This is a genomic window from Alistipes sp. CAG:268, assembly GCA_000434235.1.
Taxonomy (GTDB): Bacteria; Bacteroidota; Bacteroidia; order Bacteroidales; family Rikenellaceae; genus Alistipes; species Alistipes avistercoris.
On the sequence record FR891975.1, the window covers coordinates 1 to 56,335 of the forward strand.

A 56,335-nucleotide genomic window follows, 5' to 3' on the forward strand; every position below is an offset into this window, starting at 1 on the left:
TGCTCATTGTCTTTTGATTTATTGTTTTTTTTATTTCCCTTTTCTTGAAGCCTTTTGACTTCGCCCAAAGGGGTTGTTTTCATGTGCGTCACAAACGGGGGGATGCAAGAACGATGAGCAAGGAACCTGCAATGAAATTTTATGAAATACCGTCATCTCCGATTACGGAAAGTTGTCGTCAAATTTTATTTCAGGTAGCGATAGCGGTACTTGGGCAATGTTCGTCCACCGTACCTTTGCACACGAAAACAGACCTGCGGCGTATGTCGGGGCTGTGAAGGGATTATACCCTTAAAACAGGAATATACCGGCTGTGAAACCGGTGGCGGAAGCTCTGCAGAGCATATTTATAAAAGTAACCGGGGAGCCTGTGCAAAAAAGAGAGCAACCACCCACTTTTGAGGCGGGTGGTTGCCAATGTTTCGGACAAACATCAGAAGTGGTAATCAACAACTCCTCCGATGTAGAGTATCGTTCCCGGTTCAAGCCTACAAACAAACTCCATAAACGTAAAGGACTGTTCGGCAAAAGACTGCAGCCATCGCCATCCAAATAGAAATGATAGGCGACATCCAACGGATTTTCCACTGCCTGTTTGAGATAATAGGTCGAACCCCATTCCAACATATTATCTGCCGTAAGAGCATTCGCTCTTTTTTTGATATTGGCGACATACTCCTCTTTCCATTGCTCTATTCCACCATTATAGCGCATGGTGTCATCGGATATAAGCTCGAACATTCCTTTGGGCAAGGCATGATTGACCAAATTGGCAATATCCTCTTTACGGTCTTCCTCGTCTATTTCTGAACAATAGTCATAGAAGCTCCCGTCTCCTTGCTGGAGTGTGTCCTCATTCAGATAGTTTTCTTTGTCTATCGGCTCCGTTGAAATTTGAAAAATCCTGCTGTGCATAATTGTAAATTTTAGATTGTCAAATATTTTCTTTTTTTCCTTTTCTTGAAACTCTTTTGGCTTCTCGTCGGGGAATGATTTTTATGCAGGACTGACAGCGGGAAAAGGACGGATAAGGCAAGTAAACAGTGTACGGGATGAAACGGAATACCCAACCGCCCAATGTAAGAGCACAGTCAGGCTCGTCCGACTATGCCCTGCAACGAGGTGGGGAGTGAAAGTCAATCTTCGATTTGTGGAAGGCTGCCGTGAAGAATATCCGGGAACCGTTAGTGAAAGCGATACTTGACGACCAGACGCACGCTGTACCTTTGCATATAAAATCTCTCCGAAGAGAATTGCCGACGTGAGATGAAAAGAGACCATAATTGAGAAACGCTATTATTCATAAGGGGAAAAGACTATTCGTGGTTGTTATAAATGCTTGATTAACATGAAAATACAATTCGCGCCATAAAATAATCCTTTCTTGAAATAAAAATCACAGAAAAAGAAACAAGATTAAAAAATAACCATTAACTTTGCACCAGTCAAGTTTCCAATCGAAGCGTCGAACGGAATTAAAAGGGAATCCCGGTGAAAATCCGGAGCTGTACTCGCAGCTGTAAGTCCTATTAAAGTTTATCGCACTCTTTGCCACTGGTGAAAGCTGGGAAGGCGCGATAAGCGGGATGAGCCAGAAGACCTGCTTGATGAGATAGATTTAGTGACCACGGGATAATTGGCATTAGATTAAAATGAACAGAGGCTCGTCCACAGGCACCTATATTCTTTTTGATAACCGATTTCTCATTCGTTGCAAATCTGTCGCAATAAAAACGAATGTGTGTTTAAACTTTTTGTTTAACTTTTAATAATTAAGTTATGAAAAAGAATTTTAGATTCTTGGCAATGGCTGTTGTAGCAATGGCCGCCGCAGTGTTCACGGGATGTTCATCCGACGATGACTTCCTTGCTCCGTATGAGGAGAGTGCGATTCAAACCCGCGCGATAAGTTCTACCAATGCGCTTATCGATTTTGATAACGTACCTTCCAGCGTAATGGCTTCTGACCAGTATGGAAACAATCTCTATTCTGCCACGGCCAACGGCAAGCAGGTAACGACCGGCTACATCACTCAAATCGGGCAAACCGGTACGTACATTCAGTTCCCGATTAACTATTTGGAACAAGAATGGGTAAGCGGACAGCCTTGGGAATATGAATTTTGGAATGGTGGTTTTGCCATCTCTAATTTCCATAATCTGACACAGGGGGATTATCAAAACCAATGTAGCGTGTACTGGCCCAACGGCGGTCATAGCGGTAAAAATTTTGCTGTAGCTTTCGGTTATAGCGATTCATACAATGATTCACAAGCAACCTATGACAAATGTGCGAAGATTTACCTGACCGATGCAACCGGCTACAGAGTCGTTACCACAAACACTCCTGTCAAGGGTACACCGAAATATGGTAAATTCAACAGCGTATGGGTTTGTAATACGACTTATACCTACTTAGTCATGAAGGATGGCAACTCGTTTACACAAGGCTCTTTGTCGGCACAAAAAGGATGGTTTAAGGTGGTATTTGTTGCGTTGGATGCGACGGGTAAACCTACAGGTAAGGAAGTAGAATACTATTTGGCAAACTTCGATTCCAGTAAAGATGCAGAATCAGGTTTGACCAATAAAATCCGTACCGGATGGAATCAAGTGGATTTAAGCGGTTTAGGTGACAGCGTATGTACTGTAGCTATCAATTTCGAAGGAAGCGATTCAAGCGCATACGGATTGAACACTCCTGCTTACGTTGCTATAGACGATATTGATGTAACCGTAAACGAATAACATGAATTTGGGGCAAATGCTTTTTAACGGCAAGTGCAAAGTATTTGCCCCTTTTTATTATATCCCAATGGAGATTGGAATCAAATACTTTCTTCAAGGGAATTTCAGCATTAAAATTATAAATATAATGAAGAAGTATTTGCTTTTATTCTCCTTGACGATATTTCTATTTGCATGCAACAAAGACGAAGAAATATCGCAGGACGTGATATTGCCTCCTGTCATTGAGTTGGATAGCGAGGACGGAATCTACGTTGTAAAGATAGGAAAAGAGGTCGTTATTGAGCCGACCTATCAGAATGTCGATTACGCCGTTTATTCATGGAAATGCAACGGTCGTATCATTTCCGACGAGCCTCAATTGAAATACATTTTCAACGAATGCGGTTCGTATTACGTTACCCTGCGTGTGGATACGAGGGATGCCAGCACAGAGGAAGAAATTCGTGTGGATGTCAATGAATTGGCTCCGCCCGTTATTTCATTGGTAACCCCCTCTATAGGGCTTAAAGTTGTCGCAGGACGTGAGTATATCCTTACACCCGACATTCAAAATGCAGAAGGAGCTACTTATTTGTGGACTCTTAACGGAAACGAAGTCGGAACGGAAAATACTTATACATTCAAGCAAGATGAGTTGGGAACTTATGAACTGACCTTAACCGTAACAAATGAAGACGGACAATCAAAGAAGACAGTTTCTATTGAGGTTGTCGATAAACTTCCGATTGAAATCGTAGTTCCGTCATCTTTATATTTTACCGAGAATAATACCAAATACGTAGAATTAGGACGTACTTTGTTTGTCCGCCCCTTTGTATCAATAAGTGCCGAGCCTTCTTATCAATGGAGTTTGGACGGGCAACCGATTGAGGGAGCCAATTCTTTGGTTTACGGTTTCAAACCCGCTAAAACCGGAGAACACACGCTTACCTTTACTGTGAAATACGACAATCAAGATACAAAAGCAGTGCTCACCCGTAATATTTCGGTCTCCGGTGTCGATGAAGTCAGTGTCAATATTCCGGTGAAATGTTGTGAAGCGGCCGGAAAAAGACCTTTTGCTGCCGGAAATTCCATTTACAGCAATAAAGTATATGAATTTGTTCCGGCTCCGGGACAATTTGTAAACGAAACGAATACAGCAGGTTTCAATGGGGAAAGCACGCACGAAGCAGCCTGTGCTTACGCACAAAAACGTCTTGATAATGAACAATATGTTTCTCTCGGAGGTTGGGGAGGATATATTGTAGTAGGATTCGACCACAGTATCGAAAACAAAGGCGGTTATGATTTTTCCATCAAAGGAAATGCCTTTGATTCGTCAAATGAACCGGGCATTGTATGGGTAATGCAAGATGTCAATGGAGACGGCTTGCCCAACGATGAATGGTATGAACTGAAGGGTTCTGAATATGGAAAACCCGAAACCATTCAGGACTATGCCGTAACTTATTTCCGTCCCGGTCCCAACATGGACACCCAATGGCAAGACAACAAGGGAAATAAAGGGGCGATTGACCGTCTCGGCAACTATCACCCGCAAGAGTTTTATTATCCTTTGTGGATTGAAGAGGATTCCTATACGTTATACGGCACATGCCTGAAAGCACGTACCGAACAAAGCCCGTCGACAGGCATGTGGTCCAATAATCCGTTCGGGTGGGGATATGCCGATAATATTGGTGATGATATGCCCAATAAAGACAATCCTAACGCGGGAGCACTTGGAAACTATTTTAAGATTTCCGATGCGCTCAATATCGACGGCACGTCTGCAAACCTTTCCCATATCGACTTTATCAAGGTGCAGACCGGAGTCAATGTAAAAGCCGGATGGTTAGGGGAAAATTCCACGGAAGTTTTCAAGTTCTGTGATGAAAACAACAATAACGACAAATAAAATTCATTATGAACAAAATATATCATTTCATCCTATTCTGTTTCGCTACGCTCTGCCTTGCTGCATGTAGTGATGACGACCCTGAAGTAAGCGGAATAGACGGCAAGGATCACTTCATCTCCGAGTTTGCTCTAACTGTAGATGGCATTACCTATCAAGCCATGATAGTCGGGGACAAGATTACAGTTGAGATACCTTATAATACCAGTCTGAAAGGGGCTACCGTAGAGTATGCCCTTTGCGAGGGAGCCTCTATTAACCCGAATCCATCGACCATAGAGGATTGGGAGAATGAATGGAAATTCGTAGTTACCTCCAAAATGCAGGATAGCAAAGTATATTCCTATACTTATCAATATACAGACATCGAACAGAGCGGCAGCGTAGTACTTGCCACGCAAGCCGAGGTTGATAATTTTGCAAAGACAGGAATAAACAAAATCGAAGGCAGCCTGACCATCGGAACGGCAGACGGAGAAGAAATCACCAATCTGGACGGACTTGCCAACCTGAAACAAATCAGTAACTCCCTTGTCATCAATCCGTCTTACAAAGGAACGGATTTGACCGGGTTGGATAATCTGGAACAACTCGGAAGTTTCAAATTAGGTTCGACAACTTCTGCCAGTAAAAACATAATGCTCAAAACGGTTAATCTGCCCTCTTTGCTTGGAGTGACCGGTGATTTTGTCGTTAACAGTTCTGTCATTGAAAAAATATCTATACCCAAAGTCGAGTTCATTGGTGAGGATATGTATATAACTTCCGATGCTTTACTTGATTTGGATGCAAATGCCGTTGAATCTGTCGGAGCTTCCTTAATTGTCAAAGGTTCGGTAGCACAAAAAGAATCAGCGACAACCGAAGCCATTGTTTTCTCAGCGCTCAAACAGGTCGGGAATGAACTTACAATCCAATATTTTCCCAAACTGCAAGGAATTTATCTACCGGCATTGGAAAGTGTGGCCGGTACTGCCTCATTCTCCGATATGTCCTCCATCGGAAGTCTTGCAATGACCGAATTACATTCGGTTGGAGGACTAACTATAAAAAATTGCAAAGAAATTTCCATTGTTGAACTTCCCGGTCTTATTTCCTGCGGAGAGACCAGTGTGGATGCGAATAAAGTCAATAAACTCAATATAGCTTCTTTGAAAGATGTACTCGGTGATATGACTTTAACTAATCTGCTCATAGAAGAACTGGATTTGTCCCAGATAAATTTTAACGGAAATACACTTACCCTACAATGTAAGCAACTAAATAAAATCGTAGGATCGGAAACATTTAACGGTAGCCTTTTTCTACTTCCTAAAGATTGTCGATTGACAGAATTTACGTTGGAAGGAATCTCAAATATACAGGGTGACTTCCAATGCATAGATTATTTTTATGTAAAAGAATTTGTTATGCCATTTATTCGTGTGGCAGGAGATATGACTATTGCATTGAATTCGGGAAGTGTTAATACGGCGGCGGAAATCGAATTTCCTAAATTGCAGGAAATTGGAGGGACCTTAACATTAGGGACAAATAGGAATGCAAATAATATTACCTTCCCGTTATTGAAAAAAATTCTCGGTTCATGTTCAGTTACGACTTACAAACTTAAGAATGATATTGAGTTTACCAATCTGGAAAGCATTGGAACGGATGGAGCTGATGCACAAATTAAGTTTGAGATTGAGGCTACTAATATTCTATGTCCCAAATTAAAAACGATAAATGGGAAGTTTGATATTGCAACATCTTCTTTTATGTTTGATATGGAAGTAGATAAAGTATCTTATCCTAACGTAGAATCAATATCCGAAAATCTTTCAATAACATGCCCGTATTCTGATTTTGGTTCTAATGGTATTTTGTCCATTGATTTTTCAGGTCTCAAATCAGCAAAAGGGATTAGTATAAGCGGGCAAGGAGATGTTACTGATTTCAGTTCTTTCAAATACCTGTTTGAAAACAATGTTCTAACAGGAGAATCTCAATGGTCTGTCAAAGAATGTGGTTACAACCCCACTTTCCAAGAGATGAAAGACGGGAAGTACAAGCTTGCCGAATAGATAACGAAACAATAAATTTTCTGCCAATCCTCGGTATGCTTACCGTAAGGTAAGCTGCCGGGGATTAACTATAAAAATAACGGTATGACCTATCACCAATTGAAATATCTGCTATGGAGCGTAGTTGTCGGAGTGACACTATCCTTGACATCCTGCATGAAGTGGGACTACGGCGATGCCGTGGAAGATTTCAACGCCACGGGAGCCGGACTGTTCATCACCAACGAGGGCAACTTCCAGTACGGCAATGCTACCTTGTCCTATTACGACCCGGCAACCAAACAGGTGCAGAACGAAATCTTCTTCCGTGCCAACGGCATGAAACTCGGCGACGTGGCACAGTCGATGACCATCTACGACAACAAGGGCTGGGTCGTGGTGAACAACTCCCACGTGATTTTCGCCATCGACCTGAACACCTTCAAGGAGGTAGGACGCATCGAGAACCTGACCTCACCGCGCTACATTCATTTCCTAAGCGACGAAAAAGCATACGTCACCCAATTGTGGGACAACCGCATCTTCATCATCAACCCGAAGAAATACGAAATTACCGGCTATATTCAAGTGCCGGACATGACGATGGAAAGCGGCTCGACGGAGCAAATGGTGCAGTACGGCAAATACGTCTATTGCAACTGCTGGAGTTACCAGAACCGCATCATCAAAATCGACACCGAAACCGATCAAGTAGTCGATGAACTGAAGGTCGGCATACAACCGACATCGCTGGTCATGGACAAGTACAACAAAATGTGGACGGTGACCGACGGCGGTTATGAGGGCAGCCCCTACGGTTACGAAGCCCCGTCGCTCTACCGCATCGATGCCGAGACCTTCACCGTGGAGAAGCAGTTCAAGTTCAAGTTGGGCGACTGGCCCTCGGAGGTGCAGCTCAATGGCGACAGGGACAAACTCTACTGGATCAACAAGGCCATTTGGAGCATGGACGTGACAGCCAGCCATGTGCCGGTACGTCCGTTCCTCGAATACAGCGGCACGATTTATTACGGACTGACGGTAAACCCCGCCAACGGAGAAGTGTACATCGCCGATGCCATCGATTACCAGCAGCAGGGCATGATATACCGCTACTCGCCCGAAGGGAAATTGATAGATGAATTTTATGTCGGGATTATCCCCGGTGCATTTTGTTGGAAATGAAGAATAAATTGCGGCATATATACCATATTATTTTCATCACGAAAAGACAGGAGATGACGATTCCAATGACAACCAAAGGAATGATTCTCGATCAGATGGTACAAATTTTCACAAGGAAAGGCTGTCATGTCTATGCCTGCAATGCTTTTCTCAATCATGTTCATATACTTGTAGAGATACCATCTCCCACGGACTTCGCAAAGATTATCAATAAAGTAAAAAGTTCTACAGGCGTTGTCTATCGAAAATATCCGGAATATGCGGATTTTTCAGGATGGGCAGCCGGATTTGATTCGTTTAGCGTGTCATTCAATGATCTGAATCGGGTAAAACACCACATTGAGAAACAAGAGACGGTTCATCAGGAACTTTCATTCGAGGACGAATACGACCAACTGCTTGAAGAAAACGGATTCAATGCCTATCAAGATTTTATGCGGGCATCATTCTTTGCATATGCTGCGGTAAATAACCATATTAAAAACAAAAGGAAATGACATATACAAAATATTTACTTTTCTCAATATTGGTTGTCTGTCCATCCGTGCTGTCTGCGCAGGGAATCACCCGGCGTATTCACCAGATAGACGAGGTGACCGTATGGGGCAAACGGCCGATGAAGGAAATCGGCGTGCAGAAGACGAAGTTCGATTCACTCGCACTGAAAGAAAATATCGCCCTCTCGATGGCGGACATCCTGACGTTCAACTCGTCCGTGTTTGTCAAGAGCTACGGCCGCGCCACGCTCTCGACCGTCGCCTTCCGAGGCACGTCGCCCAGCCATACGCAGGTGACGTGGAACGGGATGCGCATCAACAACCCCATGCTCGGCATGACCGACTTCTCCACCATTCCGTCCTACTTCATCGACCGGGCATCGCTGCTGCACGGTACTTCATCGGTGAACGAAACGGGCGGTGGACTGGGCGGTCTGGTCAAACTCGGCACGGCTCCTGAAGTCGCTGAAGGGTTCAACGCCCAGTACGTGCAGGGCATCGGCTCGTTCAAGACCTTCGATGAGTTCGCCCGCTTCACCTACGGAAGTGAGCGGTGGCACGTCTCCACCCGTGCGGTCTATTCTTCCTCGCCTAACGATTACAAGTACACCAACCACGACAAAAAGATAAACATCTACGACGAGGATAAGAACATCGTCGGACAGTATCACCCGAAAGAGCGCAACCGCTCCGGGGCGTTCAAGGACCTGCATTTGCTTCAGGAAGTGTATTACAATACCGGGAAAGGCGACCGTTTCGGGCTGAACGCCTGGTATATCAACTCCAACCGGGAACTTCCGATGTTGACGACCGACTATGGAGATGCAACCGACTTCGAGAACCGCCAGCGAGAACAGACGTTCCGCAGCGTCTTGTCCTGGGATCACATGAAAAGCAACTGGAAACTCGGCGTGAAAGGCGGTTACATACACACATGGATGGCCTACGACTACAAGCGTGAGGTCGCACCTGACAACTGGGCGTCGATGACCCGCTCCCGCAGCAAGGTAAACACGTTTTACGGTCAGGCGGAGGGAGAGTATTCTTTGGATAAAAAATGGTTTTTCACCGCCAATGTATCGGCACACCAGCATTTGGTACGGAGCGAGGACAAGAACATCATCTTGCAGGACGGTGGCAAGGCCATCGTGGGCTATGACAAGGGGCGCGTGGAACTCTCCGGCTCCGTATCCGCCAAGTGGCAGCCGATAGACCGCTTGGGTATGTCGGTGGTACTGCGGGAAGAGATGTATGGTTCCGATTGGATTCCACTCATTCCGGCTTTCTTCATTGACGGTATCATTTCCCCGAAAGGAAATGTGATGCTGAAAGCATCCATATCGCGTAACTACCGTTTCCCAACTCTGAACGACCTATACTTTTTGCCGGGAGGTAATCCCAACCTGAAAAACGAACAAGGTTTCAGTTATGATGCCGGGGTGAGTTTCGATGTCGGCAAGAAAGGCATTTACAAGTTGAGCGGCGGTGCGAACTGGTTCGACTCCTACATCGACGACTGGATTATCTGGCTGCCCACCACCAAGGGCTTCTTCTCGCCCCGCAACGTAAAGAAGGTCCACGCCTACGGCGTCGAGGTCAAAGCGAACTTCGCCGTGCAGCCGGCGAAAGATTGGCTCATCGACTTGAACGGGTCCTATTCGTGGACACCCTCCATCAATGAAGGTGAGAAGATGTCGCCTGCTGACCAGTCAGTGGGCAAGCAGTTACCCTACGTGCCGAAGCACTCCGCATCGCTGACCGGACGGTTGTCGTGGCGGACTTGGGCGTTCCTTTACAAATGGGCGTTCTACTCGGAACGTTACACCATGTCGAGCAACGACTATACGCTGACAGGACACCTGCCCGAATATTTCATGAGCAATGTCTCGTTGGAGAAAAACCTGTTTTTCAAACCGGTGGACATCCAGTTAAAATTCGCCGTCAACAACCTCTTCAACGAGGACTACCTTTCGGTACTCTCGCGCCCCATGCCCGGCATCAACTTCGAGTTCTTCATCGGCATTACCCCGAAGTTCGGGAAAAACAAGAAAAAGTCCGAAAATACAAATATGTAACGATATGAAAGCATTAAAGAATTTAAGCCTGCTGTTGCTACTTGTATTGGCATTCACAGGCTGCCACAATAAAAGTTCAAAACTCGCCGATTTCAACCGAACGGTCTATACACCTGAATACGCTTCGGGGTTTGACATAAAAGGTGCAGACGGCAAAAAGAGCGTATTGGTTACCGTCACGAACCCTTGGCAGGGCGCCGACAGCATCACTACGAACCTGTTCATTGCCCGTGATGACGAAGAGGTTCCGGCGGATTTCACCGGTCAGATGCTCAAGGGGGATGCCGAGCGCATCGTCTGCATGTCCTCGACCCATATCGCCATGCTCGACGCAATCGGCGAAACGGGACGCGTAGTCGGCGTGTCAGGCATCGACTACATCTCCAATCCCGACATTCAGGCACGGCGGGACAGCGTTGGAGATGTGGGCTACGAAGGGAACATCAATTACGAACTGCTGCTCTCGCTTGACCCCGACCTCGTGTTGCTTTACGGCGTGAACGGGGCAAGCTCGATGGAGGGTAAGCTCAAAGAGTTGGATATCCCGTTCATGTATGTCGGCGATTACCTCGAAGAGTCTCCGCTGGGCAAAGCCGAATGGCTGGTGGCACTTTCGGAGGTTATCGGAAAACGGGCGGAGGGCGAAAAAGTATTCGCGGAAATCCCCGTCAGATACAATGTCCTGAAAAAGAAAGTAGCGGACAATATCCTCGACGCTCCGTCAGTCATGCTCAACACGCCTTACGGCGACAGCTGGTTCATGCCCTCGACCGAAAGCTATGTCGCCCGGTTAATCAAAGATGCCGGAGGCGATTACATCTACAAGAAGAACACAGGAAACGCTTCCGCGCCCATCGACCTCGAAGAGGCGTATCTGCTGGCCTCGCAAGCCGATATGTGGCTGCATGTGGGGATGGCGAACACGCTTGATGAACTGAAAGCCGCATGCCCGAAGTTCATCGACACCCGCTGTTTCCGTGGTGGACAGGTCTATAACAACAACGCCCGCACCAATGCTGCTGGCGGCAACGACTACTATGAGTCGGCGGTCGTAAATCCCGACCTCGTGCTGCGAGACCTCGTGAAGATATTCCACCCCGAACTGGTCGAGGAAGATTTCGTCTATTACAAGCAACTGAAATAGATGCGCTCCCGTTCCGCCATATTGTTTGCCATGCTGGCCGCCCTCACCCTTTTCCTGTTTCTGCTGGATTTGGCGGTGGGGGCAGTCGCCGTACCGCTCGGCGATGTATGGGCGGCTTTGACGGGCGGCGACTGCCCGCGGGCGACGGCGAAAATTATACTGAATATCCGACTGATTAAGGCGGTGGTCGCGTTGCTGGCCGGAGCAGCTCTGTCGGTCAGCGGTCTTCAGATGCAAACCCTCTTCCGCAATCCTCTTGCCGGCCCCTACGTGCTCGGCATCAGTTCGGGCGCGAGCCTCGGCGTGGCACTCGTCGTGCTTGCAGGCTTCGGTTCGTCGATAGGCATTGCCGGGGCGGCTTGGCTCGGAGCGGCGCTCGTGCTGGTCGTCATCGCCGCCGTCGGCCACCGCATCAAGGACATCATGGTGATTCTGATTCTCGGCATGATGTTCTCGTCGGGAGTCGGCGCGATTGTACAGATATTGCAATATCTCAGCAAGGAAGAATCCCTGAAAGCCTTTGTCATTTGGACGATGGGGTCGCTCGGCGACGTGACCTTCGACCAGCTTGCGGTACTCGTCCCGTCGATTATCGCCGGACTGTTGTTGGCGGTGGTGACGATCAAGCCGCTCAACTTACTGCTGTTCGGCGAGGAGTATGCCGTGACGATGGGGCTGAACATCCGACGCTCGCGCGGGCTGCTGTTCCTCTCCACGACGCTGCTTGCTGGTACGGTGACCGCCTTTTGCGGTCCGATAGGCTTCATCGGACTGGCCATGCCCCACGTCACGAGAATGCTGTTCCGCAACAGCGACCATCGGGTACTCGTACCGGGAACCGTTCTTTCGGGTGCGGCGGTGCTGCTTCTTTGCGACCTCGTTTCTAAAATGTTCACCCTGCCGATCAACGCCATCACCGCATTGCTGGGAATCCCCATCGTGGTGTGGGTGGTCTTGCGCAATAAATCCGTCACCGCATGATAAAGTTACACGATTTTTCCATAGGCTACGGCGAGCGCACCTTGCTCTGCGAGGTGGAAACCACCATAGAAAAGGGCAGGCTGACTGCCCTTATCGGGCGCAACGGCACGGGCAAATCGACACTGCTTCGAGCCATCGCCGGACTGAACCGCCGTTATACCGGCCGAATCCTGCTCGACGGGCATAACGCCGCCGATATGCGAGCAGCAGAAATGGCCAGAACGCTGGCATTCGTCACGACCGAGCGCACACGCATCGCCAATCTCAAATGCAAGGATGTCGTGGCTATCGGCCGCGCACCCTATACCAACTGGATTGGAAAGATGCAGGAGGTCGACAAGGAGATCGTCATGCGGTCGCTCGCCTCGGTGGGCATGGAGGCTTATGCGGAGCGCACGATGGACAAGATGTCGGACGGCGAGTGCCAGCGCATCATGATCGCACGGGCGTTGGCGCAGGATACGCCGATTATCCTGCTCGACGAACCCACCTCGTTTCTCGATATGCCCAACCGCTACGAATTGTGTACACTGCTGGCACGGCTGGCGCATGAAGAAAACAAGTGCATCCTTTTTTCCACGCACGAGCTGGATATCGCCCTCTCGCTTGCCGATGCGATAGCCCTTATCGACCCACCCCAGTTGTCGTATATGCCGACCGAAGAGATGCGCCGGAGCGGCTGCATCGAGCGGCTGTTCCGAAATAATTGTGTGACGTTCGATGCCACGACAGGATTCATAAAAGTGGGACAATGACTAAGGAATATATCATAGAGAATTTCACAGCAAATATCAGCGTGGACGAATATATTTCACGCTTCCGGGACGAAAAACGTTTTGTCGAATTTTGCAAACAATGCCCCAACTACGGTAATAGTTGGGGATGCCCGCCGTTCGATTTCGATACCGGAGAATTTCTGCGCCAATATGAATATGCCCACCTGATGGCCACGAAAATAATTCCGGTCGAGAAAAATATTCCGATAGACAGAACGCAGGAATTGATTAAACCGGAACGGCTCAGGATAGAAAGGGAATTGCTGGAAATGGAGCACAGATACGGAGGTCGGGCATTCGCCTATGTAGGAAAATGCCTATACTGTCCCGATTCCGAATGCGCCCGCAAATGCAACCGTCCTTGCCTGCATCCGGACAAAGTACGTCCCTCGCTTGAAGCATTCGGGTTCGATATGACACGAACACTCTCGGAACTTTTCGGGATAGAGCTGCTTTGGGGAAAGGATGGTATTCTACCGGAATATCTTGTGATTGTAAGCGGATTATTTCATAATTCGGCAGAAAATATTATCAGTCATACGAAGCGTAATCAGGATTCAGGAAACCTATAATCTTATTACCCTCATTGATAACAAAAGTCCCTGCAATCCGAATTATAGATTGAGGGACTCGATGAAAGTGAATGTAAAAACTAAAAGAACAACTCTACTTTCGTATGCCTGTTGACTTCGACCGGTACATGGTCGGCTATGCCGCCTCTGCTTACCTTGACGATGCGTTCGATCGGTATGCCACGCTTTTTCAATTCTGCAACGATATAATCCGCTCTCGATGTACTTAATGAACCATTAAGCACAGGAGTTCCAGTCGAACTGTCGGCCGCACCGGTTACTCTCAAGGATAATCCGTATTTCTTGGCCACGCGAGCCAGTTCATCAAGGTTAAGCATTTGGGAAGCATCCGTCAGGTGCGCCGTATTGAGGTTAAAAAAGAAATAGACAGGCGACCCGATGCAATTCCCGGCTTGTATGAGTTCCGTCCTTTCAGAGACGATTATGCCCGGTTTCTCGGCATCATCTCCGTTGTTGCCATATCCAATACTTGCAGAATCAAGCGGCGAGATTCCATCCCAATGCCGGTTTTTCAATCTTGCCCGTAGTGAGTTCAATCCGCTGTAATTATTTCTGGGATAACCTTGACGGCGGTCGGTCTCATCGTCATTAACCAGATGACCGTACTTGTCAAGCAATCCTTCTATTTCCAGAATTTTCTTCAATTCTGCGACCGTCCGTCGGTTGCGGTCGTACCAGTCTTTATAACGCTTGTTTTCTCCGGATAAGATATTGGCATGATCCACGAGCCACTCATTCTGACGAATGTAAGATGTCGCATCAACCGCGCGTTTCCAACCGACCTTTCCGAGATGAAACGTGAAACCGGCGGTCAGCGATACCATGTGGTCGCCGAGGCGGTTCGGGCGTCCGTAACCATCGAAGTCCTGAAAGGTGGTCGTGCCGGAGAGTTCCAACATGGCACTTACTCGTTTGGAAATCCGATATTCTCCCTGTACGCCATACGAAACAGTAAAGGGATTATTCCCGTTAGAGGCATTGTGCAACAGGCCGACACCGGCAAAGGGAGCAAGATTCCAGCGTACCTGTTCTTGCCGGGCATATCTGCAGCCAAGGACATTCCACAGCAGATCCGCATGGATATGGTGGTAGTCCTGATTGGACAATGTTCCATCTTTGAACTGCACACCGCTGTAATTGATACGTGCGCCGACGGACGGAGTGAACCATTTTCCGACTGCGAAACTGTACGAGGGTTTCAAGCGTCCGAAGAGGTCTTCGCAGCCGAGAGGTGTGCCGAGAAAGGCGGACGTACCCCCGGCAATACTGACAAACCAGTTGCCAGTCAGGGATGCCGGAAGTACCACTCCGTCAAGATAGACGGGCTGTATCGGTTGCAGTTCCTCCGAGACATTATAGTACGGTGTATGTTGTACAGTATCCACCTGTACGGGTTGTATACTTGCCTGTGCCTGCAACGTGCAAAGCACGGCCAATATAAAAAAGATTTGTTTCGTCATATTCCAATGATATTATTCGTTATACTTTTTGATTTGTCATGAGACGTATGCCACTTACCGTTTGGGTTTCTTGCCAATGGCCGGACGCATCATGCGGCTCGCCATCCTCATGCTGCGGAGTGCCCATGCACGGTTGTCCTCGTCCTCATCGCGCCCCCATTTCAGGTCGCTGCCGCCACCTCCGCCGCCACGAGTTTCGGCAAAAGTGGTGGCATCATCGACCATACCGAGAAACAGCATCGTCGCGCAGTGCATCACGTCTGTACCTTGTTCCGCTATGGACTGGACGAGCGAGCCGTCGAACAGTTGCCGTTCCGCCACGTCCATCTGTGCCGATACGTTCCTATACTCGCCGACCACATTTTCCAGCAGGACATCCTTGAGCAACGTGTCCACTTTGGAATGTATATCATGGGAGTATTTGTAGGCTTCCTCCTTGAGTTCCCCGGTACGTTCCTCAATGGCATCCATGTTCTCTTTCAGCTCGGCAAGCTGCCGGTCAGCCGTCTGTAACTTCTCCTGCTTGTCTGCCAGTTGCCTGTTGATGCCTGCCAGCTCTTTCTCCAGACTTTTAACTTGTGCGGCTAATTGTTCCGCATCGCCCTTGTTCGCTTTCAAATCCTGTTCGGCTGCCGATAGCAGAGCCTCTTTTTCGGCTTTCGACTTCTCAAGGTTATCGACCATTGTCGTAAGCCCCTTGACCCTGCGCTCTGCCAGACGGATGTCCGATTGAAGGGTTGCCAGCACCTTTTGGTGGCGGTCTATATTTTCCTCGATGGTCGTACATTCTTCCGATAGCATACGGCGGTATTCTTCGGTAGTCCTGTGCCGTGCGCCTGTTTCGGATATGCTTGTTCCTCTCGACATTCCCCACCTTGTATTGACTTCGGCGAAAAAGTCGGTATGAAGCTGTTTCATCCTTGCGCTGTATTCAAACTTGTCCTTTCCGGCGAATATTTCCTTGTACGCAAAGCGGCCGTCTTTGATTGGCAACAAAGTACAATGCACATGAGGGTTCAATTCGTCAAGGTGTACGATGAATGCGGCGATGTTCTGCTCGCCATATTTGCCACTCACGAATGAATAGACGTCTTTCGCCCAGCGTTCAATATCGCTCATTCTTTTGATACGGGTATTGTTCGCACCTTCATCAAAATCCACGTTCTGCGTGCCGAACGCGAGTTCGTGCATCCGCTTACGGGAACCGCCGAAAATGAAGTTCACCACCGTGCGGTACTTCGGTTCTGCCAGTCCTTCGTTGGGGTCTTTGATTCCACGCCTCTCCAATATGTCCGCCATCCGTTCGGGAATGTTGCGGCTCGTGTCAATGGGACGTACCTTGCCTCCGGGCGCAATCTCGAAGTTCAGGTGTTTGCGTGTGGGGTCGTAATTCCCCTTATTCATAGCGTACTTTTCCGCCCTTTCACTGCGGTCACGCAAATGTTCGTTGCTTTGGGCTGCGGTGATGCCTTTCGACACCTGCATATCAAGTACCTGTTTTTGATCTGCCATACTCTTTTCGTGTTGTTTGGACAATCCGTCCTGTCCCAGCTTGCTGCTTGCCCGGACAGCCTACCGACGGTCGGAGACCTATCGGGGTATTAGGCTCCCCCTTCCCTTTGTTTCGTGGCAGACGGGCAAGCCCGTGTGCCTCCTATAACCGGCAGGATAACCGTTAAGGGATGGAGGTGGATTGTTCGCGTTATACAATCTGTTTTCGACTCCCGGTTCAATCCACCATCGCCTGTGCCTTTGCCAGAAGCGATAAAAAAGGTTTGCGAAGCGATTTGAGGCGTTCTTGGTCTTCGTCCATGTCGAAGTCCGTCACTGATGCCTCGGTGTCGAGAATCAGCCCGGCGAGGTCTTTGGCGGACTCGATGAAAGCAGCCCATTCTTCACCGAGGTCAAACCGGAAGAAATCCACAAGCGGCGAACTGTCATCGAATCTCGACTTGTGCAGGATTTTTTGCAGGGCGGCGTGGGCGATGCAGCACAAGGCTGTTTCACGATGTTCCGTGACCAAAGTGCCGGAATGTGCGGAGGTCGTGTTGGAATGGGTGTCCAAACAGAGTCCGGTGTCACGGTCGGCAATTTCAGTCTTTGCCAGACTTACGAGTTGTCCACATATTACGCCAGTTTCGGCAGCGGTCGTTTTGCCGATTACCCAATCGGACAATACCTCACGGAGCTGTCTGGCAAAGTCCGGCTGCTCCTGTGCATTGCGGGGCTGTGCTGCCTGACCGGATTGTACGGTCATGGTAATGACCACGCTTTTGGGAAGCTGGATGCGGGTCAGCAAACCGAATGCCTCCATTGCACTCAAAAAAGAACGGACGGTAGCCCTGTGCCAATGCCACTCCGATGCGAGGTCGGAAACGGTCAGGTGGCACTGGTTGGGTTGCAGCACGTAGGCCTTCTTTCTTAAAAACGGAGAAACGAAACCTGCCAGTGATTTGTCCAACAGGTCACAGTACGCTTCGGTGCGTGTTTTGCGTTCATCCCCTTTCTCCTTGAGATATTCGAATACCTCCCTGTCTGCCAATATGGAAACAGGTATCTTTTGGTTATTTTTCATTTTCATTCGGTTTTAATGATTCATATTGTGCGGATATATCAGTGTTGCCGCTGTCCGCTTCATGCGGCAGATTTGCGTGATGATTCTCGTGATAGGATTCTGACAACATTCCGGGATGCTTTGCCCATCCGGAAAGTGTGTCCGTATCCTTGCATTCGGACATGACCCGAACGGAGGGATAGAACAGGGCTGCCAGAAGAAGATAGGCAATGGTTATCGCCAAGGTGTACAGATGCGGCACAAAGCCGATGACCAGTGCGCCCGATGCGAGTGTGACAAATGCACGGGGGCGGTCAAGCAACCTGCGTAACCAGTTGTCCGTCCGTCGGAACGAAAACATTGCGGCACAGACACCGGTAGAGAGTAGGATTCCAAACTCACCCATATGTCCACAGGCATATACATAATGGAAAAGAAGCAGGCATATCAGCCATACTTGCACATACAGTTTACGGGCGTTGCCGCTTCGTGCCATTGCCATGTAAAAGGGTGTCATGAACCGCTTGTTGTTCTTGTACAATGACATTGATACCCCGAAAGGTATCGCGCAGAAAATGAGTAGCAGGATATTCAGTAACATAAGTAATAGGGCTTTTCGGGTATGGGAGTGGGACGCACAATGAGTTCCAACTGGACAATACCGTATGTCGCCAGCCGGATAAGGGTTTCGGCATCCTTGGGCGAAAAGTACATGGCCGCTTTCTTGATGCGCTGCTTGAATGTAATGTCTTGCTTTCGGTAGATGGCCAAAGCCTTGTCCAGTTCGTGTTCGGGAATAGTCCATGTCGTACCCTCGGCGTGTATGCCGTTCGTCTTGAAGGCACGCAGTACCAATGTACGGGAAACGAGGTAGTCGGTGCGGTCGGTTCTTGAGATGATATGCTCCTTGTAGAGATTGTCATCGGCAACCTCTATCCACGTCCGGTAGGCATTGATGCAATAGACCATCTGTCGGTATAAGGTGTTTCTCATATAAAATTCATCAGCACGTCGGACTTGTCTTTCTTGTATTTCAGGAACCCGCTTTTGGAGTGTAGTTCCAAGTCGAGGCATAAGTCCCCGTACATCTGCTCCAAAGAATCATAGATGGTGACAAGGATGCTGTTTACATTGCCCTCCGTATCCGTCTTGGCGTTCATCTTGAACATCTGTCCGAAAGCGGGATTCGAGTATGCACAAGTGCTGTGACCGAATTTTTCCGTCCGCATCGGAATATGGTGGTAGAGCGTGATCAACTCCATGTCGTCCTCGAACATATCCATTACTTCGTCCAGTTCGTAAGGGGTGCGCAACGGAAACGTAAGCAGCACATAGTCGCCGTAGAACTGCGGTTCTTCCATCGTCGTCACATCGAGCAACTGCGGAAGTTGCAGGGGGACGAATGCCATGAAGTCATTATAAAAATGTCGTAACATATTCATATCTTTTTCTGTTGTTATATTTTACAGCGTGTGTATGAATGCCTCCATCAGCATTCCGGGCAGCTCGTCCAAGCGGTTGTCTCCGGGGTGCAGCATCCTGCCCAACTCCCTGAAAGCGTCGGGTGTCTGCGAGGCAAGCATATCGAGTTGCTCTCTTTCTTCGGCTGAAAGCAACGCCAGGCAGAAACCGTCCAACGACGAATAAGGCTGGAGAAGCATCCAGATGTAGGCTTGTGCCTGTGCCGGTGTCTTGACTTTTTTATTGCAGATGTCGTCGATACAGGTTCGGATATTCTGAATCAGCCTGCGGTTGGTGCGCATGGCCAGATAAATCATGGCATTGCGATAGGTGATGTCGTTCCGTTCGGCGGCAAGGAATATCTGTGCACAGCATCGTTCCGTGTCATGAGTGATGTCGGAAAGATTCTCGCCGTCGAAATCAGGCAGACGTGAAAGGAATGCCCGGTACACGGCATCCTCCTTTTCGATAAAGGTCGTCAGGTCTGCCATACAATGAATACCGTAATCAATCGTTTCAGCAAGGGTAGTTCGATAAGTGGCAAGAATGTGTTGTCGGTTTCTCTGACTGACGGGCCGGTTATCCAATGAGGCAAAGAACGGTCGGATTGTTTCAGCCGCACGATGCAACTCTTTGTCTTCAAGATGCGGTGAGATTTGTTCTTTTACCCACAGTATATCCTTATAAGTGCGTGTTTGAGACAGCACCATCCGTGAAAATTCCATGCGGATGGAATCATGTATCTGTTCACACTCTTCTCTTACAGTGGAATGAAGCCGGCCAAGCGTATCACATTCGAGATGCAGGAATACGGAATCCCTCAATGTTTGCCATTGCTTGAGGTGTCCGGCCAATTCTTTAATGGAGAGTTTTTTCTGCCTGCGTATGTCGGACAGGTATTCCCTGTATGTTCCGGCAGGGTCATTCTTGGCTTTCGCCAATCGTTTGCCATTGCCGTTGTCGCATGACGCGCATAGGAATATGGCAATCGAAACGGCAATTATTTTGGCAAAGATTATCGGCTGTTTTAAGTTCGATTTTAATGTTTTCATACTATATCATTTCGTACTATTTAGTGCAAAACTATATATTATTTTTGATACTTCGCATCCGAAAAACCGTATTTTGTGCATTTTTTAATATCGTACTTAATAGTATGATTACCAATGAAAACAAGTGAAGATAAAACACGTGGAAATGTACGATTTTCGTTTTTTAATATAGTATGATTCATATACTCGAATAAAACTTGTATATTTGCACTTGTTATCATGAATATTGTATATTGATATGGCAAAAGTCGGTTATATATTCGAGGCTAATTCCTACGATGCGTTTGATGCGGATAAGGAATGGATGCGCCAATATGGGTGTGTACAGGTGGTTGAAGAATCGGTCGGACACGAGACGCTTAGGCCGAGATGGAAACAACTGATGTCGAATCTTGAAAGAGGAGACGAATTGGTGATGTCAAAATTCAGCAATGCCGTTCGTGGTTTACGGGAACTATCGGCATTGATTGAGCTATGCCGCATCAAGGTCGTGCGTATTATCTCCATTCACGATAAAATTGACACCGACAACAAATTGTTTCCGGACACGACACCGGCGGAAGTATTGGCCATGTTCGGGGCATTACCGGAGGAAGTGGCTGTTTTGCGGAAGTCGTCGGATAAAATTATACGCCTGCAGCAGAGTATCAGTATTCCGATTTCCAAAAAAAGTATGAGTAAAACTGAACGGGACAAAAAAATCGTGGATATGTATAACAATGGGTATTCAATCCGTGATATTTGGAAAGAAAGCGGTGTCCAAAGTAAAAGCACCGTGTACAGCATTCTCAATAAATACAAGGTTCAGCTTAACCGAACACCGGGACGAGTGCCGGGCATCCGGAAATAGAACTTATAAATCAATATGGATATTGAAAATCAATAGATTGCTTGCGTAATTCATCGTTTTTTCGTATCTTTAAGTTGGATATAACTATATAAAAACAAGACCTATGGGAGATATTATAATTTTATTGCTGGTGTTCTTGGTAGTGGGCAGGCTTTTGAGGGGCGTGTTCGGAGGATTCAGCAAAAGCAGTTTTCGGGATGACAAATAACTCCGGATTGTTGTAACTGGCAGATATTTGTTAATTTTGCACCGTATTCATAAAAATCAAGAACAATATGACAAAAGCGGAAATTGTCGCTCAGATCTCACGGCAGAGCGGAATAGAGAAAACGGTGGTGATGACTGTGATAGAATCATTCATGGAAAATGTAAAAGAGTCGATGGTTGCGGGAAACGAGGTGTTCTTGCGCGGGTTCGGTAGCTTTATCATCAAACGGAGAGCTGAAAAGACGGCCCGGAACATTTCGAAGAATACGACAATTAAAATTCCCGCTCACAATATCCCTGCATTCAAACCTGCCAAAGCATTTCTGAATGCGGTAAAAGAGAACAAGTAGAGTATAAAAGTACAGATGGTGCAACAACACCGTAATGAGTAAAACAAAAGCGACCCGAAGGCCGCTTTTGTCGTGATAAGGCAAGGATTATTTCTTGCCTTTTTTCGCTGGTTTGGCCGGCTTTTCAGGAGTTTCCTCCTTCTCGACGGGCGGATAGAACTTGACGGCGACCATCACGATACGGTTGTGTTTCACACCGCTTTGGTCGCTCCATTCTTCGGGCTTGAAATACCCCTCGACGGTCAGCATCGTACCCTTGGTCAGTTGGTCGAACGACCCGGTGTTCTCGTTTTTACGCCACGCCTCAAAATTCATAAAGGCGGAAACGCGTTTGGATTCCTCGCCATTATTCTCCAATCGGCTTACTGCCAGAGGGAAACGTGCTACACTTGCGTTGGTGAACTGACGGATTTCTGCATCCTTTCCTACGAAACCGGTTACTACGAAATTGTTTTCAATCTTTTTCATAATGAATTGTTTTTAGAAGTTATTAAATCAATTTTACGCTGCCTCAAAAAGTAGGTGCAGTTAAGGGGATGCACCAAGGCCGGACGCATCAATACTCTTTATTTTTGTCCGTAGGCAAAACCGGAAGGCTCGATAAAGGAAGATTGTACGGCTGCGCCATTGGTCAAGACTTCCAAAGTCGTTCCCGTCTGCATACTATCTTTGCATCGGAAAATGATGATGACTTCGGCGGAAAACTATTCTGAAAATGAGCGGAAAACCGTAGTTGCAGGGGAAGTGAAAGTGCAATCCGTCCACCGGCACAATGGTGCGCGTTTCGGCTGTAAGTCCGCAGAATCGGCAGGTATTTTCGTGTAATTCGGTCGGACTGAATTGAGGTGGCTACAAACAGAACACTGAACTGACAACAGGTTGCGGTACCGCAGAAGGGAATATCAACGAAGTGGCGACAAAAGGCGGAACGGGATATCGGGGTACTGCCATGTTCCCGTCCGGCAGAAAGAAAAGGGGACAAAAGGGAAAAAGGAAAGAACCCTGCTTTTCGGAAAAGCGGACGGAGCTTTTCACGAATGGCTGTTTTTTACAAAAGGATATGGCGCAGCCAAAAGAGAGAGATAGATGTAAAAAAGGGAATGCGGCGTGGCAGGAATGGAAGATTATCCCGTTCCTGCCTGCCTGTATCATCAAAATTCTGCCATGATTACCCGATGCTCGAAAATCTTTTTTTGATTACTGGGACGTCTTTGGCAAACCCATAGGTGATGCTTGCCATAGCCGAAGACGAAATAATCATCAAGGCGTGTTTTTTCTTGTAGGCGTTCCATGCCGGTACGCAGTTCCGCTTCATCGGTTGAGAAAAGAATCGTGTTGATGATACGGAAGTAGAGTTCTGTTACCTCGTCACAATAAGGACAAAAGCTATGCTCAATCGTTGCTTTCATGTTTCTTTGATTTTAATTCTACTTCTACTATGTCTTCTATTCGACCATACAGGACAGAGCGCAACGCTGTTTTGTCAATGGCGTAATACTCGGCGATATGTCCGTGCTGTTTTACGAAATATCGTTTGAGAACATCGGAGAAATCAAAGAAGTAGCCCATCAATGCGATACCTCTTTTGAAATGGATGCACTCTTTCACGTTTCGGGTAATCCAGTTCTTGTCTTCACGGCTCAACTTGTCTCCGTTATCAAGTTGTTCCCGTAACTGGTAAACCCTGCTGTCTTTCAGCTTCTCTAATTCGGGTACGTCCCATTGGACGAATTTCATTGCTATCTGCTGCATCGCTCTTGTATTTAATCGTAAATAATCACTTCATCACGATACTCGACCACCTCTTTGCCACTACTAAGACGCACCACTATTTTATTGCCGAAGTCGCCGACAACTGTTCCCTCAGAGTAGCCTTTATAGGGGGTAAGCAAGGTGCAGTGCGCACCTATAATTTCGCTATTTTCTTCGTATTCGTACATAAGTCATGTCATTTTACGGTTACAACTTGATATCCCATTTCCCCTGTGAGAAGATTCTGAAGCTCACGTATTCGTCTGTAAATTCGTAGGACAGAATTTTGATATAAGTTTTGTCTTTGGCTTCCAACGAAGCTATCAGTCTGTCGATTTCTTCTTCCGGATAAACCCAACGAGAGGTAAACTCCGCATCCACGCTATCGCTGTGTCTATTGACAAAGCCGTCGAAAGTGTCATCCAAGAATGCCTCTATCTTGTCGAGGTCTGCTTTGTTTTCCGTCCTTGCGTAGAAAATGTTTGTTGCATAGTTTGCCATAATCCTAAGTTTTAAGTTTTTTATTTTCCCTCTTTTAGCATTTCAGCTACTTTCGGGCTTGATTGAAAATTATGTCGCCTCAAAAGGTGTTATGGCTCTTTATGCAGGGTTTCACGACCAAATACGACCTCTGCAAAGCGGAGCGTGGAGATTTTGTCGGGAACCGTCAGGCTGTGACCTTGAATACAAGAAAGACATGACAAGTACCTTTGCGACACAATTCTCATCAGGCAGACCGAAAGTTGGGATGCGAGGATAGAATGCCTATGGCAGAAGTTACGATAAAAGGAACTTCCGTAAAATTGGGATGCAGCGAAAAAAGAAAATATCGGTGCGATTATCTTCTCTTTTGACTGTGAATATAAAAGTAAGGGGGAGAACTTCGGTAAAGGTTTAGTTTAGTCTATTAGCTTATATATATGCTAAACTAAAGTAAACTAAATATAGGCAGATATATTGGACTGCCTGTATAGGTGTTTTGAGGGAAATGGTTACCTTTGCAAAAAACAATGTTCCTTGAAAGAAACAGAGATTTGTCCTTTTTTCTTTTGGCTGTAGTTATTCATCCATAGATGACTGCAACAATCACTCTTGGCGAGAGGATGAAAATCGTGTGAAAAGACTTGGAAAAATACTCAAAGTACGAACAAGTGAAGAGAAAGAAAGGTAGTGCAAACAAAAAAACAAGAAAATAAGATAATTCGTGTTTCTGTTCCTAATTTGTTTCTTGATAAAAACACATCACAATATAAACTATTAATTTACAAGATATTATGATGTGAAATTTTGAGATATAACTAAATTTTCCAGATTCCACTGTGAGAATAAACTTACACTTCCGTGTTCAATATGTCGTCCAACAAATATAGAAAACATCTGCGGAAAATGCAAGTCGCGGACCTCTTTTTTGGGCTGTTGCGGGTGTAAAATTCGATAAAAAGTTTGTGAAAATCAATATTGAAGTTTAATTAAGTATTTTCGAAAATGGCCTTTTTGTCCTTTTTTTTGTTCTGGGTACAATTGTTTGATCGGGTTATCTCCCTGATTTTTTTTGTCTTGTCCTTGTTTGGGCCGGTTGTTCCGTTCAGTAAAATTTGACCGTTGAAATTTCTTGACCGTAAGGCGCGATCCCTTCTTCAGGTTCTCTTCTCAAGAATTGAAACCGAAGGCCGTTGTTGGTGCTTGAGCCTGGTTATATGATGTGTTTGTCTTATATTATATATAAAGGTATAATTAAAATGAATGCATGTTTCATATGTGTGCTTGAATACATGTTTTTATTGTGAGAGTTTAATGATTGGTTGTGTTTCGTATTGCGAATATGCCGTTTTTGTGTATCTAGTTCGTAAAATTACATTGATATTTGATGTATTTATTTGATATAAAGGGGAATAAATTGTTTGATTGAAGTGCGTGTATTTGTGCTGTAAGCAAGTGTTTAATATGGTAAATCATGTTTATAATAGATGTTCTATTATTTGATCGTTTGCAGGTATTGTTGGATTTGTAAATTTATTGAAAGCCTAATATTGAGCCCACCACCGGGCAATGGAAGTGATTTCGCTTTTGACCGCGGGGCGCTCGACAACGACCAGCTGGCACGGGTCGAGCGGGCGAGTTTCCTGCAGGGAAGGATCGTCGTTGGCGGATCCCATCCGGGCGATATTCCGATAGACGGGACGCTGGCCGTCTCGGGCCATGCCTATACACTGATGCATCCGTGACAGTAGGGAGGCGCTTTCGGTTCGGAAGGGACGGCATCGGCAGGCAATTGCCTGCCGATGCCTTTTTGGAAGGAATGGTTTGTGTTTGGGAATGACATTTACGGGAGGACCTGCCATTGCATGGCTTACAATGCGGGATTCTCCTTTGCTCCCTTGTGCGATCTCTGTTTAAGAAATCGCATGAGACGGGAACTTCTTGATTTTTAGACGAAGACCGTGTCATTTTGGTCGTAAATGCTTCCAAATTGTTACTTATGCCTTCCGTTTGCTTTTTCCGGACCTCCGGTTGTTGTTGCATTGGGGTGAAACAACCGTGAAAATAAGATTTTAAAACGGCTGTTTTTGTTTGTCTGTCAGAAGAATAGGCATTGCGTGATGGTTTGATGCAAGAAAAAAACCTCTCTTTTTGTTTATTCGACGAATTTATCTATTTTTGCGACTAAATAGTGTGGTTTCTTAAACAGAAATAATAAACATTCGCAACTGTAGGTTTGCAGACAAGCCCGAAGCGAAGCAAGGTATTCGCAATTTTCACGAATACCTTATGTGTAATTCTTAATTCACTGAATGTCAGCGTGTTCTGATGTTGCGCTGGCAAGGCCTCGGATTGCCCGGATGCGATGCGGATTCCTGGATAAACGATATTGGAATGAATACGCAGGGCACTAACTGGACTTGGTCTGACTCGGTCTCCGAGCAGATCCGCACAAGAAAAAACAACCATGCGGTAAGGTGGTATGTGCTGGTGCTGCCGGTCTCTTCAAAAGGATATTACAGGGGCAACCCGGCCAAAGGACTCCAGACCGAGCTGGCTCGGCGCATCCGTGTCGGCGAGCAGCCGTTCGAATATTTTGCTCCGTCGTACGTCGCCGTCTGCGAAAAAAAGGGCGTACTGGTCCGCACGCAGCATCCGTTGCTGTACAATTACGTCTTCGTACACGCCTCGGAAGCAGAGATCTATCGTTTGAAACGATTTCTTCCCCAATACAGTTTCCTGCCCCGGGTCCGTGACGGACGTGGCGGGTATTATCCCTACTTGTCGGACGAGGAGATGGCCAATCTGAAATGGGTTGCCGAATCCTATTGCGATGAACTGCCGGTCTATACACCCGAACCGAACCGGCTGATGAAAGGGGATCGGGTGCGCATCACCGAGGGGCAGTTCAAGGGAGTGGAGGCAAGCGTCATCATCCAGCCCGGAGGCGGACGGAAAGACATCATGGTCTGTGTGGAGAACTGCATGTATGTACCGCTGCTCAGTGTGGAGCCCGGCCAGTACGAGGTGGTTGCGTTGAACTCGGACAACCGCCATGTCTACACGCGTCTGAACGGCGACCGGCTTCCGGCGGGACTTCATGAAGCGCTGAAGCGTTACCATTCGCCCGAAGGGGTGACGGACACGGATCGGGAATTGGCCCGGGAGACGCTGCGGCAATACGGCAGTCTGCAGTTGGAGAGTGACGTCATGCGTTGCAAACTTTACTCGATGCTGCTTCCGGCCTATGCGATTCTTGGAGAGAAGGAGGAGTTCGACCGTCTGGTAGGTACGATTCGCAGTATCCTGCCGCTGATCCGTGCCGAACAGTCGCGTGCGTTGTTGCTGGTTACGCTCTATGGTTGCACGAACAGTTGCATCTGCCGGGATCATGCGCATGGCGCCGTCGATCCGTGGCGTGAGGAGCGGAATCCGAAAAAGTGCAAGTTGCAACTCATCCGGCGTCTTGACGATTACGATTGTTGGTTGGGACATGGCCTGTATGTCGGACGGTCTGCCTCCTCGGAACCGCAACATTGTGAATCCGTGTCGGCGAGCCGTTGAGCCGGCAGTTGTCGTACCGGCTGTCCGTTTTCCGCTTGCAATCGTTTCTTTCGATTGTTTCCATCAAACAAATATCCCCAAGTATGTTGTATTTTATCACCTCTCTGATTGCGGTTTTGGGCGTTTGCTGGATCCATCCGCGATTGGTCGCCATTGCCCTCGACAAAAACATCGTGGATAATCCCGATGCCCGGAAACTCCAACGCAAGCCGGTCCCCGTTCTTGGCGGTATCGCCGTGTTTTTCGGAACGGTGATCGGACTGGGGTGCGCCGGTATTGCCTGCGACTGTTCGGATCTGTTCATCGTGGTGGTCGCCATGATGATCATGCTCTATACCGGGACGCTCGATGACATCCTCGACCTCTCCCCGGCCCTGCGCTTTTTGGTGGAGATTGGCACCGTCCTGCTGCTGGTCTTCGTCGGAGGCTACACACTGGATGATTTCCACGGACTGTGGGGACTCGGTCAAATTCCCCGTGAAGTCGCCATCCCGCTGACGGTCTTTGCCGCCGTGGGCATCATCAATGCCATCAACCTGATCGACGGCGTGGACGGACTTTCGTCGGGTTACTGCATCATGGCGGGCATCCAGTTCGGGGTGATGTTCTGGCTGGCCGACGATCCGGTCATGGCCATTCTGGCAGCCGTATCCGCAGGATCGCTCATTCCGTTTTTCTTTCACAATGTCTTCGGCAAGACATCGAAGATGTTCATCGGGGACGGCGGTACGCTCGTGATGGGCATCATCATGTCGGTATTCGTCATGCGGCTGCTGCAGCACGACGCTCAATACATGATGCATGCCCAGGAGAATCTGGGGCTTGTGGCCTTTACGCTGGCGGTGCTGTCGGTTCCGGTCTTCGATACGCTGCGTGTGATGACGGCCCGTATCCTGAAGGGCAAGTCCCCGTTTCATCCCGACAAGACGCACCTGCACCACATGTTCATCCGCCTGGGATGCTCCCATGCCGCCACGACGCTTGCAATCCTGATGCTCAATGCCTTCGTGGTCCTGTGCGGATGGATCAGCTACAAGGCCGGTTGTTCGATCGATACGCAGCTTTACATTATTCTGGCCCTCGGCCTGCTGATCACATTCGGTCTCTATAACTTCATGGAGCGGCAGATCCGTCGCAAAACCCGTTTTCTGCATCTGCTGCATCGGATCGGCTACCGCACGCATCTGAACCGTACGGGTATCTTTTTCTGGCTGCAGAAAGCCGTTGATCGTATTTAGGCATTCTTTATTGGTATATGTTGGTATCCAACATGGCAATAGAGTTTGTGAATAAACCGTCTTCGGATGTTTGACTGCATGCATCTTTGTTTCATTCCCTGTTTTGAATCCGTTTATTGCCTGAAGGACAGGAGCATGCCGAGTGTCGTGGCCCAAAGGGATGTTGTCGGGACAAAAGGATATGCTCGGATTTCACGCTTTTCGGACGAAGTCTGTGGAGCCTTGCTGATGATTTTCATCGGAGGGTCTGTTTGGAATGTCCTCCACGGGTTGTGGTGCCTTGATCAGATCCCGCAAGGGGTGGCCATCCCGTTTATGCTCTTTGCTGCCGTAGGCATCATCAATGCCATCAACCTGATCGATGGGGTAGACGGTCTCTCGTCGGGCTACTGCATTTTGACGAGTTTGCTCTTGGGGATGATGTTCTGGTATGTGGAGGATCGGACGATGGGTATGTTGGCCGTCGTGGCCACCGGATCGCTGATCCCGTTCTTCTTCCACAACGTCTTCGGGAAGAGTTCGAAGATGTTCATTGGCGACGGCGGGACGCTGGTCATGGGTATCGTCTTGTCGATCTTCGTGGTCCGGATTTTGCGCCACGGCTCGATGAGCGAGGTTTATGATGCGGCAAATATCGGGTTGGTCCCCTTTACGCTGGCGGTTCTGTCCGTTTCCGTCTTTGATACGCTCCGCGTGATGACGACACGCATCCTGAAGCGCAAGTCTCCGTTTCATCCGGACAAGACGCACCTGCATCACATGTTCATCTGTCTGGGATGTTCGCATGCTGCCACGACGCTTGCGATTCTGACCCTGAACTTCTTCGTGGTGCTGTGCTGGTGGATTAGTTACATGGTGGGCTGCTCGATTGATGTCCAACTGTATATTGTGCTGGTATTGAGCATTCTGATCACATCTGGCCTTTATAATTTCATGGAGTACCATATCCGCCACAAGACGCAATTTGTCCGCCTGCTTCATCGCATCGGCTACCGTACGCACCTCAATCGTACGGGCATCTTTTTCTGGCTCCAGAAGAAAATGGATCGGATGTGATCTTGTCGTCAATTGGAATATTATAATCGATTTAAAAATCATAAAATCATGAAAGGTATTGTGCTGGCAGGTGGATCCGGAACCCGGCTCTACCCGATTACGAAGGGGGTCAGCAAACAGATGCTCCCCATTTTCGACAAACCGATGATTTATTATCCCATTTCGGTGCTGATGCTGGCCGGGATCCGGGAGATTCTGATCATCTCGACGCCTGTTGATCTGCCTGGATTCAAGCGGTTGTTGGGTGACGGTTCCGATTTCGGAGTCCGTTTTGAGTATGCCGAACAGCCCTCGCCCGATGGGTTGGCGCAGGCTTTTCTGATCGGGGAGAAATTCATCGGAAACGATTCGGTCTGCCTCGTCCTCGGTGATAATATCTTCAACGGAAACGGCTTCTCGGCCATGTTGCACGAAGCGGTACGATCGGCGGAAGTGGATCACAAGGCAACGGTTTTCGGCTACTGGGTCAGCGATCCCGAGCGTTACGGCGTTGCGGAGTTTGATGATGAGGGCAATTGCCTTTCGATCGAGGAGAAACCGGCCAAACCCAAATCCAATTATGCAGTGGTCGGACTCTATTTCTATCCCAACAAGGTGGTGGATGTGGCCAAGAGTATCAAGCCTTCGGCTCGCGGTGAACTGGAGATTACCTCGGTCAATCAGCGATTCCTGGATGACGGAGAACTGAAGGTCCAGACCCTCGGACGAGGTTTTGCCTGGCTGGATACCGGGACGCACGATTCGCTGGCCGAGGCCTCGACCTACGTGGAGGTTATCGAGAAACGGCAGGGGTTGAAGATTGCCTGCCTCGAAGGCATCGCCTTCCGGAAGGGGTGGATCACGGCAGACAAGATGCGCGAATTGGCACAGCCGATGCTGAAGAACCAGTACGGACAGTATCTGCTGAAGGTGATTGACGAGGTTGCCCAAACCGGTAAGAGTAATCTGGATTAACAATATATCTTTTCCAAACTTATAGAAATGGAAGTAATCAAGACAAATATCGAAGGTGTGGTGATCATTGAACCCCGCATCTTCCGGGATGACCGCGGTTATTTCTTCGAATCTTTCTCACAGCGCGATTTTCAGGAGAAGGTCTGCAACACGGTTTTCGTACAGGACAACGAAAGCAAGTCGAGCTACGGCGTGCTCCGCGGGCTGCATTTCCAGAAACCGCCCCATGCACAGTCGAAACTCGTCCGCGTGATCAAGGGGGCCGTATTGGATGTCGCCGTGGATATCCGCAAGGGCTCGCCGACCTTCGGGCAGCATGTTGCCGTGGAATTGACCGAAGAGAACCATCGCCAGTTCTTCATCCCCCGTGGGTTTGCCCATGGATTCAGTGTGTTGACCGACGAGGTTATTTTCCAGTACAAGTGTGACAACTTCTATGCACCGCAGTCGGAAGGTGCGCTGGCCTGGGATGATCCCGATCTGGGAATCGACTGGCGGATTCCGACCGACAAGGTCCTTCTTTCGGAGAAGGATCGTCATCACAGCCGTCTGCGCGATGCAGAGTGGCTTTTTGATTACAACGAAAAACTCTATTAGGCGATGAAGATTCTTGTAACGGGTGCCAACGGTCAGTTGGGACGTGAGATGCGTATTGTCAGTCGGGATACGAACCACGACTTTGTCTTTACGGATGTGGTTGATGCGGAAGGTGTTCAGACGACCAAACTTGATATTACCGATCTGGAGGCGATCCGTCGCATCGTTCGGGAGGAGCGGATCGACTGTATTGTCAACTGCGCAGCCTATACGAATGTCGACAAGGCGGAGAGCGACGAGGCTTTCTGCCGGGTGTTGAATGCCGAGGCGCCTCGCAATCTGGCTCAAGCCATGAAGGAGGTGAACGGCCTGTTGATTCATATCTCGACGGACTATGTCTTTGGCGGGGATCCCTACAATACGCCTTGCCGGGAGGACCAGAAGGGTACTCCGACCGGAGTCTACGGACAGACCAAGCTTGAAGGAGAGCAGTATATTCTCGGCATGGGTTGTAAATATGTTATTCTGCGTACCGCCTGGCTTTATTCCGAATTTGGTCGGAACTTTGTCAAGACGATGCTCAACCTTACGTCGACCAAACCGCAGTTGAAGGTCGTATTCGATCAGGCCGGCACCCCGACCTATGCCTACGATCTGGCGTTGGCCATCCGAACGGTCCTTGCCGATTATGCGGCCAGTGATACGACGCAGGGATATGCCAGGGGCGGTATCTACCACTATTCGAACGAGGGAGTCTGCTCGTGGTTCGACTTTACGAAGGCGATTGCCGCCTATGCCGGAAATACGACGTGCGACATCCAGCCCTGCCACAGTGACGAGTTCCCCAGCCCTGTCAAACGTCCGGCCTATTCTGTGCTGGACAAGACCAAGATCAAGGAGACATTCGGCCTTCGGATTCCGTATTGGGTCGATTCGCTGAAGATTTGTGTGAGAAATTTATTTGGCAATGATAAATAATACAATCCATCAGCAATCGCCCACTAAGCATATTGACTATATTGACGCAATGCGGGGCGTTGCAATGCTTTTGGTCGTTTATTATCATATCATAAATGGTGCTTTATTTATTGATAGTGAATTCTGTAATTTTTGTGTTAGATTTCGAATGCCATTATTTTTCTTTATAAGTGGATTCTTATCTTATACAACTATTTTCACAGCAGATCTATTAAAAAGCAGGAGTTATAATAGATTTTTTGGACAACTACTTCCAACAATTGTTTTTTGTTTCATTTATATTTTTATTTCAGGTCACAGTATAGAATCCGTCTTTTTTGATCAGACTAAATTGGGGTATTGGTTTACTATTGCAATGTTTGAGGTATATATAATATACGCTTTTGTATCCTTTATCCTAGCTAAAAGACATGTATCGAATAAGATAAGATGCATAGTATTTATTGCTCTAATTGTTTTTTCTCATTTATGTATGTCTCTTATAACGAGATATACTCCGGATATATTTCAGAATAAATGTGGACTTTAACCTCAATTGGGCAAGGTCTTTTGTATTTAAAATATTTTTTATTTGGGGTATTATGTAAGATGTGCAATAGACAATTTTTTGCTCTAATTGATAGTAAGATTGGAGTAAGTTTATTAATGATTCTATTTGTAATTCTGTTGTTTGTAGAGACTCCTATTTCTTTAGCTCTACAAGGTTTTCTGGGAGCAACGATTGTTTTTACTTTATTCAGATATTATAATCATATTTTTTCAAAAGAAAGTTTTGTTGGCCGAAATCTAATCTTTATAGGTAAGCAAACTCTTGAGATATATCTCATTCATTTTATTTTACTTTTTGGAATTCAGGGTTTAAATCAAAATGATGATTTTATAAAATTAATTTCAGAAAATTCTATACTTGAAGTTTGTTTTGTGTCAATATTGTCATTCTTATTAATTTGTTTAAGTATTATTATCGCGTCTGTTTTTAAGATATCACCTATTCTGCATTCTCTCTTATTCGGTTTTAAAAAATAAGCAATGGAAACTAATTTCAAACGCAATATCATCATTACCGGTGGAGCCGGATTTATCGGTTCGCATGTCGTACGGCTTTTCGTTACGAAATACCCCAACTATCATATTATCAACCTCGACAAGCTGACCTATGCCGGGAATCTGGCCAATCTGAAGGATATTGAGCAGGCTCCGAACTATACCTTCGTCAAGGCGGATATCTGTGATTTTGATACCGTTCTTGCGCTGATGCAACAGTATGAGGTGGATGGCATTATCCATCTGGCGGCCGAAAGCCACGTGGATCGTTCGATCAAGGATCCCTTCACCTTTGCACGAACCAATGTCATGGGAACCCTTTCGATGCTTGAAGCTGCACATCGCTATTGGAGTTCGCGTCCCGAGGGCTTTGAAGGCAAACTTTTCTACCATATCTCAACTGACGAGGTTTATGGTGCACTGAAAATGACGCATCCCGAGGGTATCAAGCCTCCTTTCACAACTACGGCATCCTCTTCAGAGCACCATCTGGCTTATGGTGAGGAGTTCTTCTACGAAACGACGAAGTATAATCCGCACAGCCCCTATTCAGCCTCCAAGGCTTCGAGTGACCACTTCGTGCGGGCTTATCACGATACTTACGGCATGCCGACTATCGTGACCAACTGCTCGAATAATTATGGCCCTTATCAGTTTCCGGAGAAGCTGATACCGCTGTTTATCAACAATATCCGCCATCGTAAGCCTCTGCCTGTTTACGGAAAGGGTGAGAATGTCCGCGACTGGCTGTATGTCGAGGATCATGCTCGTGCAATCGATCTGATCTTCCATCGCGGAAAGGTAGCTGATACCTACAACATCGGAGGATTCAACGAGTGGAAGAATATCGACTTGATTAAGGTGGTTATTAAGACGGTTGATCGACTCCTTGGTCGTAAAGAGGGTGAGGATATGGATCTGATCACCTACGTAACGGACCGTCCGGGCCATGACATGCGTTATGCAATTGATTCGTCAAAGTTACAGCGCGAATTGGGCTGGGAGCCTTCGTTACAGTTTGAGGAGGGTATCGAGAAGACCGTTCGCTGGTATCTGGATAACCAGGCTTGGATGGATAACATCACTTCAGGTGAATATGAAAAGTATTACGATGATATGTATAGGAATAGATAATAGCAGTCTATGCTCTCCAAGAAAATAAGGATTGGATATATTAGCCCGAATAATCCATTGGACAGAAGAGCCTCAAGTGGAACGACGTATTATATGTATAAGGCTCTTGAACAAATTGGGGCTGAAGTTGTTTGGGTGCAGGTAAAAAGGACTTGGGTATACAACATTGTAGCTGTAATTTACAAGTTCCTTTCAATTTTAACGAAAACACGGATTCTCAAGGAATATACAATTGTCGAAGCGATTCTGGCATCTAAATCATTAGACAGAAAGTTGATAGGTAAGTGTGATATATTGTTTGCACCTTTCTCTTCTGTAACTATATTTTCATTGGAAACAAAGAAGCCTATAATTTACCTTTCTGACGCAACTTTCGCACTTATGGTTGATTATTATTTTAAAAATATACCTAAGTGGAACATCCGTGAGGCAAACAAAATTGAGCATACTGTTTTGTCGAAAGTATCTTATGCTGTATTGGCTTCTGATTGGGCATATAACTCGGTAAAATCTGATTATAAAATATCTCAGGAAAAGCTAGCAGTTATAGAATTTGGGGCTAATATTGATGAGGAGAATATAATACCTCACCTTTTCGAATATAAGAGCAGTTTGGATATATTGTTTATGGGTGTGGACTGGATTCGAAAGGGCGGAGATATTGCTGTCGATGCTTGTAGATATCTGAATCAAATAGGTATAAGAACAACATTGCATATTGTGGGAATTCAAAATCTTGATGATTCTATAGCAACGTTGCCATTTGTGAGAAATTATGGGTTCTTGAATAAAAATAATCCAGATTCATATAAGACATTAGTTTCTATTATTCAAAAATCGCATTGTTTGCTTCTTCCTACACATGCAGAATGTGCCGGTATTGTTTTTTGCGAATGTAGTGCAAACGGACTTCCTATTTTTACTTATGATACAGGAGGAATTTCTAATTATGTGTTGAATGGTGTTAATGGCTATAGACTTCCGGTTAAAGCAACAGGAGTGGATTTTGGTCAGAAGATTTGTGATTGCTTAGAATCTGGTGAGTTAAGTGAAATGTCAACTCAAGCAGTTCGTCTATACAAAGAAAAATTGAATTGGACGAAATGGGGAACTAAGATGGAACAAATTATTAGCACCTTATTGGCTTAAATCAATGAATGAAATAGCAGAATCGGGGAATAAACGGATCGCAAAGAATACAGCTATTCTATACCTAAGAATGCTGGTGATGATGGGAATAAGTTTTGTCACCGCACGTATTACTTTAAATGCATTAGGGATAACTGATTATGGTATTAATAATGTCGTTGGTGGATTAGTCTCGATGTTTTCTCTGCTTTCTGGCTCCATGTCCGCAGCAACAAGTCGATTTCTTACATTTGGTTTAGGACAAGGTGATCTAGAAAACTTAAAAAAAATATTTTCTACAACAGTCAATATTCATATTATTCTTGCCGTAATTGTCGTCATTGCTATTGAATTAATAGGAGTATGGTTCCTAAATAGTAAGATGAATATTCCTAGTGATCGGTTATATGCGGCAAACTGGGTTTTACAATGCTCCGTTGGTATCTTTGCTCTCGGATTACTGTCTGTGCCGTATAACTCAGCTATTATTGCTCATGAGAAAATGACGGCATTTGCCTATATGACTATTTTTGATGCGGGCTTTAAACTCCTTATTGTTCTAGGAATCTATTATTATAAAGGTGATAAGTTAATCCTATTTTCACTTCTGTCTTTGATTCAGAGTGTTCTACGGCAGGCAATTTATTGGATATATTGTAAGCGGAAATTTACTGAGTGCATTTATATATTCGGCTGGAACAAGAAAATGAGTCAAAGCATTTTTAGTTTTGCAGGATGGAACTTTATAGGGTCAGGATCCGGAATTTTGAGAGATCAGGGTGTTAATGTCCTGCTCAATCTTTTTTGTGGACCAGCAGTAAATGCAGCACGAGGAATTGCAATGCAAGTCAATAGCATCGTTAGCCAATTTGCGACTAATTTCATGTTAGCATTAAACCCTCAAATCACAAAAAGTTATGCGGCTGGGGATAAAGATCGTTCTTTTGATATAGTATTGCAAGGGACTCGTTTGTCTTTTTTCTTGATTCTGCTTATATCGTTACCCATTTTGGCAGAAGTTCACCAAGTATTAGTTTTTTGGCTAAAATTAGTACCAGAACATACCGTTTGGTTTGTGAGATGGATGATATTGTATACAATGACAGAGTCTTTGTCGTTTACGATGGTTACGCTGATGCTTGCTACAGGTAATATCCGTAATTACCAATTATTGGTGGGTGGTTTTCAAATGTTGAATTTCCCGTTAGCATATTTGCTCTTAAAGTTAGGCTATGAACCAGAATCGACGATCGTTTTATCTATTATTATTGCTCTCGGTTGTCTCATCCTTCGATTAATTATGCTTAAACGTATGGTTGGATTCCCTATACGACGATTTGTTGTTGAGGAGTTGTCTCGAATTGTCTTAGTTGGTATATGTTCATCTATATTACCCATTATTATTGTATTTATGATGGAGGAATCCTTTGCGAGATTTATCATAACACTTCTTGTTAGCATTATTCCAACGATCTTCTGGATTTACCAGGTTGGCTGTACTTCCAATGAGAAGGAATTGATTAGAAGTAAATTAAAATTATTTTTAAATAAATATATACATGCATATAAATAAGACCGCCGAAACGTGTTGTGGATGCACTGCATGTGAAAATATTTGTCCCCGAGGTGCTATTACAATGCTCCCTGACAAATTAGGTTTTTACTATCCTCATGTAGATGTTTCAAAATGCATTGATTGCGGTTTATGTGTTAAGGTGTGTGATTTTACGCCTTCTTATGCGAGAAAGAACAAATATTCTCAGCCATTAGTATATGCCATACGGAGTTTAGATAAGTCTGAACTTAATAGAAGTCAGAGTGGAGCTGCTTTCTTTGAGTTTGCTAAGACCTTTTTACAATCAGGAGGTATTGTATATGGAGCCGGATTGGAGCCAGATTTTTCTGTCAAACATCGGCGTGTGGATACAATTAATGACCTTGAAAAGTTAAGAATGTCTAAGTATACACAAAGTAATATGACTAATGTTTTTCGAGAGATAAGATCTGATTTGCTTAATAAAAGAAAAGTTTTATTTAGTGGAACTCCTTGTCAAGTTTGCGGGCTCAACTCATATATTGGAACTCAATTAGGAGAGAACTTAACAACGATAGATTTAGTTTGTCATGGAGTCCCTTCTCCTTCTGTCTGGCGTGAATATATAAAGTTTATAGAAAAGAAAAATGGTCCAATTCGGACTTGTACCTTTAGAGATAAAAGTTTTGGGTGGGCCTCTCACTATGAATCTTTTCTTTTACAGAACGGACATAAAATAGCAAGAAGAATATTTAGAGATCTATTCTATAGTCATATCATGTTAAGGCAATCGTGTTATAATTGTCCGTTTACAAATCTTAATAGGGTTGCTGATATAACAATTGGAGATTTCTGGGGTTGGTCAAAAATCAGCAATGAATTTAATGATAATCTAGGTCTTTCATTGGTCTTGGTAAACTCAGATAAAGGGAGGAGTTTGTTGACTAATACTAAAAATATTATATGTAGAGAGAGTTCTGCAAATGATTGTTTACAACCTCAGCTGCAGCATCCTGCACAAAGACATCATTGTCGAGAAATTTTCGAAGCCGAGTTTGCCGCAAAGGGATTTGAATATGTTGCAAGGAAATATGGTGTAATAGGTTTACGATATCAAATCAATAAAATTCTCCTTAATCTAAAACACATCTATTTTGCTCTCGTCTGGCATTTGAAGCATAAGCAATAATGATATGAAACGAGTTGGAATTATAACTTTTCATCGAGCTAATAATTTTGGGGCGGTCCTTCAATGCTATGCATTACAGGAAACATTAAAAAAACTGGGATATAAGGTTCAGGTCATTGATTATCGTGAGCCTTATACTGAGCTAATATACAATCCAGTGCGTTGGGATATCATGATGCAGGGCCTTACTCGTCCAAGATTATTAGCGGGATATTTATTCAAAGTTTTTCCTGAAAGACTAAAAAGATCCATACAATACAATAGATTTAGAAAACAATATTTAAATTGTACAAAGCCTATATTTCAACGCGAACAGATTCCTTTGGATTTTGATACATATCTGATTGGTTCTGATCAGATGTGGAGTCTTCATCCTACAGGTAATCGATTAGAGCCTATTTATTTTGGAGACTTTATTGTTCGTGAAGGTAGTGATATCCAAGGGTATGCAATTAGTTCAACTATCGAATCGTTGAATGTTATAGGTCGTTCAACTCTTGTGAAGTATATTAAAAATTTTAAACGTATTTCATTCCGAGAAAAAACGATTCGAGATGAGGTCGAGCGTATGACAGATAGGAAAGGGGAGGTGGTATTAGATCCTTCACTATTACTATCTTGTGATGAATGGGATAGATTAACAGCTAAAAGAGTAATTCAGACTCCTTATATTCTGACATATTTCTTGCATGAGAATGCATCATCGTTTGATTTCCTACGAAAAATCAAAGATTTTGCTCAAAATCAACATGCGAAGTTGATTAATATTTTTGATGTTGCATATTCCCCTCTTGACTTCCTTAATGCAATAAAGTATGCTAATTGTATATTAGCGACATCTTTTCATGCTATTGCGTTCTCTATTCTTTTTCAGAAACCATTTTATGCTTTGAAATCTAATGATGGGAAGGATATTAGATATATTAATTTAATGAATGAGATTGGACTTCAGTCTCGCCTTATTGATGAAGATGAGTTATCAAATCTTAAAATCTTGTCAATAGATTATGAGAATGTTAATTTGCGATTAGAAGACTCGAAAAACCGTTCCTTGAAATATTTAAAATCTCTATAATATGCCGAAGATAAGCGTAATTGTGCCTATATATAGGGTGGAAAAATATATTGAACGATGTGTGAGAAGTTTGTTTGAACAGACACTAGATGATATTGAATATATTTTTATTAATGATTGCTCTCCAGATAATTCAGTTATAATTCTTACAAAATTATTAAAAGAATATCCTCAGAGAAGATCTACGGTGCAGATTATTAATTTCACACGAAATCAAGGGGCAGCAGAAGCACGTAAAGTTGGAATATCATTAGCATCTGGAGAATATGTTATTCATTGTGATAGTGATGATTGGGTTGCTACCACAATGTATGAGAAATTATATACTTCGGCTAAACTGTATGCTGTTGATATGGTAATATGTGGCATGTATGAGAGTAATGGCATGTCAGAAAAGGTTATATACCAAGATGTTAACTCTGATAAAGAGAGATTCCTTGGGGATTTAATATGCCGGAAAACAACCTGTTCTTTGTGCAATAAATTAATAAAGAGAGAGATTGTTCAATCATCCCAACTTATATCTCCTGAGGTCCATATGTTAGAGGATCAATTATTATGTGTACAATATTTAGTCTTGTCTGCTAATTATATTTATATTGATCAACCTTTGTATTATTATTTTGTTAATGAGAACTCAGTTTGCCATTATTGTTCTGTGGAAGCATGCTTGAGAAGAGCAAGAGAAGCTCAACAAAATATTAATAAGTTATTGTCATTTCTAGAGCAGAAGAATTTGTCAGAACAATATCGGAATGAGATAGTCCGTATGAAGTATACGCCACGAGTATTTATTTGGCCTCTAGTTTTGAGTGATCCATCAAAATATATTCATTTGTGGAGAAATATATTTCCAGAGATAAACTGTGACTATCTTTTTTGCAAAGGGATACCTTTCTCTCTAAAACTTATCTTTTATTTAACATTGCTAAGAATTTATCCTATTATTTGGAAAGTATTACATCGAAATCGGAAGAATATAGAAGTATCCGAACGATAAATATTTTCAATGTATTTTGCTCTCATGGCATAGATTTTCTTAAAGTAAAGATTGTAAATGATTCCTCGAAAGATCCATTTTTGTTGGCTTAGTAACGATGATTTTCCTCCGCTGATTCAGCATTGTTTAAATACGTGGAAGGATGTTTTACCGGAATATGAAATTATTCTATGGGATACAAAACGTTTTAATGTAAATTCCATCTCATGGGTGAAAGAAGCATATGATGCTAAAAAATATGCTTTTGCCGCCGATTACATCCGATTATATGCTGTTTATACGGAAGGTGGTGTTTATTTGGATTCGGATGTTGAGGTTATAAAATCATTTAATGATTTATTACAATATAAATCATTTATAGGATTTGAAGCTGCAACAGGAGGAATTGAGGCCGCTATATTTGGAGGAGAACCCGGGACTCCATGGTGTAAGAAGGCAATGGACTTTTATGAGAACGAACATTTTCATGTAAACGAAAAAGGAGGAGTTGATTTGAAAATAACTGCTCCTAATATTATTGAGCAGGCTTTGAAGGATACATATGGAAGTTTTTCTATGATTCAACCAATAAAGCCAATGAATCTAGATAATGATATTCTCATATGTCCTGCACATTATTTTTCTCCTATTAAATATGATGTAGAGAAATGTTATAATGAAGATCGGAGATTGACGAGTAATTATCGCGCAAATCCAGAAACTTATTGTATCCATCGGTTTAATGCAGCGTGGGGAATCAAACCTTCCAAAAGTATTCAATTATGGGATAAATATAAAAAGAGATTAACAGCCGTATTAGGTGAGAGAATCGTTTCAAGACTTCTATCCCTATTGAAGATTTTTAAATAAAAATTGAGACAAAAGTTACCTTTCTAAGGTTGAATCTTATGCATTCTATTGAAATAGAGATTAACTGGCTGAATTGAGGAAGATGTTGAAAAACGACATGAAAAGAGTCCGGTATCTAGATATTGTTAAAGGCCTGTCTATTATTTGTATCGTACTCCTGCATTATGAGAGAGATGTATTCCCAACTAGCATAAATGTTTTTATCGGATCTTTTATGATAACTGCGTTTTATGTTGTGACAGGCTGGATCGAAGCAATGCGTTCTGTTCAAACAACATTTGTAGATTTTATAAGAAGAAAATGGCGGCATCTCTGCATCCCTTACTTGTGGTGGTCTAGTATTATTCTTTTGTTGGATTTAATTTTACTGGCATTGGGTTTCTATGACGAAATGCATATAAAAACGGATATTTATAAGACAATTACATTAAGAGGTATTGGGACGCTTTGGTTCTTACCTGCGCTTCTGGGAGGGGAAATTATATGGTTTTATCTCAAAAAACATAATATAATCCTTATCGTATTGGCATTCATTATAACTATCTGTTATCAGTATTTCTATCATCGTATATTTGATGGAAATACAGACTTGATGTATAGGATAATTGATGCTCCATTTCGAACTATTAGCAATATGTTGGAGGCTTGGGTTGGAATAGCATTTGGTTTTTTTGCCTATTTGCTTTGCAAGAAAAAGCTGCTAAATCGGTCAAATCTTGTGAAGGGTATGATTGGTGGTAGCCTTTGTATTTTTGCATTTGTATTGGCTAATTATTTACCTCGCGGTATATCAATATTCTGGCACTACTTGGCGCCTTTGATAGGGCCTTTGGGTCTCCTTTTACTTTTCAATTCAATTCAGGACCTTAGAATTCTTAATTATTTCAGCTTCTGGGGGCAGAACTCACTTAACTTAATGGTTACACACTATTCAATAGTATTGGTTATATTAACTTTGATAGTTGAAGATTTCTTTCATATGCCATACAGCGGTTGGGTATCTATCTTGTGTTTTGTAGTGTCTATGCCGGTCCAATATTTATTGGTAATATTGATAGACAAGTTTGCTCGATTTACATTAGGGAAATAATGATGAAACCGATCTTATCATATATTACTCCGAGAAATATTGCTTGCTTTATATTAGTATTATTTTGCATTCAATATATCCCTATAGAAAGTAGAGATGGCGTAAGTTTTCTAAAGTTGGCGGTATCTGCCCTTTGTCCGTTTATAATTGTGATTTATTCACCAAAGGTAGGGAGAACTACTGTTCTGTTCATGTTGTATTATGCTTTAATCATAGTTACAGCAATGGTACATCCTGATACCCTTAGATGGAGTACCGTTATTTTTATGGCAACTTTTATAGTTGTATTTATAACATATTATAATCTAGTAGTTTGTGAGAATGTCTTTTCGAAAGATTTTTTTACTAATTTACTTAAAAGGTTAATACTAGCATATACAGTTGTATTGATTATACAACAATTTTTTATATTACTTGGCATTAGATATTTCCCATTGATAAATTTAGTCCAATATCTAGATCGAGGAATTGGCACAAATTCTTTGACTTATGAACCGTCTTCAGCTGCAATTATTTTGTCATTTGCAATGCTATCACTCATAAGGATGTATGAATTGGATTATGGGCGAAAGCTTACTTTTCGAGAGATTTATAGAAAGGATAAATTAGTTGTATTAGGTTTTCTATGGAGTATGATCACTATGGGAAGCGGATCAGCTTTTATTGCATTAGGAATCTTGTTATGTTATTTTATTCGTCCAAAGTATTATTTCTCTACAATTGCGATAATTCTTATTGCTTATTGTGTCATTACATATGTTGATTTTGTTCCATTGCAACGTGCTAGAGATTCATTTGCTGCATTCCTAACTCTGGATAATCAAGAGGTTGCAAATGCAGATGGAAGTGCAGCTGCTCGGATCATTCCTATTGTGAATACAATTACCAGATTGGACTTGACTTCTTTGGAAGGATGGTTCGGACATGGTGTCGATTACGGGTTGAGCGATGGCTTGTTTAGCAATAAAGTTATGGTTGGGAATATTGCCGATTATGGATTTTTAAGCTTTATTCTTATGCAAATAATTGTATATACGAGCATGATTCGTCGAGTTTTCTCTTTGGAAACTCTTCTTTGGTTCGGTTTAGGACTGGCGACATTAGCAAATGTTCCACTTAATTGGGGCGCAATGATGTTATTTACGGGGGTAAGATATTTCCAAATTCAACGAGTATATGGACGTATCAATAATAATTGTAAATTATAATACTAAGAAGCTATTATTAGATTGTATTTCATCAATTTATGGGTATACTTCCAATTTGTCATTTGAGATTATCGTTGTTGATAATGCTTCAATTGACCAGTCGGAAGAATTAATTTGTTCCCGATTCCCTTCGGTTCGTTGGTTTAACAGCGCAGAGAATTTAGGTTTTGGTCGTGCTAATAATCTGGGTGCAAAATATGCAAATGGAGAGTATCTTTTTTTCCTTAATTCAGATACACTATTGCTGAACAATGCGATATTACAACTCTTATCGTATATGAAAATGCATAATTCGGATAATGTCGGTGTGTTGGGAACCTGGCTTCTTGATGGGAATCGTGAACCTAATAACTCATTTGGTTTTTTCCCTAGTATTAAGAATGAAATAGCTTATTTGTTAGGGAAATATCACCGTCCAGATAATTCGGAACTTAGGAGAGAAAGAGATGTCGATTTTGTAACTGGGGCAGACTTGTTTATTGCGAAGCGTGTTTTTGATGATTTAGGCGGTTTTGATAGTGAGATTTTTATGTACTATGAGGAGACGGATCTACAATATCGATTATCAGAATCTGGCTTGATTCGGCGAATTATACCTGGGCCTGAAATCATTCATCTGGAGGGTGGAAGTTTTAATAGTAAAAAATTGACAGTTTCCCGATTTATTATGGCTCAAACCAGTTATAATTATTATTTAAGGAAACATTTCAAGGGCCCTTATTATTATCTGTATTATGTGATTCTTTGTTTTATTCGGTTAACAATATTTGTTACGACAGATTGGAGTCTTAAGGATAAAATAAAGGCATACAAAGTTGTATTAAGAAAATAATAATTATGAATATTTTAGTTCTCGCTTATCAATTATCCCCGACGAAGGGATCAGAATATTCGGTTGCATGGAATTATGTGCAAAGGATGTCAAAATATCACCACTTAACAGTCATTTATGGCGTGTCTGGAACGCATCTAGGTGATTGTAGTGAAATGAAAAATTATATTAAAGAAAAGGGAGGTATTCATAATGTTGTATTTATAGATGTCCAGCCTAATAAATGGGTAAATCTACTTAATTGGTGCAATCGTCATAATTTTTTTAATTATACTTTTTATTTTGCATATCACGAATGGCAAAAGCAGGTATATGGGATTGCGAAAAGGTTGCATGACAGTGAACATTTTGATTTAATTCATTTTGTTGGTCCAATAGGATATCGTGAACCTGGTTATTTGTGGAAAATGGATATCCCATATATGTGGGGGCCTATTGGCGGAGCAGATAATGCTTCAATAAAATTGTTAAAGAAATCTCCTTTATCTTCGAAATTTAAGTTTTGGATAAGAAATATTATAAATAGCTTACAATTAAAATATTCTCATCAGTTAAAGCGGGCCTTAAGTCGCACTGATCTTTTGCTAACAGCAACATCGGAAAATCAAACAATTTTTAAAAAACGATTTGGTAAACCTAATTTTTATTTGCCAGAGAATTCAATTACAACCTCTGTGACATTAAATTATAACAAATTTAGTGATGAAACAAAGTATCATTTAATTGTTATAGGTAGATTAGTCGCAGGTAAAGCGGTTAATATCTTATTGGAAGCTCTTACTTATTTATCAAATCGCCATAAAATAATTGTGGATATTGTTGGTGATGGTCCGATGCGAACAGCTTGGGAAACATATGCTCGACGGAATCATTTGGAGTCTATTGTTAAATGGTATGGAGAATTACCTCGAACAGAAGCTGTAAAATTGTTTAATGAGGCACATTTGCATGTAGTTACAAGCGTAAAAGAAGGAAATCCGACGACTATCTGGGAGGCTATGAGTTATGGCGTGCCGACGATGAGTTTTGATCATTGTGGTATGCACGATACGATTTGTGACAAATGTGGCATACTCATTCCTATTCATACTTATGACCAATGCGTGCATGATCTTGCCAAGGAAATAGATAATCTTATTGATCACCCCGAACAGTTTAAACAATTGGCCGAAGGCGTATTGCAATGTGCAAAAAAATATTCGTGGGACAAGCGTGAGAAAATAATATTGGATTGTTATGATGCAGCAATAAAAAATCACAACTCTCGATGCGTAAAATAGTTTGTTTTCATTTGCTGAATGATTACAGCGGCAGTCCAAAGGTCTTAAGGATGGTTCTGCAGGGATTGCTTGGGCAGAATAATAAGATAGATCTTGTTACGTCAAATGGGAATGGGGCTTTAAATGATCTTTGTCAAAACGGCGATATCTGTATTTATAAGTATTCATATCAATTTTCTACAAATCCAGTAATCGCGTTAATCCGATATTTGTTTGTACAAGGATATTTGTTCTTTTTCTCATTTCGCTACTTGTTTCATCCTGGAGTATTATTTTATATCAATACGATCCTGCCTGTTGGGGCCGCACTCGCCGGTCGTTTGATGGGGAAGCAAGTGGTTTATCATTATCATGAGAATGCGTTTGCCAAGGGGGCATTTTATAAGTTGCTGGCGTATATAATGAAGATTCTGGCAACGAAAATAATTTGTGTGTCAAATTATCAACGTTCTTTTTTACGAAGAGAAAAAGGCGTTTATATAGTGCCTAATGCTATTCCTGAGAGCCTCATACACAATTTGCACCCCTGTCCAGATAAAGCTTTTTTGAATAAAAGAGTTTTGATGCTAGGTTCCTTGAAACAATATAAGGGGACAACTGTATTCGTCCGGTTGGCCGAGGCTTTACCTGATTATAAGTTCGAGTTGGTACTCAATGAAAATCAGGAGAATATAGATGCCTATTGGCATGTCAACGAACTCCCTTTATTGGAGAATCTGACGGTATATTCGCGTCAACAAAACGTAGCTCCATTTTATAACCGCGCGTCTATCGTCTTAAATCTGACTGATAAGCATTATGCGATAGAGACTTTTGGCTTAACCGCGTTGGAGGCTATGTCGGCAGGTCTTCCTGTAATAGTCCCAACTGTCGGAGGGATTGCAGAGATGGTTCAAGATGGGGAGAATGGTTATAAAATAGATGTCCAGGACTTTAGTGAGATTGTCATAAAAATCAATCATATTCTTTCAGAAAAAGCACTTTATGATAAACTGGCCAAAGGAGCCCTTGCTACAGCTTCAATGTATAATGAGGCCCATATGTGTACGCAGATAGAGTCTATTCTTAGGGAATAGTTTTATTGACCTGCTTTCTGTAGGATTCGCTTATCTAAATCTCATATTATGAAACAAGTTGCGATTATAGGCACGCAGGGAGTTCCTGCGCGCTATGGTGGCTTTGAGTCTTTGGTAGAGAATATTATCGGAGAGAATTGTCCGGCAGATATTCACTATACGGTATTTTGTAGCAGCAAAGATCTCTCCAGCCGGGACCCCTCCTATAAAGGGTGTAGCTTGAAATATATTCCCTTGCACGCCAATGGAAGTCAAAGCATCCCATACGACATCATTTCATTATGTAAAGCGATTCGCGGTTATGATGTAGTGCTGGTTTTGGGTGTGTCGGGATGCAGCTTTCTCCCGATTTTCCGGCTTTTCTTCCGCAAAAGGCTTATCATCAATATTGATGGTCTTGAACATCGTCGGGATAAGTGGGGACGCGTAGCCCGATGGATTCTTCGCTTTTCGGAGTCCATGGCCGTTCGTTATGCCGATGTCGTTATCTCTGACAACAAAGGAATCCAGGATTATGTCCGCGAAACCTACCACAAGGAATCGGCGTTAATCGCCTACGGAGGAGATCATGTCTGGCGGAATCTTTCGGAAGAGACGCAGCAAAAGTATTTGGATCAATATGGGCTGAAACCGGGCGAATATGCAATTACCGTTTGCCGGATCGAACCGGAGAACAATTGTCATATCACCCTGGAGGCCTTTGCACGTAGTAAGAAACGTCTTGTGTTCATTGGCAATTGGAATCACAGCGAGTATGCCCGGAATTTAAAGGAGCGCTATAATACTTATCCCAATATTTCGTGCCTGGATGCGATCTATGATCTGGACGTGTTGTATGCGTTGCGGTCGAATGCCGGGTTTTATGTTCATGGACATAGTGCCGGAGGAACAAATCCTTCCTTGGTGGAGGCCATGTTTTTCGGATGCCCGATTCTGGCCTACGATGTGGTGTATAACCGGGAAACTACACAAGGTCAGGCGTACTATTTTTCGAATGTGGAGGAGCTGGAGAGGCTTTTGCAGCGGACGGATTTGCGAGGCGATATTATGAAATCGATCGCGGAAAAGGAGTATACCTGGAAACATATTTCCCAGCAGTATTGTGCCTTGTATTAACAAGGCAAGTAATCTTTTCAGATTATTTAGATAGCGGCTCGAATATAGGGCGGCCTTAAGATATGTCTAATCGAATAAATCGCTACTGCGTCATCATGGCCGGAGGAATCGGCAGCCGCTTCTGGCCGGCCAGCCGACGCCACCTTCCCAAGCAGTTCCTCGATATTCTGGGCACGGGGAAGAGCTTCATCCGCCATACGTTCGAACGTTTTGCGCCGATCATCCCGGCGGAGAACTTCCTGGTCGTGACGAATGCCGCCTACCGGCAGCTGGTTCTCGAGCAGCTCCCCGAGCTCCGGCCCGAGCAGGTGCTGTGCGAACCCGTCGGACGCAATACGGCCCCCTGCATCGCCTATGCGGCCTTCCGCCTCAAAGCGCTGCAGCCTTCGTCGACGATGGTCGTAGCGCCGTCCGACCACTTCATTTTCGACGAGGAGGAGTTCCGCCGCGACATCACCTCCTGCATGGAGTTTGCCGAGGCGCGCGATGCGCTGGTGACGATCGGCATCCGTCCCTCGCGCCCCGACACGGGCTACGGCTATATCCAGACCGCATCCGTCGGGGAGATCTCGCCGGTCGCTTCGTTCCGCGAGAAACCCGATCTGCAGACCGCCATGAGCTACCTGGCGGCGGGCAATTACCTCTGGAATGCCGGGATCTTCGTCTGGTCGACGCAGAGCATCCTCGCGGCGCTCGAACGCCACCTCCCGGAGGTCTACGGCCTCTTTGCTAAACGGTCCGCGGCGTTTGCCTCGCCCGACGAACGGCCGGCCGTGGAGGAGATCTTCTCGCGCTGCCCGTCGATCTCGATCGACTATGGGGTGTTGGAGCGGGCAGCCAATGTCTTCGTGCGGAGTTCGGATTTCGGTTGGAACGACGTTGGAACATGGGGTTCGCTCTATGAGCTCTCGGCGAAGGATGCCGACGGCAACGTCGTGCCGACCTTTTCGAAGCTCTACGACACGACCGACAGCCTGATCAAGGTGGCCGGCAAGAAGGTCGTCGTGGTAGATTCGCTGCACGACTATATCGTGGTTGATACGCCGGATGCGCTGTTGATCTGCCCGCGTTCGCGCGAGCAGCACATCAAACAGGTCCTCGAAGATCTCACGCCGATCGACGACGGACGGTTCGTCTAGTTGCTCCAACTGGTCTGAAAAGGGCTGATTCCCTACCGGGGAATCGGCCTTTTTTATGCCTGAAACCGTTGCTTTTTCGTCGGAATCCAACCGAAACTCGGGCCCGGCATACGGTGCTCGGTGAAAATATTTCGCAAAAGATTCGGTTCCCATGCACTTTATGAATATACCCGCAACTTGTCCGGTTAAGCGGAGTCTGTTATCTCTGAGATAGACCGGATCACTGTTTACTGAAAAACATTATATTTGCAATGGCAAAACGATTGTTTTGAAGATAATGGTAGGGAAGGTTGAATTTTGACAGCATAGAAAAAGCTGCATTCCCGGATAAATCTGCTGTATGGCCCCAACGACGCTCAGCTCTCAGTTATGCCGGGCTGAAAATGAGTAAGAGTCTCTTTGGATGGAACATACGAGGCTGAATCTTTTCTTTTTGTTCGCAACTTGTGTATGACGCTAATGAGAATCAAGCAGAAACATCAGGAATGATTGATTGAACAAATATCCGACCTTCACATTATTTAATTTTGCTACTGAGAATCGTTTCGATCACTTCAAAGTTAACGAAATATGACAGAATGGGATAAAATGTAGAAACATCAGATCTATAATGATTTTGATGGTGATCTGTTCGACCTGCGGGTTCAAGCCAAAAAGCTATTCAAGGAATTTAACCGTACGGAAGACGAAGAGACTGATCGGCGTCAGGAAATCATGCGTCAACTCTTCAAGAAAGTAGGAGAACGCGTTTGGCTGGAGTCGAATTTTACCTGTGAATTCGGCAAAAACATTACGATCGGGAATGATGTCTATATTAATTTTGGATGTACGCTTCTTGATTGCGGACAGATAACAATCGGGGATAATACGTTGCTTGGTCCTAACGTAAGTGCATTTTCGGGCAATCATTCCCTCGATTCGGCAGAACGTATCGCCGGAGCCTTAATTCCCAAACCTATTACTATCGGAAACCGAGTTTGGATTGGCGGTGGTTGCACCATCCTCAGCGGTGTGACCATCGGTGATGATACGGTTATTGGGGCAGGAAGTGTTGTAACCCACGATATTCCTTCGGGTGTTCTGGCCGCCGGAAACCCTTGCCGGGTATTAAGGAAAATCACGGATAAGGATAAAGTCGGGTTTCCCGTATAGTCGAGGGAGAATAGACAGCAAGAACCTTTACACTCTTTCAGCTGCGATCAAAACGGTTTTCCCCATAGGATTTCAAGTAGATTCTGAAAGCCATTTGCCCGTTCCGAAAGGTTGAGAATTCGGAGAGCTGGAGTTCAAAAAGGGCCGATTCCCTACCGGGGAATCGGCCCTTTTTTGTACCCGAACCCTTTGTCTTTTTTGACGGAATTCAAATTCGGATTGCTGTGAACCCGGGTTGAAAAACGTTTCCGAACGCTCGGATATCGTTCCGGTTTGAGAACTTTTTTCGGCAGAAAAGCGTGCCGAATGGGGCCTGTTTGAGGGGATGATTCTACAGAATCGTCCCCCTTTTTTGTGCTTGTAAAGACCCGTTTTCGAGTGCTGTATGATTGAATTTCGACCGCATTTCGAACGGGTCTTGAGTGAAGCCGGCGAGAATCCGCCGGCTGTCGGGAATTCGGGCCGGGCCACGGTGGCCCCTGTAAAAAACGACGACTTCGGAGGAGTTTTCCACCCCCTTGCGGGCAAGCTGTTTTCTGTTACGAAATCTATTTCGCGTAACGGAAAACACAGCTTGCCGGGGCCAAAACATATAATGTTTCTGCCCCTAACAACGGGTCGAATATCACGCCCCGTTCCCGCTTGTTCGCCGACCAATCTGAAGAGGCGAACCGCCCGTCCCCGAAGCCGACATCGGGAACAAAAACGGTCAAAAAAAGAAGGCCGCAGGGCGTCTTATTCAACCGCAGGGTGTCTTATTCAAAAAGACCGACTGACTGATTGACGTCAGTACTGACTGACTTCAGTACTGACTGAAGTCATGGTCTTCTGTTTCCCAGTTGTTTTGTTTTGTTGTTGTGCTGTTGTGTTGTTGTGTAGTTTTGCTGGCTTGCTGTTTTGTTGATATCAGTATGGGTGGGCCGATGGAGATTCCGATGCCGGGTGGAAGGTCGGAGGTTTTCCGGGACGGTGAAAGCGAAACGGGACGCCTCTCCGAGGAGCGTATACCTCCGAGGCCGGTTGGCGGGAATCGGGTAGGGTAGGGCTACCCGCGCTGTGGGGGTACGCGACGGAGGTGCCTCGGGTGCGGGATCTCGGTGCCGTAACGGAGCCGGCGCGGATGGTATCCGGGTTCGGACGTCTTCTTCCACGCGGAGCCCGGCCCGGGACGGATTTTTGACGCCGATACGCTCGCCCGCCGCCGCTGAATCCCCGAATTGCCCCGGCGCGTCGAGGAAGATCGGTGTCAAAACCCCCGGCGGCTTGATGCGCCCCGGCCCGACGGCTCCGTGGTATCTTTGCGGCCGAAGCGGATGCCATCCGCCCGGGTGAGAAGCTCCGGGAGCACTGCGGCATACCGAAATTCCTCCGCCCGCTTCCTGCCCGGATGCCGATACCTCGATGTGCCCGTCCGGTTCCCGAACGGTCGTCCGAAATCCGCTCTTTGGGAGGCGTCGCACCCCCGAAACCGACGCCAACCGGTGCCACACCGACGCCAACCACTGCCATAGCGCACCGATGGCGGATCAATCGGCCCGGGATGCCCTATCTTCGCTCCCGAAACCCTAAACGCACAAGATTATGGAGTACATGATGGTTGAAAAACGGAGTTACGACCGCCTGGTCGCGCGCATCGAGGCGCTGGCACGGCGGGTGTCGGAGCTGTGCCGGCGTCAGGACAAGACCCTGCAGCACTGGCTCGACAACGAGGAGGTGTGCCTCCTGCTGAACATTCAGAAACGGACCCTGCAGCGTTACCGCGAACGGGGCCTGCTGCCCTGCACGCAGATCCGCCACAAGGTCTACTACAAAACCGCGGATGTCGAACGGCTGCTGGCCTCGGCGGCCTACCGCTGTCGGCGCCAGTCGTAAAACGGGACGGTTATGGACAAGCAATCGGTTTTTCAAACGGACGAACGTCCGGAGTCGCTGCTCCGGACGCTGGAGCAGATGGAACAGGATCTGGACCGCTGCATCGGGGCGCTCCGTCCGACGCTGGGCGGCGAACGCTACCTGACGGACCGTGAGTTGTCGGAACGGCTGAAGATCAGCCGCCGGACGCTGCAGGAGTATCGCTCCTCGGGCGAGATCCCCTATTACTGCGTCTGCGGCAAGGTGCTCTACCGCGAGTCGGATATCGAGCGGGTGTTGGAAGAGCACTATTTCGCCTTGCCGTGATGGCGGCGGGCCTTGTCGGCAAACGAAAGACGGCCCGGAGTGCTCCGGACCGTCTTTGGCGCGTCGCCCAGTAGAAAGCAGGGCGGAGCTACTCCGCCTTCCGGAAGTCGATGGTGGTATCCCGATTATTGTATACCCAAGATAAGTAGTTGATTGACAAACTCTCCGGACGCGTCTCGTTGTCGAACCAGGCCGTGATCGGGAATGTCGAAAGTCCGTTGCCGGGATTCCTTTCACACCGCAAGTAGTTCAATGCCCGGTTTTTGCTGATATCCAACCCCGTCAACAGATTGTCAAAGCAATGCAGCTCCTGCAATGCCGTGCAATGGCTGATATCCAGCGACGTCATGCCATTGTCGCAGCAGTCCAATTTCTGCAGCTCCGGACATTGGCCGAGGTCCAGCGTCGCCAACTGATTGTCGCGGCAGTTCAGTTCTTTCAGGGCTGTACAGCCGCTGATATTCAACGACGTCAACCTGCTTTTTTTGCAGCTCAGAATCTCCAATGCCGTGCACCCGCCGGCATCCAACGACGTCAATCTGTCCCCTTCGCAGTCCAATGTCCGCAACGCTGTGCAGCCGCTGACATTCAACTTCGTAAATTCTGTTCTTAAACAGTATAGTAGTGTCAGTGTTGAACAGCCGCTGACATCCAGTGAGGTCCAAGCCGTTTCTTGGAAACCCAGATGTTTCAGCGATTTGAAAAACTCGATACCCCGCAGGTCGGTCAGAGATTCGGAACTGCTGTGGCCACTCCCAATTTCCAGTTCGGTGACGCTGGCAATCGTTTCCATGTCTTGCCGCGTGATCTTTCCCACATCGGAAATAATGTCTTCCTGTTCCAGAAAATCCGCGAATACCGGGTCGAAGAGCGAGGTGAAATCCGCATCGGCGGATGCCCCTGTCTGGGTAACGGTTATCTGCACGGTCTGCGCTCCGCAGGCGATGTCCACATAAGCCGTGCGGGACTCCTCCGTGATTCGGGGCGCGGCGGTCAGTGTGACGCTCTTGCTGCCGGCCGTGCCGATTGCGGGCGTGACGGTCAGCCAGCCCGAGTCTTCGCCGGCGACGGAGAGTGTCCAGGCGGCCGAGGCCGTGAAGGAGAGGGTCGTAGAGCGGTTGTCGATGGCGTCGAGCGTATACTCGGTTTGTTCGATGGTCAGAGGCTGCGGGGTGTCAGATCCTTCATCCTTGCTGCAGGCTGCAAGGGAAAGGAGGGTTGAAAGTGTCAGCAGGTAAAACGTTTTCAGGGTTTTCATCGCGTTTGTGTTTGTTATCGGTTAGGAACAAGGGTTAGGGTGGCTATTCCGTCTTTCGGAAATCGATGGCGATCGTTTTGTCGTCGTAGGTCCACTCCATGGGCAATATTCTGAGATTCGCCGGTATGTTCGAGTTGTCGAACCAGGCTGTGATCGGGAAGGTTGAAACTCCGTCGCCGGGATTGTTCTCGCACATCAATGTCCGCAACTTCGTACAAGTGCTGATATCCAGCGACGGCAGCTGATTGCTGTCGCAGGCCAGCCCCATCAGCGACGTACAATTGCTGAGATTCAGTGTCGTTAACTGATTGTTGTAGCAACTCAGTATGATCAATGATGAGCAACCGCTGAAATCCAACTCCGTCAACTGGTTGTCGGTGCAGTCCACTTCTGTCAGCGACGTACAGCCGCTGAGACTCAGCGACGTTAACCCGTTCTTGTTGCAAGACAGGTGCTGCAGCGGCGAGCTGCCGTTGAGCTTCAGCGACGTCAACCCGTTCTCATTGCAGTCCAGGTACTGCAGCGACGAGCAGCCGCTGACATCCAATGACGTTAATTGGGCCCTGTAGGCCATTATCTCCTGCAACGACGTACAACCGGAGACATTCAGCGATGCCAACTCACTGTTGTAGCAGGTGAGCGTCTTCAATGCCGTACATCCGCTGACATCCAGCGAGGTGATCGGATCCGAGCTGCAATGCAACTCGATCAGTGACGGATGATTGCGGATAACCAGCTCGGTCAGGTCCGTATCGGAGCAATCCAGTTTTCGCAGCGACTCGAAATACTCGATCCCTTGCAGGGAGGTCAAGGGTTCGGTATACTCGCTCAAATCGTCCAGCCTGATCACATTGGCCAGATATTCCATATCCTGTCGCGAGATCTTTCCCGCATCGTAGATATGGCCCATCTCCTGCAATCCGCGGGCGAACGACGGGGCGAACCGGTCGGTGAAATCCGTGATGTCGGTCATGTACTGGGTGACGGTTACCGGCGCGGGTTGCTTGCCGCAGGAGATTTCGAGACGGACTATGCGTTCCGCCTCGCTGAAATTCCTTCGGGCCGCCAGTTCGACGGTCTGGCTGCCGGCCGTGCCGCTTGCGGGCGTGACGGTCAGCCAATCCGCGTCTTCGCCGGTGACGGTGAGCGTCCAGTCGGCCGAAGCGGAGAAGGTGAGGGTTGCAGAGCGGTTGTCCAGGGCATCGAGCGTGTACTCGGTCTGTTCGATGACGAGTCCGGTATCCGCGGGGCTCGGATTGGGATCGGGGGTTGAGTCGTCGTTGCTGCAGGCGGCAAGGGCAACGGCGGCAGCGAGTGTCAGCAGGTAAAATGATTTCATAGGTATACTTATTCTATATTGAGTTTGTATGTGCGGTTTTTGTCTTCGGTATGGGCGGCTCATTGCCATTGCCGGGCTCCAGACAGACCGGTTGGAAAGGGTTTCTGCTCCTGTGTGGTATATGGGGTGTTGGAAATTTTTGTCCGAGGCAGTACGTCCGAAGGTGCATGGACAGACTAAAGGTAGGTGAAAAAATCGAGAAATCCGAGGCTCCGAACGCCCCGATGTGCGGAATTTGTCAGAATCGCACATTTTTGTCGAATGGGCATTTTCTGCAATTGTTGTTTGGGCACATTTTTGTCGTTTGAGCACATTTCAAGATGTGCCGCCGACCGCCTCCGGCGCGGGAAAACCCTTTGTCTCCGACGCACGGGCCCGAGACCCGATCCTCGGTGCAGGCATTCCCGCTGCCGGGTGTCCGGCCAAACAAAACGGACGCCGCCTCCGCAACGGGAGACAGCGTCCGCTGGTGTGTATATGGGTTTGGGGGAAGGGCTCCGGATTCCGGACCCTCGCCGAGGCGCCGCCGGTCAGCAGACCGGCTCCTCGCCGGCGATTGCCACGAGCCGGATCTCGGGCCCGGCGGGTCGGAGCAGCCAGCGGCGGAAGGCCTCGCTTTCGAGGCTCCGCAGCCGGAAGGCCAGCGCCGCGATCATCTCCAGACTGTACAACTCCACGCCGTGAACGATCCGCAGCGTGCGGCCCCTGCGCAGCGCCTCCGAGCGGTAAATCGCCCGGATGTTGGCCCGCACGGCCGCCTCGAAGACCCCGAACAGCCGGGCTATTTCCGACTGCGTGAGCCACACCTCGCCCCCGGCCGTGCGGCGGACCGTGACCCGCTCCCCGTCGATCGCAATCGACCCCGTGAAAACGCTCTCCATCGCCGTCTGTATTACAGGTCGGCGGGCAGGGCGTTCATCTCGCGCAGAATGGTCTGGTCGAGCACCTTGGCGTAGTGACGCGTCATCTTCGTGTCGGAGTGTCCGAGCATCTTGGCGACGCTCTCGATCGAGACGCCGTTGGCCAGCGTGTAGGTGGCGAAGAAGTGCCTTGCTGCGTGTGAAAAACATGCTCTGACGGCATTTCGCAGATGGCGGCAACGAAAACGTAAATGGTTTGGAATGAGGCGATTTTCCATTTTTGAGGGAGCAGTCAACCGCACACCGTAGCGAGACAACCGTTACCAGACCGTTACCCGTATCGTTACCTCGGCGTCCACAGGTAACCGGCAGCGATCGACAGACTTCCGCACGGCGTTTTATTCTCTGAATCACCGG

General features: G+C 46.0%; 54 protein-coding genes, 1 pseudogene and 1 riboswitch. Of the genes and pseudogenes, 38 read left to right on the forward strand and 17 right to left on the reverse strand.

The features are described from left to right. Positions 1–433: 433 nt before the first annotated feature. Positions 434–915, reverse strand: a pseudogene (locus tag QZL63_RS02115) (hypothetical protein). Between the two features lie 515 nt (positions 916–1,430). After that, positions 1,431–1,622: riboswitch (cobalamin riboswitch) on the forward strand. Between the two features lie 157 nt (positions 1,623–1,779). Between QZL63_RS02115 and QZL63_RS02120 the strand changes: the two are divergent. The 10 genes from QZL63_RS02120 to QZL63_RS02165 all read left to right on the forward strand — a co-directional run bounded on the left by QZL63_RS02120 (position 1,780) and on the right by QZL63_RS02165 (position 13,923). Beyond that, on the forward strand, positions 1,780–2,748 hold the full coding sequence (locus QZL63_RS02120) for a DUF4465 domain-containing protein (RefSeq protein WP_004320565.1): 969 nt from the start codon (positions 1,780–1,782) through the stop codon (positions 2,746–2,748). Between the two features lies 1 nt (position 2,749). Further along, a complete protein-coding gene (locus tag QZL63_RS02125) occupies positions 2,750–4,651 on the forward strand; it encodes a PKD-like domain-containing protein (protein WP_004320567.1) in 1,902 nt (633 codons plus the stop codon). A gap of 8 nt (positions 4,652–4,659) precedes the next feature. After that, positions 4,660–6,714, forward strand: a complete 2,055-nt coding sequence (locus QZL63_RS02130; RefSeq protein WP_004320569.1) for a DUF4971 domain-containing protein — start codon at positions 4,660–4,662, stop codon at positions 6,712–6,714. A gap of 84 nt (positions 6,715–6,798) precedes the next feature. Then, positions 6,799–7,878 carry a glutaminyl-peptide cyclotransferase gene (locus QZL63_RS02135; RefSeq protein WP_004320571.1) on the forward strand — a complete coding sequence of 360 codons (1,080 nt, stop codon included), beginning with the start codon at positions 6,799–6,801 and terminating at the stop codon, positions 7,876–7,878. Further along, positions 7,875–8,375 (forward strand): transposase, encoded by a 501-nt coding sequence (locus QZL63_RS02140; protein WP_290585624.1) that lies wholly within the window; start codon positions 7,875–7,877, stop codon positions 8,373–8,375. Before QZL63_RS02135 ends, QZL63_RS02140 begins: the two co-directional genes overlap by 4 nt. Continuing rightward, positions 8,372–10,450, forward strand: a complete 2,079-nt coding sequence (locus QZL63_RS02145; protein ID WP_005944265.1) for a TonB-dependent receptor — start codon at positions 8,372–8,374, stop codon at positions 10,448–10,450. The genes QZL63_RS02140 and QZL63_RS02145 overlap by 4 nt, the downstream gene beginning before the upstream one ends. A gap of 4 nt (positions 10,451–10,454) precedes the next feature. Continuing rightward, positions 10,455–11,594, forward strand: a complete 1,140-nt coding sequence (locus tag QZL63_RS02150; protein ID WP_004320576.1) for an ABC transporter substrate-binding protein — start codon at positions 10,455–10,457, stop codon at positions 11,592–11,594. Continuing rightward, the gene (locus tag QZL63_RS02155; protein WP_004320577.1) at positions 11,595–12,575 is read left to right on the forward strand and encodes a FecCD family ABC transporter permease; all 981 of its coding nucleotides are present in this window, start codon (positions 11,595–11,597) and stop codon (positions 12,573–12,575) included. Beyond that, positions 12,572–13,330 carry an ABC transporter ATP-binding protein gene (locus QZL63_RS02160; RefSeq protein ID WP_004320578.1) on the forward strand — a complete coding sequence of 253 codons (759 nt, stop codon included), beginning with the start codon at positions 12,572–12,574 and terminating at the stop codon, positions 13,328–13,330. Before QZL63_RS02155 ends, QZL63_RS02160 begins: the two co-directional genes overlap by 4 nt. Next, positions 13,327–13,923: a DUF2284 domain-containing protein gene (locus tag QZL63_RS02165; RefSeq protein WP_004320579.1), complete on the forward strand. Its 597-nt coding sequence runs from the start codon at positions 13,327–13,329 to the stop codon at positions 13,921–13,923. Before QZL63_RS02160 ends, QZL63_RS02165 begins: the two co-directional genes overlap by 4 nt. Before the next feature lie 80 nt (positions 13,924–14,003). Here the strand turns inward: QZL63_RS02165 and QZL63_RS02170 are convergent, their stop codons facing one another. From QZL63_RS02170 to QZL63_RS02200, 7 genes are all read right to left on the reverse strand, one after another. Further along, on the reverse strand, positions 14,004–15,404 hold the full coding sequence (locus QZL63_RS02170; RefSeq protein ID WP_005680020.1) for an OmpA family protein: 1,401 nt from the start codon (positions 15,402–15,404) through the stop codon (positions 14,004–14,006). A 54-nt stretch (positions 15,405–15,458) separates the two neighbouring features. Beyond that, the gene (gene mobV, locus QZL63_RS02175) at positions 15,459–16,916 is read right to left on the reverse strand and encodes a MobV family relaxase (RefSeq protein WP_007482776.1); all 1,458 of its coding nucleotides are present in this window, start codon (positions 16,914–16,916) and stop codon (positions 15,459–15,461) included. A 217-nt stretch (positions 16,917–17,133) separates the two neighbouring features. Continuing rightward, entirely contained in the window at positions 17,134–17,979 is an 846-nt protein-coding gene (locus QZL63_RS02180; RefSeq protein WP_005680022.1) for a hypothetical protein, read from the reverse strand. Further along, a complete protein-coding gene (locus QZL63_RS02185) occupies positions 17,969–18,559 on the reverse strand; it encodes a hypothetical protein (protein WP_005680023.1) in 591 nt (196 codons plus the stop codon). The genes QZL63_RS02180 and QZL63_RS02185 overlap by 11 nt, the downstream gene beginning before the upstream one ends. Beyond that, positions 18,550–18,951, reverse strand: a complete 402-nt coding sequence (locus QZL63_RS02190; protein ID WP_005680024.1) for a hypothetical protein — start codon at positions 18,949–18,951, stop codon at positions 18,550–18,552. The genes QZL63_RS02185 and QZL63_RS02190 overlap by 10 nt, the downstream gene beginning before the upstream one ends. Then, on the reverse strand, positions 18,948–19,394 hold the full coding sequence (locus QZL63_RS02195; protein ID WP_005680025.1) for a hypothetical protein: 447 nt from the start codon (positions 19,392–19,394) through the stop codon (positions 18,948–18,950). The genes QZL63_RS02190 and QZL63_RS02195 overlap by 4 nt, the downstream gene beginning before the upstream one ends. A 27-nt stretch (positions 19,395–19,421) precedes the next feature. After that, complete coding sequence (locus QZL63_RS02200; RefSeq protein ID WP_005680026.1) at positions 19,422–20,471, reverse strand: hypothetical protein; 1,050 nt, start codon at positions 20,469–20,471, stop codon at positions 19,422–19,424. 238 nt (positions 20,472–20,709) lie between these two features. Here QZL63_RS02200 and QZL63_RS02205 point away from each other — a divergent pair, with 238 nt between their 5' ends. Beyond that, positions 20,710–21,321, forward strand: coding sequence for a recombinase family protein (locus tag QZL63_RS02205; protein ID WP_005680028.1), 612 nt, complete (start codon positions 20,710–20,712; stop codon positions 21,319–21,321). 263 nt (positions 21,322–21,584) lie between these two features. Continuing rightward, on the forward strand, positions 21,585–21,878 hold the full coding sequence (locus tag QZL63_RS02210; RefSeq protein ID WP_255204174.1) for an HU family DNA-binding protein: 294 nt from the start codon (positions 21,585–21,587) through the stop codon (positions 21,876–21,878). Between the two features lie 87 nt (positions 21,879–21,965). Here the strand turns inward: QZL63_RS02210 and QZL63_RS02215 are convergent, their stop codons facing one another. The 5 genes from QZL63_RS02215 to QZL63_RS02235 form a co-directional block, all read right to left on the reverse strand. Then, positions 21,966–22,346 (reverse strand): single-stranded DNA-binding protein, encoded by a 381-nt coding sequence (locus tag QZL63_RS02215; RefSeq protein WP_005680031.1) that lies wholly within the window; start codon positions 22,344–22,346, stop codon positions 21,966–21,968. Between the two features lie 683 nt (positions 22,347–23,029). Then, positions 23,030–23,287 (reverse strand): hypothetical protein, encoded by a 258-nt coding sequence (locus QZL63_RS02220; protein ID WP_005680032.1) that lies wholly within the window; start codon positions 23,285–23,287, stop codon positions 23,030–23,032. Continuing rightward, the gene (locus QZL63_RS02225) at positions 23,271–23,630 is read right to left on the reverse strand and encodes a hypothetical protein (protein WP_005680034.1); all 360 of its coding nucleotides are present in this window, start codon (positions 23,628–23,630) and stop codon (positions 23,271–23,273) included. Before QZL63_RS02225 ends, QZL63_RS02220 begins: the two co-directional genes overlap by 17 nt. A gap of 11 nt (positions 23,631–23,641) precedes the next feature. Further along, complete coding sequence (locus QZL63_RS02230; protein WP_005680036.1) at positions 23,642–23,818, reverse strand: hypothetical protein; 177 nt, start codon at positions 23,816–23,818, stop codon at positions 23,642–23,644. Between the two features lie 19 nt (positions 23,819–23,837). Then, a complete protein-coding gene (locus QZL63_RS02235) occupies positions 23,838–24,131 on the reverse strand; it encodes a hypothetical protein (protein ID WP_005680037.1) in 294 nt (97 codons plus the stop codon). A gap of 1,466 nt (positions 24,132–25,597) precedes the next feature. Here QZL63_RS02235 and QZL63_RS02240 point away from each other — a divergent pair. From QZL63_RS02240 to QZL63_RS02360, 26 genes are all read left to right on the forward strand, one after another. Then, positions 25,598–25,855 carry a hypothetical protein gene (locus tag QZL63_RS02240; RefSeq protein ID WP_022307712.1) on the forward strand — a complete coding sequence of 86 codons (258 nt, stop codon included), beginning with the start codon at positions 25,598–25,600 and terminating at the stop codon, positions 25,853–25,855. A 649-nt stretch (positions 25,856–26,504) separates the two neighbouring features. Beyond that, positions 26,505–27,674 (forward strand): transcription antiterminator, encoded by a 1,170-nt coding sequence (locus QZL63_RS02245; RefSeq protein WP_022307713.1) that lies wholly within the window; start codon positions 26,505–26,507, stop codon positions 27,672–27,674. Positions 27,675–27,745: 71 nt separating this feature from the next. Then, positions 27,746–28,912: an MraY family glycosyltransferase gene (locus QZL63_RS02250; protein WP_418684073.1), complete on the forward strand. Its 1,167-nt coding sequence runs from the start codon at positions 27,746–27,748 to the stop codon at positions 28,910–28,912. A 66-nt stretch (positions 28,913–28,978) separates the two neighbouring features. Continuing rightward, a complete protein-coding gene (locus QZL63_RS02255) occupies positions 28,979–29,968 on the forward strand; it encodes an MraY family glycosyltransferase (RefSeq protein WP_022307715.1) in 990 nt (329 codons plus the stop codon). Positions 29,969–30,016: 48 nt separating this feature from the next. After that, complete coding sequence (rfbA, locus tag QZL63_RS02260) at positions 30,017–30,922, forward strand: glucose-1-phosphate thymidylyltransferase RfbA (protein ID WP_022307716.1); 906 nt, start codon at positions 30,017–30,019, stop codon at positions 30,920–30,922. A 27-nt stretch (positions 30,923–30,949) separates the two neighbouring features. Further along, positions 30,950–31,519, forward strand: coding sequence for a dTDP-4-dehydrorhamnose 3,5-epimerase (gene rfbC, locus QZL63_RS02265; protein ID WP_022307717.1), 570 nt, complete (start codon positions 30,950–30,952; stop codon positions 31,517–31,519). A 3-nt stretch (positions 31,520–31,522) separates the two neighbouring features. After that, positions 31,523–32,437 (forward strand): dTDP-4-dehydrorhamnose reductase, encoded by a 915-nt coding sequence (gene rfbD / locus QZL63_RS02270; RefSeq protein WP_022307718.1) that lies wholly within the window; start codon positions 31,523–31,525, stop codon positions 32,435–32,437. Further along, on the forward strand, positions 32,427–32,966 hold the full coding sequence (locus QZL63_RS11700; protein WP_022307719.1) for an acyltransferase family protein: 540 nt from the start codon (positions 32,427–32,429) through the stop codon (positions 32,964–32,966). The genes rfbD and QZL63_RS11700 overlap by 11 nt, the downstream gene beginning before the upstream one ends. Beyond that, positions 32,954–33,463: a hypothetical protein gene (locus QZL63_RS02275; protein ID WP_290585633.1), complete on the forward strand. Its 510-nt coding sequence runs from the start codon at positions 32,954–32,956 to the stop codon at positions 33,461–33,463. Before QZL63_RS11700 ends, QZL63_RS02275 begins: the two co-directional genes overlap by 13 nt. A 3-nt stretch (positions 33,464–33,466) precedes the next feature. Continuing rightward, positions 33,467–34,615: a dTDP-glucose 4,6-dehydratase gene (locus QZL63_RS02280; protein WP_022307720.1), complete on the forward strand. Its 1,149-nt coding sequence runs from the start codon at positions 33,467–33,469 to the stop codon at positions 34,613–34,615. A gap of 9 nt (positions 34,616–34,624) precedes the next feature. Next, the gene (locus QZL63_RS02285; protein ID WP_022307721.1) at positions 34,625–35,764 is read left to right on the forward strand and encodes a glycosyltransferase family 4 protein; all 1,140 of its coding nucleotides are present in this window, start codon (positions 34,625–34,627) and stop codon (positions 35,762–35,764) included. 4 nt (positions 35,765–35,768) lie between these two features. Next, positions 35,769–37,316 (forward strand): lipopolysaccharide biosynthesis protein, encoded by a 1,548-nt coding sequence (locus QZL63_RS02290; protein WP_022307722.1) that lies wholly within the window; start codon positions 35,769–35,771, stop codon positions 37,314–37,316. Next, positions 37,303–38,466: a Coenzyme F420 hydrogenase/dehydrogenase, beta subunit C-terminal domain gene (locus QZL63_RS02295; RefSeq protein ID WP_022307723.1), complete on the forward strand. Its 1,164-nt coding sequence runs from the start codon at positions 37,303–37,305 to the stop codon at positions 38,464–38,466. Before QZL63_RS02290 ends, QZL63_RS02295 begins: the two co-directional genes overlap by 14 nt. A 4-nt stretch (positions 38,467–38,470) precedes the next feature. Then, complete coding sequence (locus QZL63_RS02300) at positions 38,471–39,541, forward strand: polysaccharide pyruvyl transferase family protein (RefSeq protein WP_022307724.1); 1,071 nt, start codon at positions 38,471–38,473, stop codon at positions 39,539–39,541. Position 39,542: 1 nt separating this feature from the next. Next, a complete protein-coding gene (locus QZL63_RS02305) occupies positions 39,543–40,541 on the forward strand; it encodes a glycosyltransferase family 2 protein (RefSeq protein ID WP_022307725.1) in 999 nt (332 codons plus the stop codon). A 57-nt stretch (positions 40,542–40,598) separates the two neighbouring features. Continuing rightward, complete coding sequence (locus tag QZL63_RS02310) at positions 40,599–41,390, forward strand: sugar-binding protein (protein WP_022307726.1); 792 nt, start codon at positions 40,599–40,601, stop codon at positions 41,388–41,390. A 97-nt stretch (positions 41,391–41,487) separates the two neighbouring features. Continuing rightward, positions 41,488–42,480: an acyltransferase family protein gene (locus QZL63_RS02315; protein ID WP_022307727.1), complete on the forward strand. Its 993-nt coding sequence runs from the start codon at positions 41,488–41,490 to the stop codon at positions 42,478–42,480. After that, on the forward strand, positions 42,480–43,688 hold the full coding sequence (locus QZL63_RS02320; protein WP_290585636.1) for a hypothetical protein: 1,209 nt from the start codon (positions 42,480–42,482) through the stop codon (positions 43,686–43,688). Before QZL63_RS02315 ends, QZL63_RS02320 begins: the two co-directional genes overlap by 1 nt. Continuing rightward, entirely contained in the window at positions 43,657–44,520 is an 864-nt protein-coding gene (locus QZL63_RS02325) for a glycosyltransferase family 2 protein (RefSeq protein WP_022307729.1), read from the forward strand. The genes QZL63_RS02320 and QZL63_RS02325 overlap by 32 nt, the downstream gene beginning before the upstream one ends. Positions 44,521–44,525: 5 nt before the next feature. Then, entirely contained in the window at positions 44,526–45,800 is a 1,275-nt protein-coding gene (locus QZL63_RS02330; RefSeq protein WP_022307730.1) for a glycosyltransferase family 4 protein, read from the forward strand. Then, positions 45,788–46,876: a glycosyltransferase family 4 protein gene (locus QZL63_RS02335; RefSeq protein ID WP_022307731.1), complete on the forward strand. Its 1,089-nt coding sequence runs from the start codon at positions 45,788–45,790 to the stop codon at positions 46,874–46,876. Before QZL63_RS02330 ends, QZL63_RS02335 begins: the two co-directional genes overlap by 13 nt. 48 nt (positions 46,877–46,924) lie before the next feature. Further along, positions 46,925–47,992, forward strand: coding sequence for a DUF1972 domain-containing protein (locus QZL63_RS02340; RefSeq protein ID WP_022307732.1), 1,068 nt, complete (start codon positions 46,925–46,927; stop codon positions 47,990–47,992). 62 nt (positions 47,993–48,054) lie between these two features. Then, on the forward strand, positions 48,055–49,131 hold the full coding sequence (locus QZL63_RS02345) for a mannose-1-phosphate guanylyltransferase (protein ID WP_290585639.1): 1,077 nt from the start codon (positions 48,055–48,057) through the stop codon (positions 49,129–49,131). A 603-nt stretch (positions 49,132–49,734) separates the two neighbouring features. Further along, positions 49,735–50,283 (forward strand): sugar O-acetyltransferase, encoded by a 549-nt coding sequence (locus tag QZL63_RS02350; RefSeq protein WP_290585646.1) that lies wholly within the window; start codon positions 49,735–49,737, stop codon positions 50,281–50,283. Positions 50,284–51,864: 1,581 nt separating this feature from the next. Next, the gene (locus tag QZL63_RS02355) at positions 51,865–52,155 is read left to right on the forward strand and encodes a helix-turn-helix domain-containing protein (RefSeq protein ID WP_022307735.1); all 291 of its coding nucleotides are present in this window, start codon (positions 51,865–51,867) and stop codon (positions 52,153–52,155) included. 78 nt (positions 52,156–52,233) lie between these two features. Further along, positions 52,234–52,461 (forward strand): helix-turn-helix domain-containing protein, encoded by a 228-nt coding sequence (locus QZL63_RS02360; RefSeq protein ID WP_157359521.1) that lies wholly within the window; start codon positions 52,234–52,236, stop codon positions 52,459–52,461. An 88-nt stretch (positions 52,462–52,549) separates the two neighbouring features. Here QZL63_RS02360 and QZL63_RS02365 read toward each other — a convergent pair whose 3' ends face one another. The 4 genes from QZL63_RS02365 to QZL63_RS02380 all read right to left on the reverse strand — a co-directional run bounded on the left by QZL63_RS02365 (position 52,550) and on the right by QZL63_RS02380 (position 56,196). Beyond that, complete coding sequence (locus QZL63_RS02365) at positions 52,550–53,719, reverse strand: BACON domain-containing protein (RefSeq protein ID WP_022307736.1); 1,170 nt, start codon at positions 53,717–53,719, stop codon at positions 52,550–52,552. A gap of 43 nt (positions 53,720–53,762) precedes the next feature. Next, complete coding sequence (locus QZL63_RS02370; protein WP_022307737.1) at positions 53,763–55,058, reverse strand: leucine-rich repeat domain-containing protein; 1,296 nt, start codon at positions 55,056–55,058, stop codon at positions 53,763–53,765. Positions 55,059–55,588: 530 nt separating this feature from the next. Next, positions 55,589–55,939 (reverse strand): hypothetical protein, encoded by a 351-nt coding sequence (locus QZL63_RS02375; protein WP_022307738.1) that lies wholly within the window; start codon positions 55,937–55,939, stop codon positions 55,589–55,591. 11 nt (positions 55,940–55,950) lie between these two features. Continuing rightward, a complete protein-coding gene (locus QZL63_RS02380) occupies positions 55,951–56,196 on the reverse strand; it encodes a tyrosine-type recombinase/integrase (RefSeq protein WP_022307739.1) in 246 nt (81 codons plus the stop codon). Positions 56,197–56,335: the final 139 nt, after the last annotated feature.

Excerpts from the sequence above, each read along its gene's own strand:
- QZL63_RS02120 (WP_004320565.1), top strand. The coding sequence starts at position 1,780 with ATGAAAAAGAATTTTAGATTCTTGGCAATGGCTGTTGTAGCAATGGCC.
- QZL63_RS02125 (WP_004320567.1), top strand. The coding sequence starts at position 2,750 with ATGAATTTGGGGCAAATGCTTTTTAACGGCAAGTGCAAAGTATTTGCC.
- QZL63_RS02130 (WP_004320569.1), top strand. The coding sequence starts at position 4,660 with ATGAACAAAATATATCATTTCATCCTATTCTGTTTCGCTACGCTCTGC.
- QZL63_RS02135 (WP_004320571.1), top strand. The coding sequence starts at position 6,799 with ATGACCTATCACCAATTGAAATATCTGCTATGGAGCGTAGTTGTCGGA.
- QZL63_RS02140 (WP_290585624.1), top strand. The coding sequence starts at position 7,875 with ATGAAGAATAAATTGCGGCATATATACCATATTATTTTCATCACGAAA.
- QZL63_RS02145 (WP_005944265.1), top strand. The coding sequence starts at position 8,372 with ATGACATATACAAAATATTTACTTTTCTCAATATTGGTTGTCTGTCCA.
- QZL63_RS02150 (WP_004320576.1), top strand. The coding sequence starts at position 10,455 with ATGAAAGCATTAAAGAATTTAAGCCTGCTGTTGCTACTTGTATTGGCA.
- QZL63_RS02155 (WP_004320577.1), top strand. The coding sequence starts at position 11,595 with ATGCGCTCCCGTTCCGCCATATTGTTTGCCATGCTGGCCGCCCTCACC.
- QZL63_RS02160 (WP_004320578.1), top strand. The coding sequence starts at position 12,572 with ATGATAAAGTTACACGATTTTTCCATAGGCTACGGCGAGCGCACCTTG.
- QZL63_RS02165 (WP_004320579.1), top strand. The coding sequence starts at position 13,327 with ATGACTAAGGAATATATCATAGAGAATTTCACAGCAAATATCAGCGTG.
- QZL63_RS02170 (WP_005680020.1), bottom strand. The coding sequence starts at position 15,404 with ATGACGAAACAAATCTTTTTTATATTGGCCGTGCTTTGCACGTTGCAG.
- mobV (WP_007482776.1), bottom strand. The coding sequence starts at position 16,916 with ATGGCAGATCAAAAACAGGTACTTGATATGCAGGTGTCGAAAGGCATC.
- QZL63_RS02180 (WP_005680022.1), bottom strand. The coding sequence starts at position 17,979 with ATGAAAAATAACCAAAAGATACCTGTTTCCATATTGGCAGACAGGGAG.
- QZL63_RS02185 (WP_005680023.1), bottom strand. The coding sequence starts at position 18,559 with ATGTTACTGAATATCCTGCTACTCATTTTCTGCGCGATACCTTTCGGG.
- QZL63_RS02190 (WP_005680024.1), bottom strand. The coding sequence starts at position 18,951 with ATGAGAAACACCTTATACCGACAGATGGTCTATTGCATCAATGCCTAC.
- QZL63_RS02195 (WP_005680025.1), bottom strand. The coding sequence starts at position 19,394 with ATGTTACGACATTTTTATAATGACTTCATGGCATTCGTCCCCCTGCAA.
- QZL63_RS02200 (WP_005680026.1), bottom strand. The coding sequence starts at position 20,471 with ATGAAAACATTAAAATCGAACTTAAAACAGCCGATAATCTTTGCCAAA.
- QZL63_RS02205 (WP_005680028.1), top strand. The coding sequence starts at position 20,710 with ATGGCAAAAGTCGGTTATATATTCGAGGCTAATTCCTACGATGCGTTT.
- QZL63_RS02215 (WP_005680031.1), bottom strand. The coding sequence starts at position 22,346 with ATGAAAAAGATTGAAAACAATTTCGTAGTAACCGGTTTCGTAGGAAAG.
- QZL63_RS02220 (WP_005680032.1), bottom strand. The coding sequence starts at position 23,287 with ATGAAAGCAACGATTGAGCATAGCTTTTGTCCTTATTGTGACGAGGTA.
- QZL63_RS02225 (WP_005680034.1), bottom strand. The coding sequence starts at position 23,630 with ATGCAGCAGATAGCAATGAAATTCGTCCAATGGGACGTACCCGAATTA.
- QZL63_RS02230 (WP_005680036.1), bottom strand. The coding sequence starts at position 23,818 with ATGTACGAATACGAAGAAAATAGCGAAATTATAGGTGCGCACTGCACC.
- QZL63_RS02235 (WP_005680037.1), bottom strand. The coding sequence starts at position 24,131 with ATGGCAAACTATGCAACAAACATTTTCTACGCAAGGACGGAAAACAAA.
- QZL63_RS02240 (WP_022307712.1), top strand. The coding sequence starts at position 25,598 with ATGTTCTATTATTTGATCGTTTGCAGGTATTGTTGGATTTGTAAATTT.
- QZL63_RS02245 (WP_022307713.1), top strand. The coding sequence starts at position 26,505 with ATGAATACGCAGGGCACTAACTGGACTTGGTCTGACTCGGTCTCCGAG.
- QZL63_RS02255 (WP_022307715.1), top strand. The coding sequence starts at position 28,979 with ATGTTTGACTGCATGCATCTTTGTTTCATTCCCTGTTTTGAATCCGTT.
- rfbA (WP_022307716.1), top strand. The coding sequence starts at position 30,017 with ATGAAAGGTATTGTGCTGGCAGGTGGATCCGGAACCCGGCTCTACCCG.
- rfbC (WP_022307717.1), top strand. The coding sequence starts at position 30,950 with ATGGAAGTAATCAAGACAAATATCGAAGGTGTGGTGATCATTGAACCC.
- rfbD (WP_022307718.1), top strand. The coding sequence starts at position 31,523 with ATGAAGATTCTTGTAACGGGTGCCAACGGTCAGTTGGGACGTGAGATG.
- QZL63_RS11700 (WP_022307719.1), top strand. The coding sequence starts at position 32,427 with ATGATAAATAATACAATCCATCAGCAATCGCCCACTAAGCATATTGAC.
- QZL63_RS02275 (WP_290585633.1), top strand. The coding sequence starts at position 32,954 with ATGTGGACTTTAACCTCAATTGGGCAAGGTCTTTTGTATTTAAAATAT.
- QZL63_RS02280 (WP_022307720.1), top strand. The coding sequence starts at position 33,467 with ATGGAAACTAATTTCAAACGCAATATCATCATTACCGGTGGAGCCGGA.
- QZL63_RS02285 (WP_022307721.1), top strand. The coding sequence starts at position 34,625 with ATGCTCTCCAAGAAAATAAGGATTGGATATATTAGCCCGAATAATCCA.
- QZL63_RS02290 (WP_022307722.1), top strand. The coding sequence starts at position 35,769 with ATGAATGAAATAGCAGAATCGGGGAATAAACGGATCGCAAAGAATACA.
- QZL63_RS02295 (WP_022307723.1), top strand. The coding sequence starts at position 37,303 with ATGCATATAAATAAGACCGCCGAAACGTGTTGTGGATGCACTGCATGT.
- QZL63_RS02300 (WP_022307724.1), top strand. The coding sequence starts at position 38,471 with ATGAAACGAGTTGGAATTATAACTTTTCATCGAGCTAATAATTTTGGG.
- QZL63_RS02305 (WP_022307725.1), top strand. The coding sequence starts at position 39,543 with ATGCCGAAGATAAGCGTAATTGTGCCTATATATAGGGTGGAAAAATAT.
- QZL63_RS02310 (WP_022307726.1), top strand. The coding sequence starts at position 40,599 with ATGATTCCTCGAAAGATCCATTTTTGTTGGCTTAGTAACGATGATTTT.
- QZL63_RS02315 (WP_022307727.1), top strand. The coding sequence starts at position 41,488 with ATGAAAAGAGTCCGGTATCTAGATATTGTTAAAGGCCTGTCTATTATT.
- QZL63_RS02320 (WP_290585636.1), top strand. The coding sequence starts at position 42,480 with ATGATGAAACCGATCTTATCATATATTACTCCGAGAAATATTGCTTGC.
- QZL63_RS02325 (WP_022307729.1), top strand. The coding sequence starts at position 43,657 with ATGGACGTATCAATAATAATTGTAAATTATAATACTAAGAAGCTATTA.
- QZL63_RS02330 (WP_022307730.1), top strand. The coding sequence starts at position 44,526 with ATGAATATTTTAGTTCTCGCTTATCAATTATCCCCGACGAAGGGATCA.
- QZL63_RS02335 (WP_022307731.1), top strand. The coding sequence starts at position 45,788 with ATGCGTAAAATAGTTTGTTTTCATTTGCTGAATGATTACAGCGGCAGT.
- QZL63_RS02340 (WP_022307732.1), top strand. The coding sequence starts at position 46,925 with ATGAAACAAGTTGCGATTATAGGCACGCAGGGAGTTCCTGCGCGCTAT.
- QZL63_RS02345 (WP_290585639.1), top strand. The coding sequence starts at position 48,055 with ATGTCTAATCGAATAAATCGCTACTGCGTCATCATGGCCGGAGGAATC.
- QZL63_RS02355 (WP_022307735.1), top strand. The coding sequence starts at position 51,865 with ATGGAGTACATGATGGTTGAAAAACGGAGTTACGACCGCCTGGTCGCG.
- QZL63_RS02360 (WP_157359521.1), top strand. The coding sequence starts at position 52,234 with ATGGAACAGGATCTGGACCGCTGCATCGGGGCGCTCCGTCCGACGCTG.
- QZL63_RS02365 (WP_022307736.1), bottom strand. The coding sequence starts at position 53,719 with ATGAAAACCCTGAAAACGTTTTACCTGCTGACACTTTCAACCCTCCTT.
- QZL63_RS02370 (WP_022307737.1), bottom strand. The coding sequence starts at position 55,058 with ATGAAATCATTTTACCTGCTGACACTCGCTGCCGCCGTTGCCCTTGCC.
- QZL63_RS02375 (WP_022307738.1), bottom strand. The coding sequence starts at position 55,939 with ATGGAGAGCGTTTTCACGGGGTCGATTGCGATCGACGGGGAGCGGGTC.
- QZL63_RS02380 (WP_022307739.1), bottom strand. The coding sequence starts at position 56,196 with ATGGAAAATCGCCTCATTCCAAACCATTTACGTTTTCGTTGCCGCCAT.